Here is a 57480-nt window from a genome sequence, read left to right on the forward strand (position 1 = left end):
CTGCCGAGCGGTAGCTCTCGAGAAAACTCACAAGAATCCAGGATATCCAAGCGTTCAGGAAGGAGAAGACTCACCGGGAGCGCAGGAGGCAAGAGGAGGGGAAGAGAGGAAGTTATTCGCAATTCTCTGATGATCGAAGGGGCTCACCCTCTACCGACCGCTACATAAATTGCTGAAGACCGTGACGGGGGAATCGGGAGCCCATCCTCCCGGAGTCCTTCGATGTGGAACTCAATCGCCTCGTGCATCCGCTCTTCCACTTCCTCGCGGGTCGCTCCGGTGGCCACGCACCAACGGCGAGGTCCGGGGAGTATGCCGGGGTCTATCGTGCCTGGAACGGGGAAACCTCTGGTCCGGCTGGATGATGATCTTGACATTGGCAGCAATGGCAGCGGATTGCAGCAGAATGGCAGCAGTTGTTGCCAACAAGAGATCAGCCGGGACGGGGAGGATTCCTGAAACTAAGGCCAGGATCCTGATATGATCGATATCTGTACGTACATGTACAGCAGAATGAGAGAACAGAGAGCATGGACAATGGAACTACCGGTGATACCCGGGGTGCCTCTGTTTTCCGCACTGCTGCCAATGAACGGGAAAATTCTCCATATATGGGCGCAAACGTAGATCTGGGTCAAAATATGGCTCCACTCATTGGCAGCAGTTGCTGCCAACGTGCTGCCAACGTTCAACCCCGCCGCTCGCACCTGGCGGTGCTCAAACTCCGGTTCTCGCACCTCTGGTGCTCATGCTCCTGCCGTCCCGGCAATCGCACTCCGAACCATCGTTCACTCCACCCCACCCTGCGTTCCGTCGTGTCTTAAAAACCCACTTACATCCCGGCCCTTCTCGTAAGATCAGGCTTCCGGACGGTCTTTACCTGGGGGTTATATCTGGAAATTCCGGTGGAGAACGCTTCCCCCACCACGGCTACCCGGGAAGAAGAATGGCACACCGGTTCCTGAACAACTGTTTCTCAAAGGATGGGCATCGTCCGGGGTCTCTCGTCCCGGGAGTGCGGAGCGTTGCGTCGCAGTTGCCGGCCGGCACAACCCCGCAGCCGGCAACCCGGGGGAAAAGCGTTATCCTGATGGGCGGGTAACAGGAGTATGATACGACATGCTTACGGCTGATGGCATCCTCGGTGCGCTGGCGGAACACCGTGAACGGATCAGGAGCCTGGGCGTCCGGCGGATCGGGGTCTTCGGGTCGTTTGCCCGGGGCGAAGAGCGCGAAGAGAGCGATATCGACATCCTCATCGAGTTCAAGGAAGGAGGGCGCTCCTTTGACACGTACATGGACCTCAAGTTCTTCCTCGAAGATCTCTTCGGGAGGAGAGTCGACCTCGTCGACCGTGATGCCATAAAACCGGCTCTCGCGCCGCACATCCTCCGGAGCGTTCGGTATGTCCCGGGAATATAACCTCTATCTCCGCGATATCCTCGAGGCTATCGGAAGAATTGACCGATACACCCGGGGAATGGACTACGAGGAGTTCCTGGCCAACGACCTGGTGCAGGACGGAGTGATCCGGAACCTCATGGTCATCGGTGAGGCCGTGAAACTCATCCCCGAACCGCTGAAATGCGAACACGCCGATATTTCCTGGAGAAAGATTGCAGGAATGCGAGACATCCTCATTCACGCATACTTCGGGATCCATAACGAGATCGTATGGGACGTTATCAGGAACAAGATCCCGGAACTACAGGTTGCAGTCAGGCAGATGCTTGACGACGAGGCCGCCTGATCGCCCTCTGCCGTGGTTTTGTGCCCGAAAACGGTTTGCCCCGCCGACGTCGCCTGCCGCGACCAGATCGTCGCCCTCGTGGAGCAGATGCTCGACTTGAATAAGCGTCTCGCGGCGGCGGCCCCGCACCAACGGCGAGGTCCGGGGAGTGTGCCAAGTAGTTGCCGTCGGTCTGCTCGACGATGACAAGAAATCGATACATTATTCAATCCTTTCAGCCCTGCAGGAGCGCCGGGGGGCTGCCATCCCCGCTTGCCCCGTATGAAATACTGTATGAGGATGCTCATGTTTCTTGCGTTCCGATCCAACCTCCGGCCCGTATCGAGAGACTCGCATCCGGTTTCATACCCGCGGGCGGCGGGCTCCTTCTCTGTATGGAGGGGGAACGCTACCTGATCGAGGCCGGGGATGTGAAGGGTCTAATCTTCTCCGGCCGGCGCCGGTCGTGCGGGAGCGGTGCGATGGTGTGACCGGGTTGACGATCGAGGGACATGCGGCGATGCATCCCGCCGGAAGAGCGGTGGTGATCCGGACCCGGACGGGGGCCTGGATCGTCCCGCTTGTTTCGTTCCGGCGGGTGGCGTGCGGGGAGGCTGTCTCTGCCCCGCTCTCCCCCCTCGTGCGGGGCTGTCCAATGCGCGGTGAAGTTCGCCGGCCGATCGAGGTCCTCGCCGGCGGCGGATACATGATGTGATATGGTAGCGCGACGACTGCCGCCGCCGGAATTCCGGCAGAACGGCGGGCAGTTCGTCCAGGTTCTGTGGCGCCCGGGACGAGACCTGGTGATAGGTGCTCAAACAGGGGACCTGGCGGGGACCAAGTTGGGACTAAGTGGGGACCAAGTCGAAGTGTTGCGCACCTGTGTGGCGGAGACGTCGATCTCCGAACTTATGGACGTTGCAGGGAGGACGAACCGCACCAAGTTCAGGAACTCCGTGCTGAAACCACTGATGCAGGCGGGGTTGATCGAGATGACCATCCCCGACAGGCCCCGGAGCAGCAACCAGAAGTACCGGATCACTGAGAGGGGCCGTGCCCTGCTTGCCGGAAGGGATACGCCGTGACCGCCTGCGCTACCCGGCAACAGGCCCCGGTGCGCTACGAGATCTCGAAGGAGGTGGTGACGGAGGCGATCGTCAACGCCGTCGCCCACCGCGACTACACCGGCCAGCGTCCAGGTGATGCTCTTCTCCGACCGCCTAGAGGTCTGGAACCCGGGCGCGCTCCCGCCCGTCCCTCTCGAAAAACTCCGGCAGACTCACGGGTCGGTGCCGGCGAACCCGCTCCTCGCCGAACCGATGATGGCACGGGAGGCAATTGAACTCTACATCGAGGGCATGCTAGCAAGAGGCGAGGAAGTTCCCACCAAAGAAGGACTCCTGGAATACACCCTCACCGTCGAAGCCCATGCCTGAACTTCCGGCGCTCACGGCCCGGAAAGCCGTTAAGATTCTGGAAAAGAAGGGGTTTGGTGACAGGAGGACGTTATCCTCTACCGACCGCTACGTAAATTGCTGAAGACCGTGACGGCGGAATCGGGAGCCCATCCTCCCGGAGCCCCTCGATGTGGAACTCAATCGCCTCGTGCATCCGCTCTTCCACTTCCTCGCGAGTCGCTCCGGTGGCCACGCACCGACGGCGAGGTCCGGGGAGTATACCAGGGTCTACTGTGCCTGGAACGGGGAAACCTCTGGTCCGGCAGGATGATGATCCTGACATTGGCAGCAATGGCAGCAGATTGCAGCAGAATGGCAGCAGTTGCTGCCAACAAGAGATCGGCCGGGACGGGGAGGATTCCTGAAACGAAGGCCAGGATCCTGATATTGATCGATCTCTGTACGTACATGTACAGCAGAATGAGAGAACAGAGAGCATGGACGATGGAACTACCAGTGATACCCGGGGTGCCTCTGTTTTCCGCACTGCTGCCAATGAACGGGAAAATTCTCCATATATGGGCGCAAACGTAGATCTGGGTCAAAATATGGCTCCACTCATTGGCAGCAGTTGCTGCCAACGTGCTGCCCACGTGCTGCCAACGTTCAACCCCGCTGCTCGCACCTGGCGGTGCTCAAACTCCGGTTCTCGCACCTCTGGTGCTCCTGCTCCTGCCGTCCCGGCAGTCGCTCTCCGAACCATCGTTCACTCCACACCCCCTCCCGGCCGCAAAGGACGAGCCCAGGGCCGCGCCTCCGGCCGCTGGCCGACGTCGCGGGTGTTGCGGGGGGCAGTATCTCTGCTACGACTGTCTTACGAAGGCGCAGCCCCTCCCGGGGGTCCTGGAACGCAGCGAGGAGAATCTCTGATTTTCCGGTCCGCCGGACGTTTGAACGGGTGAAGGTGGAGATCGGCCGGTGCGACATCTGCGGGGCTGGGAAGGCGGTTTACCGCTCGCGGGAGGCGCAGGCGACGGTCTGCGAGGAACGACTTCCCCGGAGGGGAAGGAGTTCGAGCACTGAAGGTGCGAGGTGCGACGGTTCGCGGTGCGACTGGCCGAAGGGCAGGAGCGTGAGCACCGAAGGTGCGAAGAACTGGAACAGGAGCACCGAAGGTGCGGGGGTGTCACGCGATGCTGGCGCGGGAGTGGAATACGGGGGAGGGGGTGAGATGAACGAAGGTGCGTTATCGGTGGTATGTTGACATCTGTTGAGAGACGGCGACGAACGGAGATGTTACACCAAAATCGGTACGTCCCCAGGATGCACGAGGGGAGTCAAATCTATTGGAATGTTAAATCGTAAAGTATAGTTTTAGGCCGATTGAGAGTGATATCAGTATAGACCAACTGATCGACTCGTAATCCTCTGAACCAACGGGTGTAGCGCACATTTAGACAGAGTAGACACGGAACAGGATTGATCATGAGCGAAAAATATAAAAAACTGGTTGGATTGCTAAAGGAGTTGTTTCAACTCGACCAGCCTGATCTCGACTTCGGGCTCTATCGCATCATGCATGCCAGAAGCAGGGAGGTAACCCAGTTTCTCGACAAGGACCTGTTACCTCAGGTACGCGAAGCCTTCGAGCAGTACCAGCCCGCTGACAAAGCCTCGCTCCAGGCCGAGCTCGCAAGCGCAATTAAAAAGGCACAGGAGCTTGGTGCTGATCCGGAGACGATACCCAAGATCACCGGACTGCGTACTAAACTCGACAATGTTGCGGTTGACATTGACGCGCTGGAGAGCGAGGTCTACGACCACCTGTATAGTTTCTTCCGCCGCTATTATTCTGAGGGGGATTTTCTTGCCAAGCGGGTCTATAAACCCGGGGTCTACGCGATTCCCTACGAAGGCGAGGAGGTCAAGCTCCATTGGGCAAACAATGATCAATATTATATCAAAACCAGTGAGTACCTCCGCGACTATTCATTCCGCTTACGGCAGGATAGTGGCGGGGAGCCAATGCGCGTACATTTCCGCCTTGCAGATGCTACGGAGGGTGAACATGGAAATGTCAAACCTGCAGAAGGTAAGGATCGTGTCTTTATCCTATCTCCCGGAGGGGAGTCTGGTCAGGATTTCATTGCTGTGGAGAACGACGACCTAGTAATTCAATTTGAATACCGCCCGACAGAGAAATCCGACTGGCCGGAGGACGACCGAAAAAATAAGAAGAAGCCGCCAACGCAGAAAGGCCTGATCGCTATGGCAGTGAGGGATGTGCTATCGGTGGCTGATCCTGCACTTGCCCCATGGCTACGTGAGCTGGGGAAACCTCATCTGAAAAGCAATGGTGAAACGGCCGATTATTGCTGCCTTGAGGCCCACCTCTATCGATACTCCGCTCGCAATACCTTCGACTATTTTATCCATAAGGACTTGGGTAAGTTCCTGCGGAGGGAACTTGATTTTTACATTAAAAACGAAGTGATGCACTTGGATGATGTGGAGAACGAGACTGCGCTGAGGGTTGAACAATACCTCTCAAAGATAAAAGTCATCCGTAGCATTGCAGGCAAGATCATCAATTTCCTTGCTCAACTTGAGGACTTCCAGAAGATACTCTGGCTCAAGAAAAAGTTCGTTATCGAAACAAACTATTGCATCACCATCGATCAAATCCCGGAAGAGTTCTATCCTGAGATTGTCGCCAAGGATGAGCAGCGTAAAGAGTGGGTGCGGCTTTTTGCAATTGATGAAGTAGAAAATTATAGTGAGCCTTTAACACCGGAGTTTCTAAAGGCCAACGACAAACTTGTACTTGATACGAGTTTCTTTGGATCAGGTTTTACGGCACGCCTCGCCTCTAAAATCGATACACTCGAAGATAAGATCAACGGAATGCTAATTCACGGTGATAATTTCCAGGCTCTCAAACTATTGGAAAAACGTTATCATGGGAAAGTTAAGTGCATCTACATTGATCCGCCGTACAACACAGACAGCAGTAAAATTCCCTATAAAAATAATTACCGCCATTCGTCATGGATTGCCATGATGTATGATAGGTTGGCTGCGCTTCACCCAACCTTAACCCTCGATGGTGCAATATTCGTCAGTATTGACAAGACCGAGCGTACAGTTCTTGAGCATACGATGGATGAGATCTTCGGCCAAAATAACCGAGTCGAAGAACTCATCTGGGCGATGAATACGAATAACAGTCAGGCCCCCAACTACTCGACCAACCATGAATATGTACTGGTTTACGCCAAAGACAGGCGCATCGCAGAGCAGGACCGGGACATGTTCCGCGAGCCTAAACCAGGCTTTGAAGAAGTAATGGCTCTGGTTTCACGCTTAAATCCGTCATACCCTCCGGTATCAACCATAGAGGCAGAGTTGCGATCTTTATACGAAATCCATAAGATCGAGTTTCGGGAAGAGATCGAAGCGAAAGGTCTGGAATGGGATGATGAAAAGGGCAATGACCCGTGGAAAGGATTATACAATTACAATCGGGCAGAATACCGCGACGCAAACGGTGTTTTCGTTCTAGAGGCCGAAGCTCAAGATAGAGAAGCACACATCTGGGTGTGGAGAGAAGCAGATTCGTCTATGCCTGCTACAAAACAGGCATCAAGCACCCGCGATCCAGACCATCCAAACTGGCGTTTCTACAAGCCACCACACCCGGTCACAGGACAATCTTGTCCTCACCCTAAGAGTGGTTGGAAATTTGCATATAGTGATGATGAGGATTCGCCTGATAGACGTAGTTTTTTGTCTCTTGATCGAGATAATCGCATATCTTGGGGTCAAGATGAGAACAAGGTACCCCAACTTAAACGATTTCTGCACGAAGTTGAAACCAACGTCGGCAAGAGCGTCTTCACGGATTACTCTGATGGTGAAAAGCAAACATCCGCAATGTTCGGGAGATCTGGCGTTTTTCTCTCACCTAAACACGCCGATTTTGTATCACGGTTCGTCGTCCATGCCGCAAAAGAAGACAGTATCATCCTCGATTGCTTTGGTGGAACAGGGAGCACCGCGCACGCTGTAATCAAATTGAATCGCGATGACCACGGGGATAGGAAGTATGTCCTCATTGAAGTCACGGAATACTTTGACACTGTGATGAAACCCCGTGTACTGAAAGCGGTGTATTCAAGAGACTGGCGAGAGGGAAAACCAGTATCACGAGATGGCATAAGCCACTGTATTAAAATTATTCATCTCGAATCCTACGAGGACACTCTCAATAATCTAGAGTTCCGTCATACCGAGCAGCAAACCTTGCTGGACTTCACCGAAGCCCAAGGAGCTGATGGGTTTAAGGAGGAGTATTTCCTCCGCTACATGCTCGATGTAGAGACTCGTGACAGTCAATCTCTGCTCAACACTCATGCTTTCATCGACCCCATGGCCTACAAACTCAGGGTGAAGCGCCCAGGCAGCGACGAGAGCCGCGAGATGAACATCGACCTACTGGAGACCTTCAACTATCTGATCGGCCTGACTGAGCAGCATATCGCAGCACCACAGACATTCAGCGCCGAGTTCGAGCGTGATAGTGAGAATCGCCTGCGGCTCAAAGACGCCCTCAAACAGGATGAAGCAGGCCCTTGGTGGTTCCGCACTGTCACCGGCGTCATGCCTGACGGCAGAACGGCGCTTGTTATCTGGCGGAAACGTCCTGGTGGCGAGACGACCGAAGGCATCGAGCAGGACAATCTGATTCTGAACGAATGGTTCAGCACGCATGTTCGGCCTTCAAGGGAATCTACATTTGACCTCATCTACGTCAACGGCGACAACAACCTAGAGAACCTGAAGACGCAGGAAGACCTCTGGAAGGTGCGCCTTATCGAAGAAGACTTCCATCGATCCATGTTTGACACGAGGGAGTTGTGATGGCGAAAGGGCACTCTCGTACTAGAGGGGGGGCCTCAACCACAATGCGCCACCCCTCGCTTTCCTTCGATAAGAAGCTGGTGCTCAACCAGTGGGTTCTTGGGCTGTTCAGAGTCGAGAAGTTTGAGCAACTGGCCGAACACTTGCGTGACGAACGCCTCGAAGGATTGGATGAGAACAATATTCACCGCTTTCACAACGTCCTTGTTGAGCACTTTCCTGGCCTTCCAGAACTTCCGGCAGAATTACTGCTTGAGTACGACCAGAACATCGTCACACACACGCTGCGACTGAACGAGCGGCGGATCACCCGTGGAGAAGAGCCAATTGTATGGAAATACTTCCAGTACCTGACGCTCCTCTTTACGGAGATTTACCTCGACCGCTACTTCCAAGACCCGCAGGCTCTTCTCACGTCAGTCAACGAAACGATCAACAGTTATAACGAGGGCAAAGCCCGAGGCGATCAGATAGAGCCTTTCAACATCACAGCAGAAGCATGGTCGCAGCTCAACAAGGTAGCCTACTGGAGCGCCACCGGCAGCGGCAAGACGCTTCTGATGCATATCAACATCCTTCAGTACCAGTTCTATCTGCAAAAGCATGGCCGAACGCGGGATCTAAACCGCATTCTTCTCCTTACACCCAATGAAGGTCTTTCCCTCCAGCATTTAAACGAGTTTCAGGTAGCGGGCATCGATGCAGAGTTGTTTGATAAAAACAGGCGTAGTTTATTCACAGGCCAGGCCGTCAAGATCCTTGATATCCACAAGCTGAAGGATGAAATGGGCGACAAAACTGTTGCGGTGGAAGCCTTTGAAGGTAACAACCTGGTGCTGATTGATGAGGGGCATCGTGGCGCATCAAGTGGTGAAACCGGCACCTGGTTGCGTTTTAGGAATGCCTTGTGTGAGAAAGGGTTCTCCTTTGAGTACTCGGCCACATTCGGGCAGGCGGTGAAAGGTGATACCGGTCTGACCAACCTCTACGCCAGGAGCATCCTGTTTAACTACTCATATCCCTACTTCTACAGAGATGGGTTTGGAAAGGACTACCAGATCCTCAATATTGACCGTCCCAATGAAGGCGAGGCACAACGGACCCGCCAGAAAATGTACCTCGTTGGATGCCTGCTGGCTTTTTTCCAGCAACAAAAAGTGTATAGAGAGCATGAACTGATATTCAGGCCGTTTAACATCGAAAAGCCATTGTGGATCTTTGTAGGCAGTAGTGTCACCAAGGCACTTGCAGTTCGCGATGCTACAGATACTATTGAAATTCTTACTTTCCTCTCGGAGTACGTGTCAGATCGCACTGAGAGCATTCGGCAAATCAATCACATTCTGAATCAGGGATTAATCACCAGAGATGGGAAGAACCTCTTCGCTGGAAGGTTTGTTTACCTCAATATGGCGGGACTTTCCCCTGAACAGGTATACAATGAGACATTAGCGGTACTGTTCAACGCAACGGGCGGTGGCGCACTATACATTGAAAATTTGAAGGGCGTGACCGGCGAGGTTGCACTTCGTGTGGGTGAAAACGATCCCTTTGGTGTGGTCAACGTAGGTGATGACGCCAAGTTGGTCAAGCTGTGCAGCAAGCATGGTCTGAGAACTGGAGAACGCGAGTTCTCAGGTTCGCTCTTCCACGAGATCAACGAACCACACTCGACAATAAACCTGCTGATAGGTTCCAGAAAGTTCACCGAAGGATGGAACAGCTGGCGAGTGAGCACCATGGGGTTGATGCATGTGGGTGCAAAGGAGGGCGCTCAGATCATCCAGCTCTTTGGTCGTGGGGTGAGGTTGAAGGGTTTCGGAATGAGTCTCAAGCGCAGCCAAAGAATTCTGCTTCCAGATGGCATGATGCGGCCAAAAGATCTCGGCATACTGGAGACATTGAACATCTTCGGCATACAGGCCGAATACATGGAGCAGTTCCGCAAATTCCTGGAAGAAGAAGGCCTCCCCCCTAATGGCGAGCGCATTGAGTTTCAGCTTCCTGTGATCAAAAACCTTGGAACACAGAAGCTCAAAACCATTCGGATCAAGAAGACAATCGGCGGCGTGAGTACAGAGTTCGGTGACGCTTTTCGTAGATTCGGCCCGATTCCAACGCTTGCTCCGCCAGGTCAGCCCCAGGACCCCGCTACGAGGTATATCCAGAAAAATCAGATTATCCTTAATTGGTACCCCAAAGTTCAGGCGATACGGTCAAGCGGTGCGATTGGAGGTGATGACGAGGGAAGTGTGGATGTGGGACACTTATCAGCAAAACATGTTGCCTTCCTCGACTTCGACAAATTGTTCTTCGACCTAAATCGATTCAAAAATGAACGCGGCTGGCACAACCTGAGTCTTTCGAGGAAAGCAATCAAGGAATTGATGGCAGATCAGAGCTGGTATCGACTGCTGATCCCGGAGGAAGAGTTATCGTTTGATTCCTTTAAGAAAGTCAAACAATGGCAGGAGATCGCATTGGCACTCCTCAAGAAGTACACTAAGCGGTATTACCTATTCCGCAGGCATGAATGGGAATTGTCGCATCTGGAATACCAGGATCTTGCAGCAGATGATCCCAGTCTGGTCCTGCATGAAGGTTCAGAGGATGCCCACTATCGCATCCTCATTGAGACCTCACAGGAAGAGATCGTTGAAAAGGTCCGGGGACTCAAGACACTCATTGAGGGAGGGAACTTACAGCCGTGGGAGTTCCGGGGCATGAAGGCCATTTGGTTTGGGCAGCATCTCTACCAGCCGCTACTCTACTTAGATAAGAACAATCCTCTCAAGGAGATTATCGAAATCAGTCCAGTGCCGCTCAATCTTGGCGAGCGCCGGTTTATAGAGGATTTGAAGAACTTCTGCGAATCCGAAAGTAGTTTCTTTGAGCATAAAGAACTGTACCTCCTCCGGAACCTGAGTAAAGGTCGTGGTGTGGGGTTCTTTGAGGCAGGCAACTTTCACCCGGATTTCATCATGTGGGTGATAGCAAAGGGCAGGCAGCATGTGGCTTTCGTTGATCCCAAGGGTGTCCGCAATCTCAGCAAGGACGACCCGAAGATCAGATTTTTTGAAACGATCAAAGAAATCGAGCGACGCCTGGGCGATCCCGGGGTGGCGCTCGAATCGTTCATTATCTCAAATACGGCCTCACATATCCTGGAAAGACAATGGAGAATTGATAAAGCCGCTATGCAGGCGTCGCATATCCTGTTCCAGGAGGAAGATCAGGAAAGCTACATCTCGACAATGCTAACCAAAATTGTAGCAGATGATTCACCTGGAGATGTTGATATTAGCGGGCGCGTTGCCAGAAAAGATCATGATACCTAAAACGATCTGGTACTCGTGGGGAGAACTCCGGTTTTAGACCGTCAACCGGCAGACCACACTCCCGTCCGGTCATGGCGTCTGCCTTGACCCTCTCTCCCTGTTCGGGACCTCGGCCGACCATGACCGACTCGAGCCCCGGCGCGGATCCTCACAACCGAACGGAATCAAATAATCCACAACAATGTCCCGGGAGCATCGTACAGTGAGACGGCTCCACATCACCGTAACACTCACACTCAACGTCCACGACCACCCAAAAAACCGCGCCGGCAGCATCAGCCAATTCCTCAATGCACTAATAAAAGATGCAATCTCGAGAATCAACCCGCGAAAACAACATCCAAAAGAACAACATGGACCGAGCGGGAATTGAACCCGCGGCCTCTACCATGCCAAGGTAGCGATCTCCCCCTGATCTATCGGCCCCTGTTACCCTACAATGTTGATCGTGATCACATAATAAGGATTGGGGCAGGCCGGCCCCCTATTCCTCCCCGGCAAGGGCCGGGAGGCGGGAGAGCACCCGTTCCCGCGCATCCTCCATGTTCGGGCGGGCGACGACGGCACCGCGCCTGATGCAGGGGGCAAGGAGCGGTATCGCACCCTCCGGCGCAGGGGCGGCGAGGGGCAGCGTGACCCGCCCGCCGCCGGCTCCTTCATAGACCTGCTTTGCGCCGCTCCGCTTCCCGCGCTTCGCGTACGGCCGGCCGTCGACCTCGATGATGTCCATCGAGAAGTCGACCACCGGGGCGCTTGCAATCGCGCCCCCGATGCCGAAGGCGTCGGCGATGTCGCGGTAGGCGGCGACCTCCTCGCGGGTGAGCCCGCCCGAGAGCAAGATCTGGACGTCCGGGTAGCCATTGATATCGAGCTCCCAGCGCACCTCCTCGGCGATCGCCCGCATGTCCCCCCGGCGCGACCGCGGCGTATCCAGCCGGACGGCCGCCGCCCCGCACGCCGCCGCCCTGACCGCCTCGACCTTCTCGTCCGAGAAGGTGTCCGCGAGCATGACCCGGGGCACCTCCGGGCCCGCATCGCGCGCAAACGCGCACCAGGCGTCCTCCTGCCCCGGGTAACACATGATGAACGCGTGCGGCATCGTCCCCGCGAGCGGGATCCCCTCCGGCGCGCAGATGTTGCTCGCCCCGTCCGCCCCGCCGATCCAGGCCGCCCGTTCGATCATCGCGGCGATCGCCGGGTGCTGCCGGCGCGACCCGAAAGAGAAGACCGGCCGGCCTCCTGCAGCCAGTTTCATGTGGGCGGCCGCCGACGCCACGCCCGATGCGTGGCAGATGAACCCGAGGATAGCGGTCTCGTAGACCGCGAAGTCCCGGTAGCGCCCGGATACCCGGAGGACCGGCTCCTTCGGGTAGAAGATCGAGCCCTCCGGCATCGCGTCCACGTCCACCGGGAGGCCTTCGAGCAGGTTGATGACGTCGTCAAGCCCGCAGAAGACTCCCCACGGGTCCGGGAGCGCCGATGCCGTCACCTCCATCGTGACGTGTGGGTTGACGCCGTCCCGTTCCATAACCTCCACAACCCGCCGGAAGTAGATATCCGTGCACGTTCCGCTCCGGATGGCGTCCTCGCCGACCACCAGAAACCTGCCCATGATATTCTGGTGGTCGCCGGAGACGTAAATCCTTCCGCACCGGACAGATGGAGTTTTCCCGTTAGACGACGACCCGATAGACAGGAATGTTGCACGGAGAAGCGTACGCCGTAATGCCGGCCGGCCGGGGGCTGGCCTGATGCTCGGGATCATCGGGGGCACGAGCCTCCTCTTCGCCGACCTGCCGGCGCTTGAGAAACAGACCGTCGCCACCCCCTACGGGAAGGCGGAGGTGCACACCGGAGCCTTCGCGCTCCTCCTGCGCCACCAGCACAACCTCCCCCCGCACCGGATCAACTACCCCGCGTGCCTCGCCGCGCTCGCCATCCTCGGGGTGGACGAGATCGTCGCGTTCGGCTCCGCCGGCTCCCTGAAGCACGAGATCCCGCCGGGCTCGATCGTCATCCCGACCGACTACTTAAGCGTCACCGACATCCCGTCCATCCACGAGTGCACCATCGACCACGTCCGGCCCGAACTGGACGCGGACCTGGTCCGCACCCTTGCCCAACTGGTGCCGGAGGCCCGGACGGGCGGCGTCTACGCCCAGACCCGGGGACCGCGGATCGAGACCGTCGCCGAGGTGAAAGCGCTTGCAAAGGTCGCCGACATCGTCGGGATGACGGTTGCAAGCGAAGCGACGCTCGCCCTCGAGCTCGGGATGCGGTTTGCCGCCGTCTGCACCGTGGACAACTACGCGAACGGCCTCGGGGAAGAGATCCTGACCTACGAGCACATCCTCGAAACCTCCCGGGCAAACTGCCGGAGGACCGAGAAGATCCTTGAAACTATTGTGGAGCGACTTGCATGAACGAGATTTTTAGCGCCCAACGATCGGTCCTGATCGCCGGCGTCACCATCGACGGATCGACTGTGGATATCGCGATCGACGAGACCGGCCTGATCGCGAGTATTGGAGAGGACGCGAGGAAGACGATCGACGCCGATATCGTCATCGACGGCTCCGACCGGCTTGCCATGCCCGGCATGGTCAACACCCACACCCACGCCGCGATGACCCTCCTGCGGGGCTACGGGGACGACATGCTGCTGCAGGACTGGCTCTCGCAGAAGATCTGGCCGCTCGAGGCCCACCTCACCGGCGACGACGTCTACCGGGGAACAAAACTCGCGTGCCTCGAGATGATCAGGAGCGGCACCGTCGCGTTCAACGACATGTACTTCTTCATGGACCGGGCCGCAGCGGCGGTCGACGAGATGGGCATGCGGGCGACGTTCGCCTACGGGTTCATCGACCTCGGGATGGAGGAGAAGCGGGAGGCCGAGATCAAGGCGACGGAGGCCCTCACCACCCATATCAAATCGCTCAATAACCCGCGGATCCAGGCGGCCGTCGGCCCCCACTCCATCTACACCGTCTCCCAGGAGGGGCTCTCCTGGTGCGGCGAATATGCAAAAGAGCAGGATATCGGCATCCACGTCCACCTCTCCGAGACCGAGAAGGAGGTCATCGACTGCGTCGCGCAGTTCGGCAAACGCCCGGCAGTCCTCCTCGACGAATGCGGCTGCCTCACCCCCCGGACGGTCGCCGCGCACTGCTGCTGGCTCGACGAGGCCGAGTGCCGGCTCCTCGGGGAGCGCGGCGTCTCCGCCTCCCACAACCCGGCGAGCAACATGAAGCTCGCCGTCAACCGGGCGATGCCCTACCACTGGCTCAAACAGTACGGGGCGAATATCGCCCTCGGGACCGACGGCTGCGCCTCGAACAACAACCTCGACATGCTCGAGGAGATGAAGTTCGCCGCCCTCCTGCAGAAGTTCGCCTGGAACTCCCCGACCCTTCTGCCCGCCGGCGAGGCCGTCAGCATGGCGACCGCGGCAGGCGCCCGGGCGCTCGGCACCGGGCCCGGAACCCTGACCGTGGGGGCGCCGGCCGACATCGTCCTCCTCGACGCCCGGGCGGCCTGCAACACCCCGCTCTTCCACGCCGACTCGAACGCCGTCTACGCCTGCAACGGCGGCGCAGTCATGACCGTCCTCTGCGGAGGAAGGATCCTGATGCACGAGCGGGAGGTGCCGGGAGAAGAGGAGATCGTCTCCGAAGCCGCCGCCGCGGCCCGGTCGCTCGTCGACCGGGCGGAGCAGGCCTCCTGACCCTATTTTTAAAAAAGTGATTACGCCGTCTCGATATTCGACTCGCTCTCGAGCCCGAGCTCCTCGATCGCCATCTCGCGCATCTTGAACTTCATGATCTTGCCCGAGACCGTCATCGGGAAGTCGTCGACGAACTTGACGTAGCGCGGGATCTTGAAATGCGCAATCCTGCCGCGGCAGAACTCCTTCACCTCTGCCTCCGTCAGGACCGCGCCGTTGTCGGGCTTGATCCAGGCCATCAGTTCCTCGCCGTACTTCTGGTCCGGCACCCCGATCACGTAAGCGTCGGCAATCTGCGGGTGGTTGTGGAGGAACTCCTCGATCTCGCGCGGGTAGATGTTCTCCCCGCCGCGGATCACCATGTCCTTCAGGCGGCCGACGATCTTGACGTAGTCCTCCTCGTCCATCGTCCCGAGGTCGCCGGTATGGTTCCAGCCGTGCTCGTCGATCGTCGCCCGGGTGGCGTTCGGGTTGTTGTAGTAACACCGCATCACACAGTAGCCCCGGGCGCAGATCTCGCCGGTCTCCCCGCGGGGGAGGATCTTCTTCGTGTAGGGATCGATGATCTTGATCTCGGTGTGGGGGAAGGGCTTGCCTACTGTCGAGACGCGCCGTTCCAGGGGGTCGGCGGTCGTCGTCATCGTGACGCCGGGCGAGGTCTCCGTCTGCCCGTAGACGATCACGATCTCGGACATGTTCATCTTCTTGTTGACCTCCCGCATCACCTCGGTCGGGCAGGGCGACCCGGCCATGATCCCGGTGCGGAGCGTATCCAGCCGGTACTTCGGGAAGTCCGGGTGGGAGAGTTCCGCGATGAACATCGTCGGCACGCCGTGGACCGCCGTGCACCGCTCGTCCTGGATGGCCTTGAGGACCGCCTCGGGGTTGAAGACGGGCGCCGGCAGCACCATCGCAGCGCCGTGGGTGACGCTCGCCATGTTCGAGAGGACCATCCCGAAACAGTGGTAGAACGGCACCGGGATGCAGAGCCGGTCCTCGTGGGTGAACTTCATCCCTTCGCCGATGATGAAGCCGTTGTTCAGGATGTTGTGGTGCGTCAGGACGACGCCTTTCGGGAACCCGGTCGTCCCGCTGGTATACTGGATGTTGACCGCGTCGTCGAAGTCGAGCGACGCCTCCCGCTCCCGGAGTTCCTCGGGGTTGATGAGGTCGGCCTTCTCCATCAGGTCGTCCCAGGTGTACATCCCGTTGTAGGGGATATCGCCAAGGAAGACGACGTTCTTTAAGAACGGGAACTTATCGCTGTTGATCCGGCCCGGTTTCGCCTCGAACGCCTCCGGGCAGGTCTCGTAGAACATCCCGACGTAGTCGGAGGTCTTGAACCGCCCCTGGATGAGGAGCGTCTGGACCTCCGACTGCTTCATGGCGTATTCGAACTCGTAGGTCCGGTATGCCGGGTTGATGTTCACCATGATGGCGCCGATCTTTGCGGTGGCGAACTGGGTGAGCACCCACTCCGCGTAGTTCAGCGCCCATATGGCGACCCGGTCTCCGCGCTCGACGTCGAGCGCCATGAGGGCGCGTGCCAGGGTATCGACGCGCTCAAGAAATTCCGCGTACGTCCACCGGATATCCTGGTGGACGGAGACGAGCGCATCGCTATCCGGGTGCGCCGCTGCGATTCGGTTCAGCATTTCACCGATGGTGATGCCGAGCAGGGGTATCTGCGAGTTCCCACACGCGTAACTGCCCTCAACCATTCTATATAAATGGGTGCCGGTACGGTTATATGATTACTGGTTTTTTCCAGCGCAACCCTTATACTGCATGGCCGTCAAAGATATAGAGGACAGGGGTCGTGGCCTAGTCCGGAATGGCGACGGGCTCCAGCGGTCTTTGCACGTGATGAACAATGGGTCTCCTGACTAACGAATGATGACCCGTTGGAGCACTGATGCATGTTCGGAGAGACCCGTCGATCGTGAGTTCAAATCTCACCGACCCCACATTCTTATGACTTTTACCGGATACCAGAGGGTATCGACGTTCATTCCGACTTCTTCTCCTCCTCTGCGGCCGCGGCCGCCCGGTGCTGACGGCTCTCGGTGTAGGTGAGCGCCGATATGTCGCCGTCGCTCTCGATGTAGGCCACCCGCACGTTCTCAATCCCATCGATACCCCTTGCCCGGAGTGCGATGGACGGGACGCCCGGAGCTCGAGCACTCGAAGAGTGCGAGCCGCTCGATGAGGTCCTCGCGGGTCATCAGTTCCCGCCTGAGGCTCTTTCCGATGACCCTGCCGTTCTCGATCACCTTGAGCGCCTCCGGCGAGACGATGCTGCGAATCCGCCGGCTTTTGTACTGCCCGAAGGAGACGAGCACCGAGAGGCCGAGGAGCGTCGATGCGCTGACCAACCCGGCAAGGAGCGAGTCATCGCCCGCGGTGAGCGCTTCCGAGATGCTCTCGGATATGATCAGCAGGAGGATCAGGTCAAAGGGCGTCAGCTGCCCGAACTCGTGCCTGCCGATGACCCGCATGACGAGCAGGAGGAAGAAATAGATCACCGCCGCCCGGAGGACGAGTTCAACAAGCGGCGTCTGGAGGACGAAGAGTTCCGACATCGGGCGTGAGTGAACCGGGACCGGATTATACCTTCCCCCGTTTTAGAGGGGGGCCAGGGAACTGCTGCACGCACAACCCGGCAACCCGCCCCGGAGACGCGCGCATCCGACCACAGGCAGAACACGCCGTTATTCCCTGCCCCTCTCGAACCGGATGTTTCGCGCTTATTTTTATCGATCTGACCGGGAGGTCTTTAATACCTGTTTCACCAATATTTCAGCACTATCTGAGGGCACCCATATGTATCTCATCGGTGAAGCATTAGTTGGAGATGGCGCAGAACTTGCGCACATCGATCTGTTAATAGGAAACAAAGAGGGCGCGGTAGGACAGGCGTTTGCGAACTCCATCTCGCAGCTCTCGAAGGGGCACACGCCGCTCCTCGCGGTCGTCAGGCCGAACCTGCCGACGAAGCCCTCGACGCTGATCATCCCGAAGGTCACCTTAAAGAAAGAGTACCAGGTGAACCAGATGTTCGGGCCCGTCCAGGCCGCGGTGGCGAAGGCCGTCGCCGACTCGGTCGAGGAGGGCGTCTTTGAGGGGATCGACATCGAGGATACCGTCATCATGGCGAGCGTCTTCGTCCACCCCACGGCACAGGACTACAACAAGATCTACCGGTTCAACTACGGCGCGATGAAACTCGCGCTCCGCCGGGCGCTCGACCGGTTCCCCGACGTCGAGACGCTCCTGCACGAGAAGGACCGGGCGGCCCACGCGGTCATGGGATTCAAGGTCCAGCGCCTCTGGGACCCGCCGTACCTCCAGGTCGCTATGGACCTTGTCGACAGGAACCACATGCAGAAGGTCCTCGAACAACTGCCCCAGAACGACCACCTGATCATCGAGGCGGGCACACCCCTGATCAAGAAGTTCGGCCTCTCGATCATCTCCGAGATCCGCGAACGCCGCCCGAACGCGTTCATCGTCGCCGACCTCAAAACGCTCGACACGGGCAACCTCGAGGCCCGGATGACCGCCGACGCCGGCGCCGATGCCGTCGTGATCTCCGGCCTTGCGCCCATCTCCACCATCGAGAAGGCGATCGAGGACACCCGCAAGACCGGCATCTACACCGTCATCGACATGCTCAACGTCGAGAACCCCGTCGCCGTCATCGAGCAGCTGAAGGTGAAGCCTGACGTCGTGGAGCTCCACCGGGGCATCGACGTCGAGGATACCGCCTACGCCTGGGGAGACATCCCGGCGATCAAGAAGGCCGGCGGCGAGCGGCTGCTGGTCGCGACGGCAGGCGGCATCCGGCAGAACGTCGTGAAGGACGCGAGGAAGGCAGGCGCCGACATCCTGGTCGTCGGCCGGGCCATCACCGCGAGCAAGAACATCCAGCACGCGGCCGAAGAGTTCCTCGAGGAACTGAGCACCGAAGAGATCGACCAGTTCAGGATCATGACCGACTTCTGAAGTCGGCCGATATCTTTTTTTCCGCCGGAGAGTTTCCGGCGATGCGGGGACGCAAACCGTCCCGGACATAGGTTGAAGTGAGCAGAACGGCAATGGATAACCATGTCGTTTCCCGGCCCGGTGAGCGGGCAGACCCCGGCCGACGAAGGATCGCCGGAACCCGGGGCGGGTGCGGACGGTTACCGGCGGCTGAACCGGAAGTGCATGCTCTCGATGTACATCGACTACGCCGTATGGTATGCGGTTCTGCTCGTGGCCTACATCCTCACGAAGACCTACGCAGGGGGATTCCTGGGGTCCTACTACGATCTTATCGGGTACGGTTTCCTGCTCGCCCTGGGGATCGCCCTGGTCTACATAGTAGCGGCCCCGCCGGTCTTCTACGCCCGGTACCGCTACCGGATCACCGAAGACAGGGTGGACGTGCGTTGCGGAATCCTCTTCATACGCCACACCCTGGTGCCGATCGAGCGGGTGCACCAGGTGGAGATCACGAGAGGCCCGATAAACAACATCCTCGGCCTCGCGGACGTCACCATAACCACGGCAGGAGGCGAGGCGACGATCAGGTACCTGGAGGTTGACGAGGCGGAGAAGGTGGCCGACCGGCTCAACAACCTGATCGGAAGGATGCTCCGGGAGAGGATGCCAACAACCGCCATTCCCCGGCCGGGGGCTGCAGACGAATGACCGGCCGCGAGGGAGAGGGCTGCAGCAGCGATGCAGCCGGCACCGGGACGGCTGCGGATACCCCCGCCCGCCCGGGCGAGAAGATCCGGTGCCACCCGAGCATCATCGTGGAGCGTTCGCTCTCGGCAATCGTGGTGCTGGCCGTCCTCGCCACGCAACTCGGCAGGGGTGCTCTACCGGCCGTAATCGCGATCCTCTTCGTCGCGCTGGTGCTCTTCAACTACCGGCAGTGGAGCCGGACGACCATCCAGTTCAACGAACGAGATGTGGTGGTGGAGAGGAACACCCTCTTCAAGATGAAGAAGACGCTCCCCTACGCGAAAGTTGCATCGGTGAACGTAAACCGGGGAATCCTGAACAGGGTCTTCGGGACGTCGAGGCTGCTCGTCAACATCAACTCGGGCAGCGGCGCCACGGTGCCGGAAGCCGTCCTGACGTTCCGGCAGGACGTGGCGGAGGGGATACGGGCCGGGATGGAAGAGCGGCTGTACGGCCACGAAACCGTTGTGGAAGAAGAGCCGGCCGGGTCTCCGGTCGCGTTCTCCCCGGCGGACGTGATCGTCCACGGCCTCTTCAGCGTCTCGACCTACCAGACGGTCTTCGGTTTTGCGTTTCTGGCTTACTCCGTCGTTCAGTTTTACATCTCCACGATAACGGGAGCGGGAGCGGGCGGTACGGCGCTGGTCTCCCTGCTGATGTTCTTTACCATCCAGCTGGCGCCGTCGGTCTCGCTGATATTCCATTACTACAACTACCGGGTATACCGCCGGGGCGACACGATACACCTGGAGCACGGCCTGATCCGGACATATAAGACCTCGTTTGACGCCTCACGGATCAACGCCGTCCGGGTAAAGCGGACTCTTATCGCCCGGCTCCTCCACCGGTCGTGCATCGAGGCGGAGGTGGTGGGGCTCGCGTCCGGGAGCGGGGAGAGCCTCCGTCCCGTCCTCTGCCTCTTGAAGGACGATGCAACGCAGCAGAGGCTTCTCGAAGAACTGGTGCCGGAGTTCGTGGCCGAGCACGCCCGGGAGCGGCAGCCCGCGGGCGCGAGGAGCGTCCTCCTGATCCGGGCCGCGTTAGCCTCTCTCGCGCTCGCTCTGGCGACGGCCTACCCCTCTATCTACCTCTACCGCGAGACGGCGGCCCTGACCGGGGTCGCCGGCACGGTGCTGCCCTACGCGCTGCCCCTGGCAACGGCGCTCGCCATCCTCGCGATCTTCTACGCGACCTACGTCTCCTACCGGATCACGGAGTTCGGTACCGGCACCGACCTCTTCACGTTCGTGAACGGCGCCGTCGACCGCGAGACCGTCGTGATGAACTACGACAAGGTGCAGATGGTCCGGATCACAAGAGGCCCCGTCGCCCGGATCTTCGGCGTCGCCCGGGGGAAGGTGTACCTACTCTCGGCGATCGGGGGGGCGAACGTGTCGTCGGGGTATTTCTCCGGGAGCCGGCTCGGCGTCATCGGCGAGGTTGTGATGGAGCGGATCGCAAGCGGGGAGTACGATTACCGGAAGAACAGTATCTGAACGGGGTTTGCCGCCTCAGGATGAATGAGAACAGCCGGGGACCGGCCTTTGGCGGTTTATCCGAAAGGGATAATGCTCCCTCTGTAATATACCTCTCATAGAGGAGTCCGATGCACCCCATCATCCGCGAAAGGATCCCCGATCTCGCCGGCATCGCGGCACGTCACCGCGTGAAACGGCTCGGCATCTTCGGTTCGGCGGCAGGGGACCGGTTCGACCCGGCATCGAGCGACATCGATTTTGTCGTCGAGTTCGAGCCGATGACCCCGGTGGAGCATGCACGGGCGTACTTCGGTCTCGCCGACGACCTGGCCCGGGCCTTCGGCCGCAAGATCGATCTGGTTGAACTGTCCGCGGTGCGAAACCCGATCTTCCGCCAGGTGGTGGAAGAGACCTCGAGGGAGATCTATGCCGTCGCGTGAGGTGCGAATGTTTATTTCGCCCAATTCAAGAACCATGCCTCCGATAGCGTCGTGAACCGTGCTCCAGATCGTCTACCATTAACACCCATTTCAGGCCAGAAATCTCTGGAAAACTTTTAAATTTCTCTTTCCAGTGATTACGGCCTCATATAACCCCATGCTCAATTCGAAACGTTTTTGACTCCAATTACTGAATTTTGCACATATGAAACCCCCTATCGTTGATTTCGTCCTTATTGTCGCTCTGGTCCTCGTTTGCGGCTGTATCGAGACCACATCAGAAAAAACCGGAGCGGTGGCAGCCTCAACTACCCCACCGACTGAAACCCCGACACACACGACAGTGGCGACATCAACCGTGATCCGGACAGCGGCTCCCACCGCCACGCCAACCGCACAGCCAACGGCCTACGTCCCGAAGTATTCAGCGGGAAAAATACTAAGGAACGCCGACGCAACTGACATCAGGCTGATCACGAAAGTGAGTCAGGGCAGGTATTTGATGCGGACGGTCACATTCGCTGATGATGACCTGTATATAAGGAAAGATCAGTCGTACCAGGAGATGGGGAGCGGGTGCGATGCTCGGGACTTCGACAAGATGGACTTTGTATCAATGGGTCCTGTCTCAAGCGTCCCCGTGCGAGACGGAAATGGGCTCATTTACGGATATCTGGAATACGGGGATGAAATAAGTATGACGTTTGAACGTCCCTCCCCAAAGAAGCTCACCGGCGATGTGAAATTCATCCTTGAGATCTGGTACAGCGGGGATGCCCGGGTCTATGCATCGGTTGGAAGCACAACAACCACGAAAACCTATTCCATCAATGGATACAGAGAGATCAACCTCGGCGAGGACGATAGCGCGTATGTCGGCGTGAGCAAGGATGACTACGCTTCAGGGACGTTGAAAACTGTCCTAAAGGCAGACGGTGTTGTAGTAGCTGAAGGCGAGACAAACGACAAATATGGGCACGTCTCACTCTCATTCTATACCTAACTCTCTTTTAGTCCGGCAAATTCCTACAAAATTGGGCTCGGCACCACTAAAGAACAAAAATTGTGAAATCCGGTGCCCGGCCCTCACGCCCTCTCTTCCAGGTGGATCTTCAGCCCCTCGTTGTCGACCTCGGTCGCGATGGCGACCCGGAGGCCGGCCTTTTCCAAAATCGCCGTAACTTCCTCCTCCGGCCGGCCGGTGATGACCGCGATGGACGGGCCGACCGAACTCATCCCGACGAACTTGAGGCCGGCGTATCCGGTTCGATTGCACCATCGCCGGACCTCGATCGCAAGACTCGCCATAGGTGCCATCGACCGACAGACCTCTGGCCTCTCGAACGGATTTCCTGGAGCTTCCATTTCTGCCAATCTTATGCGATAGATTATTTGTAGGAGAAAGGTCTGCCCGTGTCACCCAAATAAGCAGGAAGGTCGGCCATTTTCACAATATTATAGTTCATCAAATTGTATTTGCAAACATATATATAGCACGACATATATTTTCCTTCTCTGTCCTCATATCGGACGGATAGGTCAAGGGGAAATCGACTGTGAATATCATCAAATTTCCATACTTTTCACCAACCTTCTGCCAGTACAGGCGTTTCCATTACTCAATCGACCGTCACCACTGTTATCACACCTCCCTCTCCACGGCTCCATAAGTTTGGGCCGCAGCCGCACCACTGTTGCCATCCAGATCTCCATCCGTTCGACGAGACGTGAAACGCAGATGAACATGGCTGCCTGAGGAGCTAGGCTCGCAGGGTGCGGGTTCCCTTCCCGCAATACGCGGACGCACGAAGTCCGGCGACCGGAGGCTCCGTTGGGCAATTTTGCCGAATGAGGTATGAAATATGAGAGTGCGTAAAAGCGCGATTGCAGGAGTACTGCTCCTGCTCATTGCCGTGCTGGCAGTGCCAGTGGCGGCGGCGGAAGAGTATGTGTTTGTAGCGAAGTGGGGTTCGTATGGAACGGGTGATGGGCAGTTTGATCAGCCGTGGGGCGTTGCCGTGGATAGTGCTGATAACGTCTATGTGGCCGAACTCATCAACGACCGCATTCAGAAGTTTGACAGTTCTGGTAACTTCCTCACCATGTGGGGTTCGTCTGGAACCAACGATGGACAGTTCCAGCGACCCCAAGCTGTTGCCGTGGATACTGCTGGCAACGTCTATGTAACTGATGACGGTAATAGCCGCGTACAGAAGTTTGATGATTCTGGCAGATTCATCACCGCGTGGGGTTCAAAGGGATCGGACGATGGAAATTTTTCCTGGCCCGCTGGCATTGCCGTGAATGCAGTTGGCAACATCTACGTGGCCGATGCTGGCAATAACCGCATCCAGAAGTTCACCGGTAGCGCCTTTCTCATCAAGTGGGGTTCGTATGGAACGGGTGATGGGCAGTTCGATCGGCCGTGGGGCGTTGCTGTGGATAGTGCCGATAACGTTTATGTGGTTGATAACTGGAATCATCGCATCCAGAAGTTCGATGCTGATGGCACCTTCCTTACCACATTGGGATCATTGGGAGCGAATGAGGGACAATTCCTGTACCCCCAGGGTGTTACCGTAGATCGTGCTGGCAACGTCTATGTAGCCGATACCTCTAATTACCGCATCCAGAAGTTCGACGCTGACGGCACCTTCCTCACCATGTGGGGGTCATCTGGGTATAGTGACGGACAGTTTTGGTCTCCATGGAGTGTTGCCGTGGACAGTGCTGGTAACGTCTATGTAGCCGATCGTGGTAATAACCGCATCCAGAAGTTCGCCCCCATCCCCATACCGACAATCACCGGGATTGCTCCCAACTCCAGCACCAACAACGGCCCGGTGAGCATCACCGACCTCTCCGGCACCGGGTTTATCGACGGCGCAACCGTGAAGCTCACCCGGGCGGAAGAAGCAGATATCGTGGCAACGAATGTTTCCGTTCTCTCTTCAACGCAGATCACCTGCACGCTGGACCTGACCAGCGCAGCCACAGGATCCTGGAACGTCGTTGTGGCGAACCCCGGCGGTCAGCCGGTCACCCTGGCGGACGGGTTCACCGTGACTGCAGGGAATCAGGCCCCGGTCGCGGCCAATGATACCTATACAGCCGACGAAGGCGTCACGCTCTCGGTCGATGCTCCCGGGGTGCTTGCGAACGATAACGATCCCGACGGCGATCCTCTCACCGCAGTCCTGGTCGACGATGTTTCGAACGGTAAATTGGACCTGAACGCTGATGGTTCGTTCACGTACATGCCTGATACAGGATTCTCGGGTATAGACACGTTCACCTATACGGCAAACGCTGGATCTCAGAGTTCTAACGTTGCTACAGTATCTATAATGGTCAATCCGGCTTCGGCGGTTTTAACATCGATTGTGGTAACCCCGGCCGAAGCAACCCTTGACGTAGGGGCGACCCGGCAATTCACGGCAACCGGGTATGACCAGTACGAGAATCCCCTACCTACCGGTGAGGTCGTCTGGTCCAGCACGAATGACACCGTCGGGACGATCGATGCGTCCGGTCTGTTTACCGCGCTGGCTGCAGGCAGTACGGAGCTCATTGCCGAAGCAAACGGAACCTCAGGCAAGGCGAATGTAACGGTTACTCCTGCAGCTCAGGTCTTGACATCCATCGCGGTGACGCCAGAATCCCCTGCACTGGAGATCGGAACCGCTCAGCAATTTACTGCGACCTGTTACGATCAATATGGCCAGACGATACCCGATGTGACCGTTTCCTGGTCAAGTAGCAACATCTCAGTTGGAACTATCGAATCAGACGGGATGTTTACGGCACTCACCGCCGGATCCACCACGGTGACGGCGTCTGCTGATGACATTTCAGGACAGACTGTGGCGACCGTGAATCCATCGGCCTCAGCAGTAACCCGCATTGCGGTATCTCCTCCATCGGTTACCCTTGATATGGGTGACACGCAAGCGTTTGTGGCCACCTGCTACGATCAGTATGAAGATGAGATGCCCGGGACCGATGTTTCCTGGTCAAGTGATAATACAACCGTAGGAACCATCGACGCGACAGGCCTCTTCACGGCAACCGCAGAAGGTTCCACGACGGTCACAGCCACTGCGACGGAGATTTCCGGGACGGCTGAAGTGGCAGTTACTCCCGCACTGACCGTCACCGGGATTGCTCCCAACTCCAGCACCAACAACGGCCCGGTGAGCATCACCGATCTCTCCGGCACCGGGTTTGTCGACGGCGCAACCGTGAAGCTCACCCGGGCGGAAGAAGCAGATATCGTGGCAACGAATGTTTCCATTCTCTCTTCAACACAGATCACCTGCACGCTGGACCTGACCGGAGCCGCTGTGGGGCCCTGGAACGTGGTGGTGACGAATCCTGATGAACGGTACGATATCCTGTCAGATGGATTTGCCGTCGTGGCGGTGAGTGAGGTTGTAACGTTCAACGATCCCGGCCTCGAGGCTGCAGTGCGCGAAGCGCTGGGTAAGCCCGTGGGGGATATTACGGCTGAGGATATGGCCGGGCTTGATACTCTAAATGCAGACTGGAGAGGAATCAGCGATCTATCGGGGCTGGAATATGCGACCAACCTGCAGGGACTTAACCTTCGGTACAACTTCCAGATCAGCGACCTCGGTCCCCTTGCCGGCCTGACAAACTTGCAGACGCTTTTCCTTGATCACAACCAGATCAGCGATCTCAGCCCCCTTACCGGCCTGACAAGCCTGCAGCATCTTGGCCTTGGTGTCAACCAGATCAGCGACCTCAGCCCCCTTGCTGGTCTGACAAATCTGAGGGATCTTGACCTTGCTGGCAACCAGATCAGCGACCTCGGCCCCCTTGCCGACCTGACAAATCTGCAACATCTTTACCTTAGTGGCAACCAGATCAGCGACCTCGGCCCCCTTGCCGGCCTGATGAACCTGCAGACTCTTGACCTTTATACCAACCAGATCAGCGACCTCGGCCCCCTTACCGGCCTGGCAAACCTGCAGGATCTTTCCCTTCATAATAACCAGATCAGCGACCTCAGCCCCCTTACCGGTCTGACAAACCTGCAGGATCTTTCCCTTCATAATAACCAGATCAGCGACCTCAGCCCCCTTACCGGTCTGACAAACTTGCAGACGCTTTTCCTTTATAATAACCAGATCAGCAACCTCAGCCCACTTGCCGGCATGACAAACTTGCAGATGCTTTTCCTTGAGTCCAACCAGATCAGCGACCTCGGCCCCCTTGCCGACCTGACAAATCTGCAGACTCTTGACCTTGATCACAACCAGATCAGCGACCTCGGCCCCCTTGCCGGCCTGACAAACCTGGGGAGTCTTGACCTTGGGTACAACCAGATCAGCGACCTCGGCCCCCTTGCCGACCTGACAAATCTGCAACATCTTTACCTTAGTGGCAACCAGATCAGCGACCTCGGCCCCCTTGCCGGCCTGACAAACCTGGGGAGTCTTTACCTTGGGTACAACCAGATCAGCGACATCAGCCCACTGGTTGCCAACAGCGGGCTCGGCTCGCGTGACTATGTGTACCTACATTACAACTACCTCGACCTCACCCCGGGATCCGCCGCGATGAATGACATCCAGACGCTGTTAGACAGAGGAGTGTACGCCTATTATAAACCGCAAAATCCGTTGCCGACTTACACCCTTGACCTCGCCGTGAACCCTGACGGGAGCGGCACCGTCACCGGCGCCGGGACCTATGCAGCTGGAGCCACGGTTTCCATCACAGCGACACCCAATGAAGGCTGGGTGTTCATCAACTGGACAAATGCGACAGGAACTCCAGTAAGTTCCGAGCCAAACTTCGACTATGCCATGCCAGCCCAGAACACGGCGCTCATCGCCAATTTCGAGCCAGCGCCCCCCGTTCTCACCCGCATTGATGTATCACCGGCCGAAGCAACCCTTGACGTAGGGGCGACCCGGCAATTCACGGCAACCGGGTATGACCAGTACGGGAATCCCATACCTGCCGGGGAGATCGTCTGGTCCAGCACGAATGATACCGTAGGAACCATCGACGCGACAGGCCTCTTCACGGCAACCGCGGAAGGTTCCACGACGGTCACAGCCACTGCGGGGGAGGTTTCCGGGACGGCTGAAGTGATAGTTACTCCCGCACTGACCGTCACCGGGATCACTCCCGACGCCGGACCCAACACCGGCCCGGTGAGTATCACCGACCTCTCCGGCACCGGGTTTGTCGACGGCGCAACCGTGAAACTCACCCGGACCGGAGAACCGGACATTGTAGCGACCAATGTTTCCGTCGTCTCCCCAACACAGATCACCTGCACGCTGGACCTGACCGGCGCTGCCGTGGGGCCCTGGAACGTGATGGTGACCAATCCGAGCAATCAGTCCGCAACTCTTACCGATAGGTTTACCGTGAATGCAGGGAACCGTGCCCCGATCGCGGGAGACGACACCTACACGACAGACGAAGATACGCTTCTCACTGTTGCCGCTCCCGGAGTGCTCGAGAACGATAACGACCCCGATGGCGATACACTCACGGCGAGCCTGGTGGCCAGCACCACAAACGGCACTCTGGCGCTCAACCCCGACGGCTCGTTCGCGTATACACCGAACCCCGGGTGGAGTGGCAACGACACGTTCACCTACGCGGCAAACGACAGTCTCCTCGCCTCGAACACAGCAACCGTGACGATCACCGTCAACGCAGTTAATGAAGCGCCGACAGCTGCTGACGACACCTACGTGACAGACGAGAACATTCCCCTCACTATCACAGCTCCGGGCGTGCTCGCGAACGATGGCGATCCGGACGGCGATATGCTCACTGCCGTTCTGGTGGTCGGTGTCACGAACGGCACACTGACGTTCAACCCCGATGGCTCGTTCACCTACACACCGAACGCCGGGTGGAGTGGCAACGACACCTTCACCTACACGGCAAACGATAGCCTTCTCGCCTCGAACGTTGCCACAGTGACGATCACCGTCAACGCAGTCAACGAGGCGCCGGTAGCCGTTGATGATAACTACACCACCGATGAGGGCACGACACTGACGGTATCCGCACCAGGCGTGCTCGCAAACGATGACGACCCCGATGGGGATGCACTCACCGCAGCACTCGATGCTGGCCCGGGCCACGGCACTCTCACCCTGAACCCGGACGGGTCGTTTATCTACACGCCCGAGAGCGGATTTTCCGGGACGGACTCGTTCACCTATACAGCCAACGACGGGACGCTCGGATCTGCAACGGCAACTGTGACCATCACCGTGAATCCGGTCAATGAGGCGCCGATAACCGTTGACGACACCTACGCCACCGACGAAGGCGTCACGCTCTCGGTCAATGCTCCTGGGGTGCTTGCGAACGATGACGACCCAGATGCTGATACGCTCACGGCAGTTCTGGTTGACGGCGTCTCACACGGCACGTTGACGCTCAACCCTGACGGGTCGTTTGTGTACACACCCGACACAGACTTTGCAGGGACGGATTCCTTCACCTACAGAGCGTCCGACGGAGAACTCGAATCCGCCACAGCAACCGTGACCATCACGGTCACCGCGGTGAACCATCCCCCGGTTGCCGCCGGTGATGCCTGCACCCTAGAGCAGGATACCACTCATACTGAGCCTGCCCCTGGAGTGCTCGCAAACGATGATGACCCGGACGGCGATGACCTGACCGCTGTGCTGGAGAGCAGTGTCTCGCACGGAAGTCTGACGCTGAACACAGACGGCTCGTTCACCTACACGCCAAACGCCGGATGGAGCGGCATCGACACCTTCACCTACAAAGCATTCGACGGCGAACTCTACTCAGATGTAGCAACCGTGACCATCACCGTGACTGAAGCCGCGAACAACCCCCCCGAGGTCACGGCGGTGACGGCGCCCACAGACCCCCAACTCCCGGGAAGCCTGATCCAGGTTACCGGTACGTTCACCGACCCGGATGCGGGCGACACCCACACCGCAACCTGGACCTGGGGTGACGGGGCAACGAGCGAAGGAACGGTGGACGAGGCTACGGGGACCGTTAGTGGTTCGCACACCTACACCGCGCCCGGAACCTGTACGATCACCCTGACGGTGACGGACAGCGAAGGCGCTTCGGGCACCGGGACCACAACCGTCACCGTGCAGACGCCCGCCGAAGCGACAACCGATCTGATCACCCGGGTGGAGAGCCTCGAACTATCGAGCGGGATCGAGAACGGCCTCACGTCCAAACTGGACAACGCGATTGAGAAGCTCAACAAGGGAAATGAACGTACAGCGGTCAACCAGCTCAACGCCTTCATCAACCAGGTGAAGGCGCAGAGGGGAAAGAAGATACCAACCGAGGAGGCAGACGCCCTGATCGCTATGGTGCAGAAGATCATCGAGAGCATCTAACCTGCATGATCCCTAGGCGGGGTTCTTACACCCTTCCTTTTTTACGCGCTCCGACAGTTCGCGCAAGAATTCTAAATGCTGGCGGGCCGGGGGATATCCTTCCTGCAGGTGGCCCCGCCCCTCACGCCCTCTCTTCCACCCGGATCTTCAGCCCCTCGTTATCGACCGTCGTAGCAATCGCGACCCGGAGGCCGGCCTTTTCCAAAATCGCCGTAACTTCCTCCTCGGGCCGGCCCGTAATGACCGCGATCGACGGGCCGACCGAACTCATGCCGACGAACTCGAGGCCGGCGTCCCGGAGCGCCGCCATGTAGCGGTAGATCTCAAACCCGTGGTGCTCCACCTCGGCGCGCTTCGAGCCCCGAAACTCGATCTCCCAGATGACGTCGCCGGCCTTCGCGAGATCCCCGCGCTCCAGCGCCGGGATGAGGTCCATCATGATGAGGTAGGACTTCAGCTCGCGGTCGCGGTAATCGAGCGTCCGGGCCTTGTTCATCAGGAGGTCGAACTCCTTCTCTCCCGCCGAAGAGATGTCCGAGGACGGGATGGCGATGTAGACGTTCTTGCCCCCGGCGAAGGCGTGCCGGTAGATGAGCGTCAGTTCGTCGCCCATCACCGCCATGCCCCCGTAGAGGCTCGCGGCAGGCCCGACACCGGTCTCGAACCCGAACGCGACGCTCCCGGCCTCCGTCTCCTCGACGAAGTTGCAGCCGAGGAGCAGGCGGAGCTCATCAGGGGTCAGCGGCGAACCCACGGCGACGTTGAGGGCGTTCGCGACCGCGATCAGGATGGTGCTCGTCGACCCGAGCCCCACGTGCTCGTACTGGTGGTCGCGGGCACGGATCTTAAAGCCGCCCTTATAGCCGACGACCTGCCTGAACGCCTCCACGAAGTGGCGGAGGATCGGTTCGCGAGTGTAGTCGATCTCGACTCCCGATGCCGTGCACTCGACCTCGGCGGTGCAGTAGACCCCGATGGCAAACCCGATGCCGCCCCCGCCGGGACGGTCCGGGGAGAACCGGTTCATATCGAGCACGGTAAGGTGGATCCGTGCAGGAGCACGGACAACAACGGTGCCGAGCACCGGTGCAAGCTGGTAGTCCTTCTTAAGGCCGCACAGCCGGATATTCTCGCCGGGGGAGAAGGAGGAGAACTCGTATTCGACGAGGTCGAGGTCCCCGCCCCGGATCTTCATAATAGGCATGCTGATAACCCGATTAGCGTGTACGGTCAAAGAAGATATCCTTTCCCGATGCCCGGAGCGGGATCCCGTAGGCGACGCCGCAGCCCTCCAGCCACCCAAGCGAGAGCGCCCCGACACCGACCGAGTACATAACCCGGTTGTCGACGTTGTGGATGCTCGCGGTCTTCACCGCGGAACCGACCGCGATCCCGAGATCCGCCATCCTGACGACGCAGTTCGGGCCCCGGAACGGCGTTGCCGGCGGGTTTACCTCGCGCTGGGCGTCGAGCATCTCCGCACAGGTGGCGTAGCCGCACCCGCCGCAGTCAAGGCCCACGGCGTCGGCAAGCATCGACCCGATGAGGAGGCAGGCGTCGCTTGCCGCGACGTTGCCCGCATCCCTGATGAAGAACCCCACGTCGTGCTTCTCGCCGTACTCCCGCATCGCCTCCGCGAGCACCGTCTTCTCCTCTCCGGTGACGATCATCGTCTTGATGACGTCGGTGCCCCGTGCCTTCGGGGCGGTGCGGGCAGAGAGCGCCATCAGCCGGGCGACCATCTCTACGGCTTCCGATTCAAAGGCCATGAGAGTACGTGGCACCGGCCGGGGATAAGGGTATGCCCCCGGGGGGGGACGTCGACACCTTTTTCACAGATCCCCCTCCTGGCAGATCTCTCATGGCACCGGAGAAGAGCCTCGAGCGCGCCACCTTCGGCGCAGGATGTTTCTGGGGCGTCGAGGAGACGTTCCGGCACGTGCCGGGCGTCGTGGATACGGCGGTGGGGTTCATGGGGGGCACCACCGAGAACCCGACCTACCCCGAGGTCTGCAGCGGGAGGACCGGGCACGCGGAAGTCGTGCAGGTGACCTATGATCCCGATAAAACCTCGTACCGGGAGCTCCTCGACGTCTTCTGGAACATCCACGACCCAACCACGCCCAACCGGCAGGGGCCCGATATCGGGACGCAGTACCGGTCGGCCATCTTTTTCCACACCCCGGAGCAGGAGAAGGAGGCCCGGGCCTCAAAGGGGGAGATGGACCGCTCAGGGAGGTTCCGCCGCCCCATCGTCACCGGCATCGAGCCCGCAGGAACGTTCTGGCGGGCCGAGGATTACCACCAGCAGTACTTCGCGAAGCGCGGGGGCGGGCAGTGCCGGGTGTGGTAGGGGGACGGGCTTTCCCACGCTCCGCGACTATGTGACATGTGATTTTTTGACACTCTCCACGGCTAAAGCCGGGAGATTCTTGTTTCGTTGACCGGGACGTGCACCGCCGGGCTTGGCGGTGTAGCGGTTCTGATCTCCACAAGCGTAGATTCGGGTGTGCCCCACCCTCCACCCGATCCTGCACAAGGTATATGTTGTCTCAAGCCCGCAATGGGGCCAGGCTCACCGATCGTTCGGTGAGAATACGCACTATGAGGTGAGGGAAAATGGAAGAGAAGATGTTCACCCGAGGCGGCATGGACCGTCTCCAGGCGCGGACCGACCGGGAAAACTTCCCGTACCCCCGCGGCGACGGGAAGGTCAAACTTGTGAATGCAGCCTGGCTGGCCAACCACCTGCACGATGACAACCTGACGATCGTCGACGTCCAGCCAAACATTCACGACTACATCCAGGAGCACATCCCGGGTGCCACCTACCTGACGGAAGGGGTCCTGCGGGTATCCAACCGCGGCTTCCCGGGGTCGTACAGCCCGAACGCCTGCCTGCAGGAATCGTTCCGGCGTGCGGGTATCGAGGCTGACTCTCCGGTCGTCGTCTACACCGGAAAGGGCGCGTTTTCCGGCGCGGGCGACGGGCTCGGGCAGACGATGATGGCCTACACCCTGGCGAAGTACGGCCACAACCGCGTATACCTCCTCGACGGCGGGATTGACACGTGGAAGAACGAGGGAGGCGAACTCTCGCAGGACTACCCCGCGGTCGAGCCGTCCGGCTTCACCGTCGAGGTTCGGGATGACTACCCCATCGGGTACGAGGAGTTCCGGCAGATCAAGGACAACGACGATGTGGTCGTGCTCGATGCACGCCCGGCAAAGGTGTACGAAGGAAAAGGACCCTGGCGGAAGGCCGGGCATATCCCGGGTGCCGTCAATCTGCCCTGGAAGAGCATGATGGACGAGAATAACCCGGCGCTGCTCAAATCGAACGATGAACTCGACATGATCCTGGAAGATCACGGCGTCGACCGGAGCAAGACCGTCATCTGCTCGTGCGGGACCGGTCGGGAAGCTACAAACGAATTCGTCCTCTTGAAGTGGTTCTATCTCTACCCCAATGTTCGGATCTATGAGGGATCGTTCACCGAATGGGTCACGCACCCGGATAACCCGGTCGTAGAGGGACCGGAACCACGAGAAGCGAGAGCTGCGACGACTCCTGCACGGTAATCCTTAAACTCCCGGGCAACCGGCCAAAACCTTTATTTTCTACTTTTCGATAAATGGAAACTGTTAAATATCAATATGGACTAAATAGCCCTAGAGAGATTTGGATCCACGTAAGACACTTCCCCCCTTGACGTCGTCTTTTCAGTGTGTCCTCTTCTCTCTAACTTCCATTCTTCAGGATTCCTGTTGACCGGCAGGTATGTCCCTTCAGCACGGCGCACCGTTTGCGCTGCCTCCTTGCGGTCCGGCAGCACGGCGGCCCTCCCCCGCCTCCGGTCGGACGAACCGATACCGGATCGCCGCTTCTCCTGCGTGTCCGGGAAACTTTAAATTCACTTCCCGCCATTACACTATCCGTGGACAGTACCGTTGCCGGGGTCGCGCCTGTGGACGGCGGAGATGCCATAAATGGCGAGACGGGAGCTGCTGTGCCGATATTTTTTCCACCCTACAACGCCCGCGCTGCCGCGCCATGGAGCACTGATTCAGTGGGTTTGTTAAGCGAGATTTCACACAAAGCCCGCAAGCGGCAGAGAGCGCATCGGGAGTCACAGAGTCGTCGAATAAGGTATCGCTCGGTTGATCGGGCAGTACCCGATCAGAGGGCCACACCCTCTGGAAGTGTGCGGATCCAATCATGAAAAAGATCGTTGTGCACGTCCGGGAAGACGGGCATGAAAAGATAGAAGAGGTTCTTGAAGGCCTCCATTATACGATATCGCTCGTTCAGGACATCTACCAGATCACCATATACACGCCGGAGGAGAACCTCGACGACCTGATCGAGAAGATCCAGGCCGTACTGGACCTGCGCTACAACGAGAACATAATCGAGGTATCGACACCGGAGTTCGTCATCTCGTCGCTCCTGAAACGTGCCGAGAAGAAGGTCGAAAAAAAGGAAGAGAAGACGCCGGTCGAGAAACTGCTCGACACCGTTAAGGATTATGGGACCCTGGATCTGGAAAAGTTGTCGTTGACGTCCATCGCCGGGCTGGTGGCGCTCTCCGGCCTGCTCCTCGATAACCAGACGATCATCATCGGGGCGATGCTCCTCTCCCCGATCATGGGCCCGATCTACGGGTTCTCCGTCTATGCCGCTCTCGGCAAGATCGAGAACGCCCTGCGTTGCCTCGGCGTGCTTGCGGCGCTGCTCCTGGGTGTCCTCGTCCTCTCCGCAGTCGCCACCTTTCTCATCAACCTCGTCATACCGCTCGGATTGACCGACGAGATCGCCACGCGCCTCGTGGTGAACCCCATCTACACGATAATGGCGGTGCTCCTCGGGTTCGCGGCGGTGGTGGCATTCAACCGGGGCACTTCGGAGGTGATCGCCGGCGTCGCCATCGCTGCCGCCATCATCCCGCCGACGGTGGTGGCCGGCCTTGTTCTGGTGCTCCAGCCCATGAGCATGATCACTACTGCGCTGCTGGTGGCCGGGCAGGTTGTCGGACTGATAGCGGGCGCGCTCGTCGCCGTGACCGTGCTGAAGATCAAGCCCCGGGATACCCGCGACCAGAATGTCGCAAAGCGATACGTGACATGGTCGGTCGCACTGATCGTGCTGCTGATCGTTCTGCTTCTCTGGATCTCGTGGCTCATGTGGAGTTAGCGGCCTGTGCCGTATCACTTCACTACTACCCGCTCACCGGTGGTATCGCAGGCGTGATCGGCACAGCGTTCCAGGTAGCGTGCGATCATCACGTAGTCGATGCACCGGGGGATGTTGTGCGGGTCCTCCATCATGGGGTGATCAGATCCAATCTCCCCGTTGAGCGGCATGCTCCCGCCCGAAAGGGGGTTCATGGTGCCTGCTCGGGCCCCAGCTTCTTCCTGGCGTGCCCGTCCCCCGGGCACTCTGCCGATCCGGGCCAGGTGCTTATTGCGTGAGTATACCGGGCGGATAGGTGTTCCCGAAGAGGACTATATGAGTATATTCACCCACAATAAACTCCGGTAGCGTATATACTACAGAGAATGCATATACCCTGACGGTGCCAACGCGTACCAACCCATGGAGATCAGGAAAGTTCAGATCACCGGCGGTTCGTCATACATCGTATCCCTGCCGAAACAGTGGATCAGGTCCGCGAACATCCAGAAGAACGATCCGGTGGGGCTGATCGTGCAGCCCGACGGCTCGCTTCTGGTCACCCCGAAGATCAGCGGAGAGACGGCCCAGCGGACCAGGGTCTTCGAGGTCGGTGCCGCGACGGACCGCACCGACCTGCTCCGTCTCCTCATAGGGGCGTATATCGCGGGCTTTGCGGTCATCCGCCTTGAATCGAAGGGACGGTTGCCGCCGTTCATCCTGCAACTGGTCAGGGAGTTCACCCAGATGGCGATCGGGCAGGAGGTGGTCGGCGAAACGGAGTCCTCGATAACGATCAAGGATCTCCTCAACCCCGCAGAGATGCCGTTTGAGAACACCATCAAGCGGATGCACCTTCTCGCGCGGGGCATGCAGCAGGATGCGATGGCTGTGGTAAGAGGACGCGACGCGGCTCTTGCCGGGGATGTCGTCGGGCGGGATACGGAAGTCGACCGGCTGCACTGGCTGGTTGCGCGGCAGGATAACCTCATCATAAGCGACGCCACGCTCTCGCGCCGGATGGGCATCCCGGTAAACCAGGCGGCGCACTACCTTCAGGTCAGCAGGATCATCGAGCGGATAGCCGACCACGCCACCCGGGTGGCGCATAACGCCCTCGCCCTGATCGACCGCGAGGTCGAGGCGGCGACGCTCGACCTCATGGACGAAGCGAGCGCGCTTGCCCTGCAGATCTTTTCCTGGAGCATGGAAGCGTTCCATACGGGGGACATCAGGAAGGCCAACGAGACGCTGCAGGGGGTGCGCGACCTCGAGGAGAAAACCCGGGAGATCGATACCCGGGTGCTCCGGTTCGAGGCGGTGGCGGCGATCCCGATGAGGCAGATCACAGACAGTATCCGGCGGATCGGAGAATACTCCGGCGACATCTGTGAAAGCGTCATCAACTATACCGTCGGGCTGGAAGGCTGAGGCGGCTTTCCGGCCGCACGATCCTTTTTTCGGATACAAAGCAAACGCTCTCGGTAAGCGCAGTCCCTTGCCGGCGGTACCATGGGCACACTCATCCCCCTCGTCGTTCTTGTCATCGTCTTCCTCCTGATCGCGGTCCGAAAGATCGGGAACGTCAACTTCCGCATCTGGCAGGTGATGCTCCTCGGCGCGCTCGTGGTCCTCGCGACGGGATCGATCACGCCACTCGATGCGCTTGCGTCCGTCAACCTCGACGTGATGCTCTTCCTCTTCTTCATGTTCGTGATCGGAGAAGCGCTTGCGGCGAGCGGCTACCTCTATCACCTCTCCTTTCGCCTCTTTTCGCGGGCGGGGTCGGTCCGGCACCTGCTCGTTCTCATCCTCGCCGGAGCAGGCGTGCTCTCGGCGCTCCTGATGAACGACACGCTCGCGGTCGTCGGCACCCCGCTGATGCTCTACTTCGCCCGGCGGCACGGCATCTCCCCAAAACTCCTGCTTCTTACGCTTGCATTCGCCGTCACGACGGGGAGCGTCGCAAGCCCCATCGGAAACCCGCAGAACCTCCTTATCGCGCTCTCGGGCGGGATCGAGAACCCGTTCATTACGTTCCCGCTCTACCTGGCCGTCCCGACGGCAATCTCGCTCCTGCTCACCTACGTCTTCCTCTGCCGGGCGTTTCCGGGCGAACTCCACCCCACACCGCTGGTCCACCGCGAGGAGGAGATCCGTGACCCCGAACTTGCGGCCCTCTCGCGATTCTCGCTCATCCTGCTCGTCCTCCTGATCGCCGCCAGGGTCGCCGTGGTCATGCTCGTCCCACAGATCGATATCCGGCTGACCTGGATCGCGGTCGTTGCGGCCATACCCGTCCTCGCCGGGAGCAGGCGGCGGTGCGAGATCCTCCGCAGGATCGACTGGCCGACCCTGGTCTTCTTCGCCGCCCTCTTCGTCCTTATGGCGAGTGTCTGGCAGTCCGGGTTCATCCAGCCGCTCATCGAAGAGAGTTCCCTTGATCTCGGCGCCGTCCCGGTCATCGTCGTGCTGGGCGTCATCGTCTCCCAGTTCGTCTCGAACGTCCCCTTCGTCGCCCTCTCCCTCCCCGCGCTCTCGCACCTCGGGACATCCACCGTCGGGATGATGGCGCTTGCGGCCGGCAGCACCATCGCCGGAAATATGCTGATCCTCGGGGCGGCCAGCAACGTCATCGTCATCCAGGGCGCGGAGAGGGACGGCGAGACGCTGACGTTCGCCGAGTTTGCGCGGGTCGGCATCCCGCTCACCCTCGCCCAGACAGCCGTATACGTGGTCTTCCTCTCGCTCATCGGGGCGTGAGGGTCAGGGCCGGCGCGACTCCATCGACCCCGGAGCCGCCCCGAGGTCCAGGGAGATCGATCCGAACCGGACCGATGCGACCGCGGCCGGGTCGAAGGGCGGGGCAACAACCTCAAGCAGGCGCCTTCCGGGGTGCAGGTCTTCGACGATGCCGAGGGCGAGGACGAAGTTCTCGGCGTCGTTTAAGGAGACCAGTCTTCCGGCGGCCCCGCGGGGATCCCTCATGTCGGGCACCCTGCCCTGGAGCCCGAGCTGCCGGAGCGAGACTTCCTGCGACTTCGCGTCGGCAAAATAGGATGCGAACTGCTCCTCGCGGTAGCGCCGCCGTCCGGCGGCGGGCCGGGTGACGACCGCAGGCGAGACCGGAAGGCGGTGGATCACAACCCCTGGGTGCCGGGCGAAGTTCGCGAGCAGCCGTTCGAGCTCCCGCCCGCGCTGGAGGGCGACGATGCGGGTGGGGCGGAGGAGGTCGATCATCTGCAACTGGAACTCAATGCCCACCCCGCCGGCGACGAGCCCGGGCGAGTCGATGACGGTGGTGCGGGCCCCACGTTCGGCTGCTTTCTCGACGAGGCGTTTCGCTCCCGTGATGGTCTGGACGAAGTGGCCGCCCGGCGACGTCGAACCGACGAACCGGAGGCAGGGCTTCGATGGACCGGGGTAGAGCGCCATCCCCTCGGTCGTCGGAGGGCCAAGCCGGGACTGCCCGGTGTCGCAGTCGACGTATGCCGTCCTCATGCACGCTGCCGCCTCGTCGACGAGGTAGCGGCAGAACGTCGTCTTTCCGCTGTCCGTCGATCCGACGACGTAGACCCGCTCCGGGATATCCTGGAGCGCCGCGACGACCTCTTCCCATCCTTCCCCTATGCAGATCATAGGCCTCCTGAAAGAGGGTATTGTGGTTCATAGGTATAGTGCCTGACGCAACGCTCCTCCCCCCGGGAGAGGCTTTATCAGGAGGATACCCCAACTCGCAGCCCATGAACAGAACGGCAGCAACCACCGAGCCGGTGCCGGCGGCTCTCGGCAGGGTGTTTCCCACCCTCATGGCCGCATCCCTCTCCGGCAGGGTCGTCACGCTCCCGGACGTTGCGGAGGGCGACGTTTCGCTCATCGTCCTCGTCTTCCTCGAGTCTGCCGGGCCAATCGCGGATTCATGGAGCGGGCCCTTTGCCGGGGCGTTCACCGAAAATCCCCGGGTGACGACCTATCTCGTTACGGTTGTCGGCGACAGCCTCATCGGGAGATCCCTTGCCGACCGCATCCGGCAGGGACTCGCGGGCGGCGTCCCTCCCGCACAGCACGACCTGGTGCTGACGGTGCCGGACGATATCGAGCGGTGCCGGCGGGCCTACGGGATCGACGATGCGTCGCTCGCCTACATCTACCTCCTGGACGGGCGCGGCATCATCCGCTGGATGGAGAAGGGAACCGCCACGCCGGAAGGGCTCACCGGGCTGATCGATACGGCGCAGGGGATGCTCGACCCGCTCCTGGAGTAATCAGGACGGTGTGTGGCGGCGTGCCGGCAGGGTAGCGGCGACAACGGCGAGCAGCGGCCCGACCACGAGCCCCGCCCAGGTGACGAGGGCGAGAACCCCGAGCGCCACCATGGCGATGCGCTCCCCGGCCCCGATGTGCCTGCGAAAGGCCACCAGGAGCGCCGAGACCCCGAGAAGAACGGGGATGAGCCCGAAGGCGAGGGTCAGGAGGAGAGCGGCGCCGGGGTTCGTTCCTGCGGCCGCGATGGCCGTCTGCATCAGGGTCATGGCGCCGCTCCCGATGAAGAGGAGACCGGCAATCGCTCCGGAGAGGGTGAAGAGAGATCGCCGCCGCCGGAGCAGCAGGGCGGCTCCTATCGCGAGGACGGCGATCATCGGTGCGAAGATCAGGAGGAGCGGCTGTCCCTCGTGGCGGTGGATGGCGGCGACGTCGACCGGGATCCGGATCCACTCTCCCACGGTAAATGATTCGACGTAGCCGAGCGCGAGGGCGTAGTTCCCTCCCTCTCCCGATGTGTAGACCGCAAGGGTGTAATCGCCGGCCGCCGGTGCCGGCGTATCGATCCGGGCGAGTCTGTAGAGTTTCGACGGCGTGAACGGTTCGTACTCCGGCTGCTCTGGAAGCCTCCCCGGCACCGTTATCGTGCCGGCGCCCTCCGGGACCTCGACATAGGGCGGGATGGTGCCCGAACGCTCGATGCCCGGCCCCGCGAGCACCATGCCGGGCACGAACCCGCCCGCACGCGGGACCTGGAGCGTCGCGTATATCCGCTCCCCTTCCTCCATCCGGAACCGGTAGTAGCGGGCGGCGGGGCCGTCGGGCAGCGTGCCGTAGATCACCCACGACTTCGCAGGGTCCTCGATGACGAACGCCGGGTCCGGCGAGGAGCCGTCCCGGGCAAAGAGGGGAGCGTGAGCGAGGGCGGGCGGTGCTGCCAGCAGTGCGGCGAGAAGAACGGCGATTGCCGCATGGCGTCGGGAAGGGGGCATAGCCGTCCCGTGCCCTTCCGGCTCATAATGGTTCCGGCACCCGGGACGGGCGGCGGCCCTGCCCCGGGGTCCCGGCAAAAAGGGTTAGAGGTTTTTCAGGGCAACGATATCGGTCACGCCGGTAAGTTTCCAGATGTTCGAGCGTTCTTCGGAAGCGATCGCTTCGAGCGGCTCTTCGGGCTTGTGGCCGAGCGCCGCAAGGATGTTCTGCGAGAGGTTGTGCGCCTTGATCATGCTCACGAACTTCTCCCGGATGATCTTCTTCTCGATCGCGTCCTCAAGCTGCACCAGGTACCCCTGCATGGTCACGAACGTGTAGCAGGAGAGGTCGCCGGAATACTTCTCGATCTCGACGGAGACGTAGGGGTGCTGCCGGAAGAGGTCGTTCTTCCTGCCGTACTTGGTCGCCAGGAAGTAGAGAAACTTTCCATCGAAAACGTACAGGAACGGAGCGATATACGGGTATTTACCCCCCTGAAATGCAATACGGCTGACAAACCCTTCCGCGATGAGTTTATCGTACTCTTCTTTATCCATACTCGGGATCTTCACGATCTCCATCAGGCATCCTCCTATGCCGGTAACCTGCGAGAGTTCATATAAGTTTCCACAGGAAGGCATTCCATCTCCGGAGATAGGGTAAATGCCCGACCAGGACGAGCCCTGGGACGGAATTCTCTGGTTTTACGGCACAATCAGGAGGAAGAGGCTGCCCGCAGGCCCTGCTGCATCAGGAGAGGCGGTAAAGGTTTTTTTTGCCGGCCGTTCCTGACTTCGGCCTCCCTGGAGCGTAGTTATGCGGGCCAATGTGCCGACCCGCAGATGGATGATAGCCGTCGGTACAGGAAATGGTTTCTCCGGAGAGGCCTTTTTTTAAAACAGGCAATATAATAATATTTATATTCAGCAATTGAAAGAAAAATGCACATGAGCAAACATCGTGAGAATGCTCTAATTTTCTTAGGGATTGCCGTCTGCGCGGGATTCCTCCTCTCAGTACCGGCTGTTGCCGGCTCCGGCCAGGGGCTCATGACGCTGGAGTCTGGAGAACTGTTACCGTTCTCATTCAACGCTCTTTCGGCGGCGGAGAACGAATCTGAGCCATCCAGCACCTCCATACCCCCGGACGACACGGTTACCCCGGATGCAGGGAACGCCTCCGATGCGACCCCGGCACTCCCGGATACGGAGAACGCTTCCGACGCATTCCCGGCACTTCCGGGCGAGGAGAACGCTTCCGACGCATTCCCGGCACTTCCGGACGGGTGGAATGCTTCCGGTGAAGCCCCCGTCCCGACCGGGCCCGGTGTCCCCGATCCAGATCAGGTAGTGCCTGCGATTGATGCGCCTCCGGACGAGACCGGCAACTACGACGACGAACGGCTGATAAGGCTGATCAGCACCGCCAGCATCCGCCTGATGAGACTCTCGATGGAGCATGCGCATGCCCTCTACCAGCAGGATGCGGACGCCGCCGCCGTAGCGGCGGACGACCTGCACGCGTTCTCCGTCAGGCTGCTACGCGAGGTGCAGCCGCTTCAGGTCTCTCTGGAACGCCAGCCCGTCAAGGACGAGTTCATCAGGTCGATCGGCGCATACTCCGCGGCAAGCGAGACGTTGCTCGACCCGATGAATACCAGCGGAAATGCCGTTTCGACGGCCTTCAGGGACCTGACCATAGCATCGGAAGGCCTTGAAACGGTTAGCCAGCAGGCCGGGGAGTGGCAGCCGGCCCCCGGCACCCGTATGTCCGTGATGAGCGCCGGGACACCTACCGCAGGGCCGATCCCGGCCGCACCGCCGGAGAAGGTGCTCCCGCTCCTGGACCGCTACACGTATGACGACCCGTCAGGCGAGAATATGGTCTCGCTGCTTGCGGAGTCCACCCGGACCGCAACGGAGTACCAGGAAGTCTCCACCAATGCGTCGACAACGAAAGTCGAAGCGGGCGAAGGGCGCATGTTCCTCCTCGTTGCCGTCAAGTCGACCAACCTCGGGCACAAGGGCGACTCCGACCTCTACACCATCGAGACACCCGGACGGGACGCATTCGTTCTCGAATACCAGGGGTCGACGGTTGCGCCCCTGCAGGCCCCGCCCTTCACCACGCTCGGTGAGTCGTTCGACAAAAAGCCACTCGAGCGGTACGAGTCGCTGAAGGGCTATCTCTACTTCGATGTCCCTGAGACGCTCGAGGTCTCCGAGGCAACCTTAAGGGCGGATCTCGGGGATGCCGGGACGCCTGCCTGGGAACTCGAAACAGAGCTCGGCGAAGAGCCAGAGGATGCGGTATAACCCGCACCGTCCTTTTTTCCCGAATCACAGGGTGATCAGTTCCACGTTCCGGGTCACGGTATCCAGCACGGCAATGGTCGGCCGGCCGGACAGGTAACCGCAGGCCTCCCCGGGGTTGACGACCAGCGTCGACCCGAGGACCCGGACCACCGACTGGTGGGTGTGGCCGTGAACCACGACATCGAAGGCCTTTCGCCCGATGAGCGCCTGCAGAAGTTCACGGTCGTCACCGTGCAGCAGCCCGATCGTCATGCCGCCCGCAGTGACGGCGGCAAACGCTCCCCGCAGGCTGAGCCTGTCGTGCTCGGCGAACCGTGCCGAAAGGAGCCGGTGGTCGCCGTCGTTGTTCCCGAGAACGCCGATCATGGGTGACTGCAGGTTCGCAAGCCGGGGGACAACGAACGGCGAGACGTAATCTCCCGCATGCAGTACCAGGTCCACCCGCTCCCTGTTGAGCTGTTCTACAGCCGCGTCCACCATTTCGAGGTTGTCATGTGTGTCCGAGAGGATGCCGATGCGCATATATGGATTCCTGACCGCCGTCACGATATATATGGCTGTTCATCGCCCCGGCGCTCCGGCAGAACGGCGGGGTGCCACAGGAGGCATACCCGACGCGCGCTTTTACCCGCACCGTCCCGGAAATCCCGGATATTCCGGCGTCCTTCGGCTTTTTAAACAGGAACATCTTTATTTGACTGCTATCTGATACTGAGTAGGAGCACGCTCCCGGGGGTGCGCCGGGAGTGCTGAACCAATGGATTCGTGGAGGTATAGCATGTGGGCATACGTCAAACGATCTGACGGTCGAACAGAGGAGCGAGAGTTTCCTGCCGGGGTTTCTATCGAGATCGGCGACATCCTCGAAGACGGCTCGGTCGTCGTCGATGTTCCGTATCCGGACGATATCGACGACGAGGCGGAAGTTCCGGCCCTCTACGACGACTGAACCGGTCGCGCCGTCGAAGACGGCAAAGACTGTTCCGGTCTCTTCTTATCGCTGGAACCGGCCCGCGGCACGCCGCATCGGCTGGACGTTCGTTCCTTCCATCTCACCGAGAGCAAACGCGAACCTCTCCCGGATGGTCGGCGGAAGATCGCTCTCCGGTATCGATATGAACCCGTACTCCCCGTAGAAGTCGACGAGGTTCCGGACCGCGTGCATGTACAGGATGTCGTGCTGGCACGCCTCGACGAGTGCGTCCATCGCCTGCCGGGCATACCCCCTGCCCCGGAACCGGACCGGGGTGAAGACCCCGTCCACCTCGTAGCCGTCCGGGTGCCGCCGGCACCGGGCAACGGAGACGAGGGTGCCGTCCGCAAAGACCCCGAATATCCGGTCCGTCTTCGGGTCGGCCTTCAACTCGTGGTAGTCGAGCCAGATCTCTTCGGCGAGCCCGAACTCCTCGCTCCGCAGTTCCCGGACCTCGATCTGCAGGTGGATCGAGACCGCCAGCACCAGCACCGGCGGCTTTACACACCCCGCGACGGCGCTCGCAACGCTCCCGAGCGTCGCCCTTCCCGCGGCGTCGCGTTTTCCGATGCGCGGGATCACGACCGCAGAGGCACCGATCTCGTCCGCCACGGCACAGATGGTGCGCGCCGGGTCTCCGGCCCGTACCAGCGCCTCAATGTTTCGCCCCGTGGGAGAGAGGCCGGCACGAAGAGACGCAAGCCGGTCACCGGCCTCCTGCTCCGTCTCCGCGTGTCCGGGTTCGACGACGTGCAGGAGCACCGCCGTCCCGGTCCCAACAGGGTCTTCCAGGGCCGCGCGGACCTCAGGAGACGGTGCCGCGAGATCGGTCGGGGCCAGCACCCGTGCAAAGAGCGGCGGCCGGCTGTCTCCCGACTGCGGGACGATCAGAACATGGGTCCGGGCATCCCGGAGCACGGTGGCCGCAACGTTCCCGGAGAAGAGGTTCCGGAGCAGGCCCTGGTCCCTGACCCCCATCGCGATCAGGTTCGCACCCCTCCCGGCGGCGGCTTTGAGTATCCTCTCGGGGACAGGCGTCCCGTCGTCTTCCGCTATCACCACCTCGGCGGGGTATCCCTGCTGCTGCACCCGCTCCTGCATCCGGCGGAGCACGTCTTCGGCAGGCGAGGGGCCGGCCGCTGTCCGGGCGTGGAAGAGGACGACCTCACGGACGCCCGGGACCTCACCGACCCGCTCCGCCATTGCAGCGGAGGCATCGGAGAGGTCTGTCGGGATGAGCACCTTTGCAAACATGGTTTCACCTCAAATGATCCGGTATCCGTCCGGAGGCACGTGTATCACGAACCTCGCCCCCTTACCAGGCGTCCCGGTCTCCTGGATCGTCATGCCGGTGATGGAGAGGATCTCCCGGACGAGGAAGAGCCCGAGCCCGCTCTCGGTGCCGATACCGTATGCAAATATTCTCTCTTTCTCTGTTTCGGGAACACCCTGACCGTCGTCCTCGACACAGATCGAGAGCCCGTCGTCCCGGATCCGGTAGGTGATGACGACCTTTGAAACTGTCTTCCCGTGGCGGGCTGCGTTCTCGATCAGGTTCGCAAAGACCCGGTCGAGCATCGGGTCGGCGAAGACCTCGACCCGCTCCACCCAGGGCCGGACCGATATCCCCGGGAGCAGCAGACACGACGCCGCTTCCCGGACCACCGCCTGTAGCGGCTGCCACCCCGGCGGCCGGAGGCCGAGGTCCTGGTAGTCGCGGGTGATCTCGGCGCGGCGCTCCACGAGCCGGGCATCCAGGGAGAGGTCCTCCAGGTGCCGGCGGACGGCGGGGTCGTCGAACTGCCGCATCCCTGCGGCGATCCGCTCAAGGAGGGTGGATACCGCCGCCATCAGGTCGTTCCGGGTGAGCCTGCCCAGCATGTTCAGTTTGGCATTTGTCCGGCGGAGCGCGTCCTCGGCGTTCGTCCGGGCGGTGATGTCGACAAGCGTGAGGACGATCCCGCCGCCGGTGAGCCGGCCGCCCGACGCGAGCACCCGGACCGCGGCCCCATCGGCGCGGCGGAGGACCGTCTCATACTCGTAGACGGCACCGTTCCGGTCGATCTCCGTCCTGAACGCTTCCCAGGCACCGGGGTCGTCGAGGAACGCGGCGACGGGCTTGCCGATCAGGTCTTTTTCCGTGGAGCCGAGAAGGGTGGCGCCCACGTAGTTGGCCTCCTCGATGCGCGGGCCGGCCTCTCCCATTGCAACGATGAACGTTCCCGCCTCGGAGTTGTCGAAAACTCCCCGGTAGCGCTCCTCCTGCTCCCGCAACCGGAGGGAGAGGAGCGATACAACGGTGCCGATGGCAGCGAAGACCACCGCCCGCGCGAGCGTCGGGACGACCAGTCCGAGATCGCTCCCGGCGAACGGCAGGATCAACGCCAGGTAGCCGAGGGCGAGGGCGATCGAGAAGACGATGCCGCGGCGGGGGAACCAGTAGGCGGCAAGCACGATCGGCAGGTACAGCAGGTGCGGGAGGACGCTGGTGATGCCGGCTAAAAGCCCGGCGGCGTTTGCGGCGAAGGCGATGAGGACCGATGCCGCGAGCAGGAGGAGCCGGGTATCCTCCCGCGCTGACCGGCGGCGCCCGGTGATCAGGCTGTTCGCCTCCGGATACGGTTATTGAGCACAGCCGCCCCTCCGAATAGCCAGGCGGGGAACACCATTCCGCGGTACGCTCTCTGCATGTTCTCTACAAGGCGCTTTGGCGTTTAGGCTTTAAAATGGATCTGATCGGCCGGCCGGCCCTCCGGCTCCGGCGGCTCCGTTCCACGCAGACGAGATCATGCAAAAGGCATATGCCATCCGTTCCGCCATTATTGATCAGGATAATCCGGGAGCAACCATGAAGATCTCACTCCTCCAGGTGAACACGGTTGTCGGCGACCTCGCCGGCAATGCCGACCGGATAGCGGCAGGCGCCGTGGAGGCAGCCCGTCACGAACCGGACCTGATCGCCGCTCCGGAACTCTCCCTGACCGGATGCCCTCCCCGCGACCTGCTGCTTGATGCGGGATTTATCGCACGGAGCATCGCCGTCCTGGAAGACCTGGCCGCAAGACTCGCCGGTGCGCCGCCGGTGCTCGTCGGTTTCGCCGGGCCGAACCCCGACGGAACCGGCCGGCCGCTCTGCAACGCCGCCGCCCTCCTCCGAGACGGGGCGGTAGTACAGACCTTCCGGAAGGCCCGGCTCTCCTCCGGCCCGCTCGACGAAGGCCGCTACTTCGAGCCGGCGGCCGAACATCCCGAACCCCTCCGCATCGGCGAAAGGACGGTCGGGGTCGCTATCGGTGAGGAGGTCCTGTGCGGCGGACCGGTGCCGGATGTGATCGTGACCCTCTCCGCATCGCCGTTTGCCGCCGGCAGAGGGCGCCTGCGCGAGGAGATGCTCTCGGGGGTCGCGAAGGAGTACGGGGTCCCGGTCGCCTCGGTAAACCTCGTCGGCGGGAACGACGACCTGGTCTTTGCCGGCCGGAGTTCTGTCTTCTCCGCAGACGGGACCCTCATCGCCCGCGGTGCGGCCTTTGCCGAGGACGTCGTGACCGTCGATCTCGCCCGCCCCGTCCCGCAGGCGGTCGCGCCTGACGACCGGGGAGTTGAGGCCGAGATCTGGCAGGCGCTGGTGCTCGGCACCCGCGACTACGTCCACAAATGCGGGTTTAGATCCGCCCACCTCGGCCTCTCCGGCGGGATCGACTCCTCGCTCGTGGCCGCCGTCGCTGTCCGGGCGCTCGGGCCGGAGAACGTCCTCGGGGTGCTCCTCCCCTCCCCCTACACCTCCGCCGAAAGCATCGAGGATGCCCGGGAACTTGCGGCGAACCTCGGGATAAGGACATACTGCCTCCCGATAACCCCGGTGATGGAGGCGTTCGACGGCACCCTCGCGGGGGTCTTCGCCGGGCTCCCCCCCGACATCACGGAGGAGAACCTGCAGGCCAGGATCCGGGCAACGGTCCTGATGGCCCTCGCAAACAAGTTCGGCTCCATGCTCCTCTCGACCGGGAACAAGTCGGAGGTTGCGGTCGGCTACTCCACGCTGTATGGGGATGCGGCAGGGGGGCTATCCGTGATCGGCGACGTCCCGAAGGGGATGGTCTACCGGATAGCACGGTGGCTGAACGCGAAGGGACCTGTCATCCCCGAGCGGGTGCTCAACAAGCCGCCCTCGGCGGAGCTCCGGCCCGGCCAGACCGACCAGGAGAGCCTTCCCCCCTACGACCTCCTCGACGCGATCCTTCACCGCCACATCGACTGCTTCGAGTCCCCGGGCGAGATCATCGCCGCCGGGTATCCGGGGGAGACGGTGCGGGACGTCCTCCGGAGGGTCGAGCAGGCGGAGTTCAAGCGCCGGCAGGCCCCGCCCGGGATCCGGGTGACCGACCGGGCGTTCGGGACGGACTGGCACATGCCGATCGCCGCGAAGCCCTGGTGGCGGTGATGGCGGCGACGCTCACCGAGGACCTCACGCTCGTCTACGACGCCCTCTTCGCGGCGTTCGGCCACCAGGGCTGGTGGCCTGCAGAGACGCCCTTCGAGACGATGGTCGGCGCGATCCTGACCCAGAACGTCTCCTGGAAAAACGCGGCGCAGGCCGTCCGCAACCTCGAGGACGCCGGGATGCTCGACCCGCACCTGCTCGCTGCGGCCGATCCCGCTGATATCGCCCGCCGGATCGTCCCTTCCCGGTTCTACAACCAGAAAGCGGAGCGGATCCATGAGTTCGCCGGGGTCTATGTTGCCGAGTTCGGGGCCGACCCGGCGGCGATGGCGGCCGTGGAGACCAGGGAACTCCGCGAGCGGCTGCTCGCCCTCCGGGGGTTCGGGAAGGAGACGGCGGACACCATCCTGCTGTATGCCTGCGAAAAGCCGGTCTTCGTCGTCGACGCCTACACCCGGCGGATATTCTCGCGCTACGGCCTCCTCCCCGAAGGGGCGTCCTACGACCGGACACAGCGCCTCTTTGCCGAGAACCTCGACCCTGACGTGGCCCTCTTCAACGACTACCACGCCCAGATCGTCTGTCTGGGAAAGACCGTCTGCAAAACGTCACCGCTCTGCGACCGCTGTCCCATCCGGGAGGTTCGCGGGACGCTCCGGTGCGCCGTGGGGCGGATGTGAAGGGTGTTGGGTCTTTCCGGGTGTGACGGACGGAACGTCCGGAGCGCGAGCACCGTCAGATACGGGGTACACACAGCGGAACGACGGGTGTAGGAGCACTAAGGGAGCAAAGCGCGAAAAGAACACGTCAACAATCGCACGAACTTCGCGTTCTCAAAGACCTTCGGTCTCCTCGAACCCCGCTCCTTCGGCCAGTCGCTAGTCCAAGACCTTCAGTATCCTCCTGCTCCAGTTCTTCGCACCTCACGGTGCTCACGTTCCCGGCCTCTGGCCAGTCGCGTAACGAACCATCACAATCGCCATGACTGCCCCCGCCCCAAGGGCGGGGGAGGAGGCCGAAGGCCGGGCGGGGTGGGGTTTTCAGACATCGCTACATAAGGTGGAGACAGGGGGGGGGGAATGCCCCCCTCCCCGTCAGCCCCACCCCAGTGGCGATAGCCACCACGGTCCACTGCATGGGGACATGCTAGTGGGAAAAAGGCCGGTTCTAGGGACAAGCCGGGCCCAGCACCAACTTCATTGGCGTAGAGGAAAACAAAAAAACTTCAACAGAGCGCGCCATGAGCCGTTGGCTCATAGATGACCATGAAAAACAGCGATGGCCGATCCATTGGTTCTAGTTGATACTTTGCATACCCCTAGAGGATTTTCATACCAGCCTGTGATACACGTCTCTCTCACCTTCGCTTTCTTCGCGGTTTCACGTGAACGTGCAGAGCGTGGATGATGATACGGCTCGCGCAAAATGAGCGGTGACTCTCCCCGGTGCGCCGGCGCCAGGGCGTGACCGCCGCCTACTTCTTCCGGTAGATGTTCAACCCGATCTTGATCTCCTCGTGGTCCGGCACCGAGACGTTGCCCTCGGAGGAGGCGATCGTGATCGACTTCCCGCTCTTGGACTCACCGAACTCCTTTGCGAGATCTATCCGTATGGTGAGGATATTCCCCTCGACCGTCATATCGACGTTCTTCATGCGTACCTGTATGCATCTTAGGGGAATATGCGCATCGGTGCGGTGCCGGGTGGTGCGAATCGCGAGGACGATCCGGGCCGGGCCGAACCCGGGCAGCCACCCATCGTGCCCGGACAACCGAACGCGAGGCAGGGTCCGGGCAGTGAGTGCAGTTGCCCTTCCGTAGGGACTCTCATAGGGCTGCACCCATGGATCCTGCCACACATCCATGTCGTCTGCGAAGAGTACTGTCTGGGCGGAAACCCCAGGGGCAATGGCCGCGGCAAACGCGACCAGAGCTAAAAGATAGGTGATTCGTTTCATACGAACTCACGGGGGGGGCAGGAGGGATAATCCCGCTATTATACCTTTCCGTGAACCAATGAGGCCGGTGTGGGGAAACTCTATTTCGCTCCCACGGCCCTCCGGGTGCCCGATGCCGGCGGTTGCTCGAGCGTGGGGCCGGAACAACAAACCCTATCCCACTCCCCGCCCAACCGTACCAGCACATCGGATCTTGTGGCGTAATGGATGTAAAATATCATTATCTCGAGAAATACTTCGGCTATACGTCGTTCCTCCCCCACCAGGAAGCGATCGTCGATGCCGTGCTCGCCGGGCGCGACGTCCTCGCCGTCATGGCGACCGGGGGCGGCAAATCCCTCTGCTACCAGCTCCCGGCCCTCGTCTTCGGCGGGCTTACGGTCGTCGTCTCGCCGCTCATTGCCCTGATGAAAGACCAGGTCGACGGTCTCCGGGCAAACGGCATCCCGGCGGCGACGATCAACAGTTCGCTCGGGCGCGGGGAGCAGAAGATCATCGAGCGGGTGATCCTCGAAGGCCGCATCCGTGTGCTCTACGTCTCCCCTGAGCGGGCCGTGCAGCCGTTTTTCCGCTCGCTCATCGCAAAAGCCGACGTCCGGCTCATCGCCATCGACGAGGCGCACTGTATCTCCATGTGGGGCCATAACTTCCGCCCCGAATACCGCCGGCTCCGGGTGCTCAAGGAGCGGTTCCCCGCAGTCCCCATCATCGCCCTGACCGCGACCGCCATCCCCGCCGTCCAGGACGACATCGCGGTGCAGCTCGCCCTTTCGAACCCGACCCGGTTCGTCGGGAGTTTCAACCGCAAAAACCTCACCTACCGGGTGGTGCCGAAAGCCCGCTACTTCCCGCGGCTCGTCGCCTACCTGACCGAGCACCCAAACGACGCCGGCATCATCTACTGCTTCTCCCAGAAGGCGACGGAGGACCTCGCGGAGAAGTTGCAGAAGAAAGGGTTCCCGGCGCTCCCCTACCACGCCGGTCTCCCCGACGCCGTCCGCACCGAGCACCAGGAGGCCTTCTCCCGCGGCGACGCCGCAATCATCTGCGCCACCGTCGCATTCGGAATGGGCATCGATAAGCCCGACGTGCGGTTCGTCATCCATACCGACCTCCCGAAGGACATCGAGTCCTACTACCAGGAGACCGGCAGGGCGGGGAGGGATGGGGAACCGGGCGACTGCATCCTCTTCTATTCCCGGGGCGACTACGGTGCGATCCGCTACCTCATCGAGAAGGAGAGCACCGACGCGACGCAGAAGGACATCGCCTACCGCAAAGCCGGCGCGATGCTCGATTACTGCGAGACCCCCGGGTGCCGGAGGAAGTTCCTGCTCGCCTACTTCGGCGAGGCCTATCCGGATGAGCGGTGCGGCGCATGCGACCGCTGCGAGACGCCGGTGAAGGTCTTCGACGGGACAGAGGCCGCGTCGGCGGTCATCGCCTGCATCCGCGAGACAGGGGAGCGGTTCGGCGCGTCGTATGTCGCCGACGTGCTGGCCGGCTCAACAAGCGCGAGAGTCCGCGAGAACGGGCACGGCCGGCTTGCTGCCCACGGCTTCGGATACACCCGCGACCAGTGGCTGCTCTTCATCCAGGAGATGGTCGGGAAGGGGTTCATCGCGTCGACCGGCGGCCGGTACCCCGTCCTCGTGTCAAACGGCCGGAGCCGGGAGGTGCTCGCGGGCGCTCTCGTGGTGCCGCTCACAGAGCCGCGTCCGGAAGGTGTCGTGGCATCGGAACCCGCAGACGACTACGACGAAGCCCTCTTCCTCCGGCTCCGCCGGCTCAGAAAAGTCGTTGCCGACCTCGATCGCGTGCCGCCGTTCGTCGTCTTCCACGACCGAAGCCTCAAGGAGATGGCAACGTTCTACCCGGCCACTGGCGTTGCGCTTCTGCGGATATACGGCGTCAGCGAGGGAAAACTGCAGCGTTACGGCAGGAGGTTCCTCGACGCTATCGACCGGCACTGCGCCGAGCAGGGGATCGGGCCGGAGCGGCGGAGCGGGTGACGCGGCTGCAACGCCCCGGATCGCCCGTAACTCGATGCGTTAATGAATTAGTAACGCCAACATGGGATGTATCAGGCATATGCGGCTTATTTCATGGAACGTGGATCTCTTCCGCTCCGGTCTCAAGAGCGTGGAAAAGAAAGTCGAAGCAGTCTGCCAGCACTCGCCGGATATCGTCGCCTTCCAGGAGGTGACGGACCGGTCTCTGCCGCTCTTCCGGGAAGAACTGGAGAACTTCGGACTGCTCTACTCAGTTGACAGCCTTGCGCTGGTGGAGATAGCGCGGGTGGCCTACATGGCCGAGCGGTTGAACGATCTTCGCGCACGGGGCGCGAACGACCCGTTCCAGTTCGCTTACAGTGTTTCCCGGCTCTCGGAACAGTGCTCTCCTCCCGGCGAAGCGAAGAATTGCGGATGCCTGATCGCGAGCAGGTATCCCCTCACACCCTTAAATCCTCTCGATTTCGATATCCCGTGGAAGCAGCGGGTGGTCTCGGCCGTCGTCAGCGCACCGGCGGGCGAGTTCGAGATCCACAACGCCCACGTGCCGACGGCGATCGGCAACAGGAGGAACGAGATCGTCAAGGCCGAGACGCTGGTCGGGATCTACCGGCACCTCGCCGTCAGATCGGCACGGCCGCGGATCTTCTGCGGGGACCTCCATATACCGGATGCCGAACTCGCTGACGGGACCATCGTTCCCTTCTACCGCGACGTTCTCCCGAACGAGGCCTACAATATCCCGATCTCTGAGAGCGACGAGTACCTCGGCCGCCCGAGAAGGTGGTGGTACAACGCCGAGATGAACGTCCTCCCCGGCCTTGCGGAGTATGACCTCCCTGACGTCTTCCGCAGACTCCACGGCTACCAGGCGAGGGAGTACAGCTGGTGCCCCGACCGCGGGCCCGAGGATGTCCCGAAGTGCAAGCGCTACGACCACATCTTCGCGTCTACGCGCCTCAACCCGACGGCGTGCTGGTACCTGCACGACCTGCGGGGGCAGGGGTTGAGCGACCACTCTGCCGTCGTGATGGACTTCGAGCCGTGAACGGTGCGGCTGTCCATGGCACAAGCCCGGTCCGGCACCCTGCCGGCTTGCAAACCCCGGGCGCATCACTCACACCCGTTATTTTTTCTACAGGACCTTTTTTAAGCCTGCAATAAAGAGAATATACCGGTGAAGACTGATGGTTGCACTTACTGAAGAGATGAAGGCGGCCTTACGGACGATGAAGGCCTTCCCGGTCGCCACAGCCTCGAAGGACGGCTGGCCGAACGTGGTGCCGATCGGGTTTGTGGAACTCGTCGACGACGAGACGATCTGGATCGCGGACAACTTCATGCAGAAGACGCTCGCAAACGTGCAGGAGAACCCGAAGGTCTCCATCTACGTCTGGGGGCCCGAGACGAAGGGCTGCTTCCAGGTCAAGGGCGACGTCGAGGTTCTGTCCAGCGGCCCGGAGTTTGAGAAGATGCAGTTCACCGTCCGGTCGAAGATGGCAAAGGCGGCGGCGAAGAATCTCCTCGTCATGAAGATCCGCGAGGTCTACGAGTGCTCTCCCGGCCCGAAGGCGGGGGAGAAGATTCTTTAACCTTTTTTTGGAAATCCTGCCGGGATCTGCCGGGGAAATTTCCACGGCCTTCCCCCAGGTTCTCTTGTGCCGCAGGTGGCGCCTATGTAGGCGATCGACAGAACCGTTCGGGTTCGTGAAAAGTCCCGTACAGTGGACCGTGGGGGATATCGCCATGCACTGCCCCCGCCCCCTGGGGAGGGGTGCGACGGGCCACGGGGCCGGAGCATGAGCACCGAAGGTGCGTTCGAGGAGGCCGAAGGCCGGGTGGGGGTTGTAGACATCAGCTTAGGAGTTGAGACAGGGGAGGGGGGAGCATCCCCCCTCCCCGTCAGCCCCTCCCCCAGTGGCGATAGCCAACGGAAATCCGTGTATGGATATGCTAATCACCAACCATCTCCCGTATGTCCACGCACCGCCTCGTGGATAGCCCCCCCGTTCCGCACATTTTTCCCGCACCGGAGCCAACGCTTCCTCCAGGAAGTGACGGAATCGTGAAGATAACCGCAGTTGCGGGAAGTCCGCGAGGAATGCAGAGCAAGACGAGAAAACTTGTAACCTTCGTGCTTGCCGGGGCAAAAGAGGCCGGTGCCGAGATCGATCTCATCGACCGCGCCGACCTGCAGATCGTCGCCTGCACCGGCTGCGAGAGTTGCAGCCTGGACGGGACGTGCGTCTTTGGCGACGATTTCCCCGCCGCGTACGACCGGATGCTGGATGCCGACGGGCTGGTGTTCGCCTCCCCGGTCTACGTCGACAACGTCAGCGGGCAGATGAAGGTCTTCATCGACCGGCTGGCGGACGCTATGCGTTACCAGAAGTTCGCCGGGAAATACGGCTGCAGCGTCGCGACCACGCAGGTCTCGGGAGGCGACGCGGTCGTGGGCTACCTGAACCACGCGCTCACCTATCTCGGGGTGACGACGGTCGGGGGGATGAGCGTCGCACTCGGCGGCGACCCGGAGGCGCTCGACCGGGTGGAACCGGCGGCACGCGATCTCGGGCGCCGGCTCGTCCTTGCCGTCGGGGACCGGCCGCGCTATCCCGACCAGGAGGCCAGGATGGCGGAGAACCGGAAGCATTTTGCCGAAATCGTGCGGGCGAACCGGGACTGGCGGCCGGACGAGTACGAGCGATGGGTGCGGGAGGGCTGGATCCGGGAGGAGTAAGGCGGCAGCCGGAATCGAGCACAATCATTCTCGAGATAGAGGTTCCGTGCAGACTCCTTTCGCCGTGATGGTATCCACGGCCGGATGCAGGCTGAGGTCTGCATGGACGGAGCCGAAAGAAAAGCGCTATGCGCTTCGCTGCGGATCAGGTATGCAAAATGGACGCCGGGAGGGAGATTTGAACTCCCGAGGTGCCAGGCACCAGTGGCTTTCAAGGCCACCGCCTTCCCGGACTAGACTATCCCGGCTCGACGTAACCTATTGGTCGCCGGACGAAAAAAAGGTTGTTCATCCCCGACGAACGAGGATGACGGCGAGAACAGCAAGGAGTGCCAGGGCCGCCGGGATCGGTGCCGCCTGGGCAGGGGTGGGGGTCGCGTCCCCGAAGAGGCCCGGCGCGGTCTGGCTCACCCTGACCGAGTCGGCGTTCGAGGCCGAGACCTGCACCGTGCCGCTGTCGTTGTAACTCATGGGGTAGACCTTGACGTAGACCGGGCCTCCCCGTGCCGCAACCTCCACGGTCTCGGGCTCGAGCATGCCTTTCTCGTTGACCTTACGGTGGTTGCCGTCCTCGTCGATGTACTCGACCACCCAGTCGATCCCGGCCGAGGTGGCAATCGTCACCGTGCCGGTTTTGGTATCGACCTCGAAGTATGCCGGGGCGGACCGGGTGGCGGGAGAACTCGCGGATATCATCTCCGGCGTCGCCGTGGGACCCGGGGTGCCCACTACCACGAATAGGGCGTTGCCGATGTAGCCTTTCGTGTCGGAGAAGGTGATCTCGTAGGCGCCCCCGGCAGAGATGGGCACTTCCACGGAGAACGCCCCGTCCTTGCCGGTCGCGGCGTACTTCGGCCCGTAGACGACGGCACCGTCGTGCTCGACCTCGATCTGGACACCCGCATCACCAAGATCCGCGATCGCACCCCGGATATCGAGGGTGCCGTCGAAGTCCTGGTTGCTCGGAGAGGTTATCGTGAGGGTCCCGGACCGGTCGACCAGGGTGGTGATCTGTTGGACCTTCGAGCTGCTGCCGAAGGTGGTCTGGGTGGGATCGATGAGCTCGATCGAGTAGTCTCCTGCTTTAAGCCCGCTGGTATCGAACGTCGTCGAGAACTCACCGTTCTGCTGCACGACAATCGTCTTCCTCCCTACTTCGCTCTTCCCGGGCTTGAGAGCATATAAGATAATCTCCGTGCTGAACCCCGGATCGAGCGACGGTTTGGGAAGCCCCCCCACGATCGTGGTACCGGTAATTTCGAGTGTATCGCCGACGTACACCGTCTGTGGAGCACTGAATGAAATGTATGCGGCCGATGCCGTGCCGACGAGCATCATCGCGGCAATGATCGTCAGCCATGCGATCCTTTTCATACCAGTACATCAACGAATAAGAGGTATAATGCTATCCAAATCGATTGAGAAGCCGCTGGCGTCCTGGCGAGGGAAAGACCGCTATGAAGGGCGAATCGTCGACACGTTGACGGTTATTTTTCGGAGCGGCGGCTGCTCCTGGAACCGGTGCCGGATGTGCGGCTACCGGCACGAGCGTTATCCGGACCTCCCCCGGGACGAACTCGCAAAACGGCTGATCCGCCAGGTCCACTGGGTGAAAGAGAACTTCTCCGACGATGACTACCAGGTGCTCAAGATCTTCACCTCGGGGAGCTTCTTCGATCCCGACGAGGTCCCCCCCGACGTCCGGCGCGCAGTCGCGGAGGCGTTCCGGGGCAAGGCCGTGATCGCCGAGACCCGGCCCGAGTATGTCGAGGCGGAGGCGCTTTTGGAGTTTCTGGAGGGGATCGACACCGGCGCCTGGGCAAGACCGCTCTCCGTTGCCGTGGGCCTCGAGACCACGAACGACACCATCCGGGAGAGGAGCATCGACAAGGGGTTCTCGTACGCCGACTTCCTCCGCGCCACAGAGGTTGCGCACGCCGCCGGCGCGGATATGAAGGCCTACCTCCTGATGAAACCGCCGTTCCTGACCGAACGCGAGTCGCGCGACGATATGATACGCTCCATCAGGGATATTGCCTCCGTTGCCGACAGCATCTCCATGAACCTCTGCACCGTCCAGAGCAGGACCGAGGTCGAACACCTCTGGAAACAGCACGCGTACCGGCCGCCGTACCTCTGGAGCGTCCTTGACGTGCTGATCGGATCGCCGGTGCATATTCTCTGCGACCCCGTCGGCGGCGGGCAGATGCGGGGGCCGCACAACTGCGGTGCCTGCGACAGCCCGATCGTGAAGGGGATCATCGACTACTCACTGACCGGGGATGTCGGGCTCCTGCGCGCCCTTATGGAAACGGAATGCGGGTGCAAAGAAGAGTGGGAGTTCGTGCTGGACCAGGAAGAGCCGTTCTGTATGCCGCTTACCCGCTAGCACTCCCTCTGCTCCTCCAGCTGCTCGCAGAGCAGCGGGAGGAACGTCCCCGCATCGCTCACGACGCCGATCGCCTGCGTCGTTCC

At 60.6% G+C, this 57480-nt stretch carries 51 protein-coding genes and 3 tRNA genes (1 of these 54 only partly in view); 35 read left to right on the plus strand and 19 right to left on the minus strand.

Translation table 11 applies throughout. From position 1 onward, the window contains the following. Positions 1–946 precede the first annotated feature (946 nt). The 6 genes from HL657_RS10575 to HL657_RS10600 all read left to right on the plus strand — a co-directional run bounded on the left by HL657_RS10575 (position 947) and on the right by HL657_RS10600 (position 3165). A complete protein-coding gene (locus tag HL657_RS10575) occupies positions 947–1102 on the plus strand; it encodes a hypothetical protein (protein ID WP_317296787.1) in 156 nt (51 codons plus the stop codon). A gap of 17 nt (positions 1103–1119) precedes the next feature. After that, positions 1120–1422: a nucleotidyltransferase family protein gene (locus tag HL657_RS10580; RefSeq protein WP_292364110.1), complete on the plus strand. Its 303-nt coding sequence runs from the start codon at positions 1120–1122 to the stop codon at positions 1420–1422. After that, entirely contained in the window at positions 1406–1750 is a 345-nt protein-coding gene (locus HL657_RS10585; RefSeq protein ID WP_317296788.1) for a HepT-like ribonuclease domain-containing protein, read from the plus strand. The genes HL657_RS10580 and HL657_RS10585 overlap by 17 nt, the downstream gene beginning before the upstream one ends. A 466-nt stretch (positions 1751–2216) precedes the next feature. Then, positions 2217–2444 carry a hypothetical protein gene (locus HL657_RS10590; protein WP_317296789.1) on the plus strand — a complete coding sequence of 76 codons (228 nt, stop codon included), beginning with the start codon at positions 2217–2219 and terminating at the stop codon, positions 2442–2444. A 1-nt stretch (position 2445) separates the two neighbouring features. Further along, positions 2446–2814, plus strand: a complete 369-nt coding sequence (locus HL657_RS13455; protein ID WP_394804655.1) for a Fic family protein — start codon at positions 2446–2448, stop codon at positions 2812–2814. A gap of 117 nt (positions 2815–2931) precedes the next feature. Further along, complete coding sequence (locus HL657_RS10600) at positions 2932–3165, plus strand: ATP-binding protein (protein ID WP_317296791.1); 234 nt, start codon at positions 2932–2934, stop codon at positions 3163–3165. A 70-nt stretch (positions 3166–3235) separates the two neighbouring features. Here the strand turns inward: HL657_RS10600 and HL657_RS10605 are convergent, their stop codons facing one another. Continuing rightward, complete coding sequence (locus tag HL657_RS10605) at positions 3236–3406, minus strand: type II toxin-antitoxin system HicB family antitoxin (protein ID WP_394804657.1); 171 nt, start codon at positions 3404–3406, stop codon at positions 3236–3238. Positions 3407–4084: 678 nt separating this feature from the next. Between HL657_RS10605 and HL657_RS10610 the strand changes: the two genes are divergently transcribed. The 3 genes from HL657_RS10610 to HL657_RS10620 all read left to right on the plus strand — a co-directional run bounded on the left by HL657_RS10610 (position 4085) and on the right by HL657_RS10620 (position 11384). After that, positions 4085–4390 (plus strand): hypothetical protein, encoded by a 306-nt coding sequence (locus HL657_RS10610; RefSeq protein WP_317296792.1) that lies wholly within the window; start codon positions 4085–4087, stop codon positions 4388–4390. Between the two features lie 221 nt (positions 4391–4611). Continuing rightward, positions 4612–8046 carry a site-specific DNA-methyltransferase gene (locus HL657_RS10615; protein ID WP_317296793.1) on the plus strand — a complete coding sequence of 1145 codons (3435 nt, stop codon included), beginning with the start codon at positions 4612–4614 and terminating at the stop codon, positions 8044–8046. Next, positions 8046–11384 carry a DEAD/DEAH box helicase family protein gene (locus HL657_RS10620; protein ID WP_317296794.1) on the plus strand — a complete coding sequence of 1113 codons (3339 nt, stop codon included), beginning with the start codon at positions 8046–8048 and terminating at the stop codon, positions 11382–11384. The genes HL657_RS10615 and HL657_RS10620 overlap by 1 nt, the downstream gene beginning before the upstream one ends. 354 nt (positions 11385–11738) lie before the next feature. Here HL657_RS10620 and HL657_RS10625 read toward each other — a convergent pair. Continuing rightward, a tRNA-Ala gene (locus HL657_RS10625) sits at positions 11739–11810 on the minus strand. A 58-nt stretch (positions 11811–11868) separates the two neighbouring features. After that, positions 11869–12996 (minus strand): nicotinate phosphoribosyltransferase, encoded by a 1128-nt coding sequence (locus HL657_RS10630; protein WP_317296795.1) that lies wholly within the window; start codon positions 12994–12996, stop codon positions 11869–11871. Between the two features lie 139 nt (positions 12997–13135). Between HL657_RS10630 and HL657_RS10635 the strand changes: the two genes are divergently transcribed. Both HL657_RS10635 and HL657_RS10640 read left to right on the plus strand, forming a co-directional pair. Further along, positions 13136–13807 (plus strand): MTAP family purine nucleoside phosphorylase, encoded by a 672-nt coding sequence (locus HL657_RS10635; protein WP_317296796.1) that lies wholly within the window; start codon positions 13136–13138, stop codon positions 13805–13807. Beyond that, the gene (locus tag HL657_RS10640; protein WP_317296797.1) at positions 13804–15111 is read left to right on the plus strand and encodes an amidohydrolase family protein; all 1308 of its coding nucleotides are present in this window, start codon (positions 13804–13806) and stop codon (positions 15109–15111) included. The genes HL657_RS10635 and HL657_RS10640 overlap by 4 nt, the downstream gene beginning before the upstream one ends. A 20-nt stretch (positions 15112–15131) precedes the next feature. Here the strand turns inward: HL657_RS10640 and HL657_RS10645 are convergent, their stop codons facing one another. Next, complete coding sequence (locus HL657_RS10645; protein WP_317296798.1) at positions 15132–16832, minus strand: AMP-binding protein; 1701 nt, start codon at positions 16830–16832, stop codon at positions 15132–15134. Positions 16833–16924: 92 nt separating this feature from the next. Here HL657_RS10645 and HL657_RS10650 point away from each other — a divergent pair. Further along, positions 16925–17078, plus strand: a tRNA-Trp gene (locus tag HL657_RS10650). Positions 17079–17234: 156 nt separating this feature from the next. Here HL657_RS10650 and HL657_RS10655 read toward each other — a convergent pair. Then, positions 17235–17693 (minus strand): DUF421 domain-containing protein, encoded by a 459-nt coding sequence (locus tag HL657_RS10655; protein ID WP_317296799.1) that lies wholly within the window; start codon positions 17691–17693, stop codon positions 17235–17237. A 241-nt stretch (positions 17694–17934) separates the two neighbouring features. Between HL657_RS10655 and HL657_RS10660 the strand changes: the two genes are divergently transcribed. The 5 genes from HL657_RS10660 to HL657_RS10680 all read left to right on the plus strand — a co-directional run bounded on the left by HL657_RS10660 (position 17935) and on the right by HL657_RS10680 (position 22766). Next, entirely contained in the window at positions 17935–19116 is a 1182-nt protein-coding gene (locus HL657_RS10660; protein WP_317296800.1) for a bifunctional 5,6,7,8-tetrahydromethanopterin hydro-lyase/3-hexulose-6-phosphate synthase, read from the plus strand. A 102-nt stretch (positions 19117–19218) separates the two neighbouring features. Next, entirely contained in the window at positions 19219–19806 is a 588-nt protein-coding gene (locus tag HL657_RS10665) for a PH domain-containing protein (protein ID WP_317296801.1), read from the plus strand. Further along, entirely contained in the window at positions 19803–21341 is a 1539-nt protein-coding gene (locus HL657_RS10670) for a PH domain-containing protein (RefSeq protein ID WP_317296802.1), read from the plus strand. Before HL657_RS10665 ends, HL657_RS10670 begins: the two co-directional genes overlap by 4 nt. A 110-nt stretch (positions 21342–21451) precedes the next feature. Continuing rightward, the gene (locus HL657_RS10675) at positions 21452–21763 is read left to right on the plus strand and encodes a nucleotidyltransferase family protein (RefSeq protein ID WP_317296803.1); all 312 of its coding nucleotides are present in this window, start codon (positions 21452–21454) and stop codon (positions 21761–21763) included. A gap of 205 nt (positions 21764–21968) precedes the next feature. Further along, positions 21969–22766, plus strand: a complete 798-nt coding sequence (locus HL657_RS10680; protein WP_317296804.1) for a hypothetical protein — start codon at positions 21969–21971, stop codon at positions 22764–22766. An 83-nt stretch (positions 22767–22849) separates the two neighbouring features. On the opposite strand, the gene HL657_RS10685 is transcribed toward HL657_RS10680, so the two are convergent. Then, on the minus strand, positions 22850–23080 hold the full coding sequence (locus tag HL657_RS10685) for a hypothetical protein (RefSeq protein ID WP_317296805.1): 231 nt from the start codon (positions 23078–23080) through the stop codon (positions 22850–22852). A 545-nt stretch (positions 23081–23625) separates the two neighbouring features. On the opposite strand from HL657_RS10685, the gene HL657_RS10690 reads away from it, so the two are divergent. Continuing rightward, complete coding sequence (locus HL657_RS10690) at positions 23626–30159, plus strand: Ig-like domain-containing protein (RefSeq protein ID WP_317296806.1); 6534 nt, start codon at positions 23626–23628, stop codon at positions 30157–30159. Positions 30160–30280: 121 nt separating this feature from the next. Here HL657_RS10690 and HL657_RS10695 read toward each other — a convergent pair whose 3' ends face one another. Together HL657_RS10695 and HL657_RS10700 are read right to left on the minus strand one after the other, a co-directional pair. Further along, on the minus strand, positions 30281–31363 hold the full coding sequence (locus tag HL657_RS10695; RefSeq protein ID WP_317296807.1) for a GHMP family kinase ATP-binding protein: 1083 nt from the start codon (positions 31361–31363) through the stop codon (positions 30281–30283). A 13-nt stretch (positions 31364–31376) separates the two neighbouring features. After that, positions 31377–31928 (minus strand): ferredoxin domain-containing protein, encoded by a 552-nt coding sequence (locus tag HL657_RS10700; protein WP_317296808.1) that lies wholly within the window; start codon positions 31926–31928, stop codon positions 31377–31379. Positions 31929–32020: 92 nt separating this feature from the next. Between HL657_RS10700 and msrA the strand changes: the two genes are divergently transcribed. The 3 genes from msrA (at position 32021) to HL657_RS10715 (ending at position 35353) form a co-directional block, all read left to right on the plus strand. Further along, positions 32021–32512 (plus strand): peptide-methionine (S)-S-oxide reductase MsrA, encoded by a 492-nt coding sequence (msrA, locus tag HL657_RS10705; protein WP_317296809.1) that lies wholly within the window; start codon positions 32021–32023, stop codon positions 32510–32512. 266 nt (positions 32513–32778) lie between these two features. Further along, positions 32779–33741 (plus strand): sulfurtransferase, encoded by a 963-nt coding sequence (locus HL657_RS10710; RefSeq protein ID WP_317296810.1) that lies wholly within the window; start codon positions 32779–32781, stop codon positions 33739–33741. A gap of 637 nt (positions 33742–34378) precedes the next feature. Then, positions 34379–35353, plus strand: coding sequence for a TIGR00341 family protein (locus HL657_RS10715; protein ID WP_317296811.1), 975 nt, complete (start codon positions 34379–34381; stop codon positions 35351–35353). Between the two features lie 14 nt (positions 35354–35367). On the opposite strand, the gene HL657_RS10720 is transcribed toward HL657_RS10715, so the two are convergent. After that, positions 35368–35547 (minus strand): hypothetical protein, encoded by a 180-nt coding sequence (locus HL657_RS10720; protein ID WP_394804656.1) that lies wholly within the window; start codon positions 35545–35547, stop codon positions 35368–35370. 208 nt (positions 35548–35755) lie between these two features. Here HL657_RS10720 and HL657_RS10725 point away from each other — a divergent pair, with 208 nt between their 5' ends. Together HL657_RS10725 and HL657_RS10730 are read left to right on the plus strand one after the other, a co-directional pair. Beyond that, complete coding sequence (locus HL657_RS10725; protein ID WP_317296812.1) at positions 35756–36763, plus strand: phosphate uptake regulator PhoU; 1008 nt, start codon at positions 35756–35758, stop codon at positions 36761–36763. A gap of 81 nt (positions 36764–36844) precedes the next feature. Beyond that, positions 36845–38095: an SLC13 family permease gene (locus HL657_RS10730; protein ID WP_317296813.1), complete on the plus strand. Its 1251-nt coding sequence runs from the start codon at positions 36845–36847 to the stop codon at positions 38093–38095. A gap of 3 nt (positions 38096–38098) precedes the next feature. Here HL657_RS10730 and HL657_RS10735 read toward each other — a convergent pair whose 3' ends face one another. Beyond that, positions 38099–38971 carry a polynucleotide 5'-hydroxyl-kinase gene (locus HL657_RS10735; RefSeq protein ID WP_317296814.1) on the minus strand — a complete coding sequence of 291 codons (873 nt, stop codon included), beginning with the start codon at positions 38969–38971 and terminating at the stop codon, positions 38099–38101. A gap of 104 nt (positions 38972–39075) precedes the next feature. Between HL657_RS10735 and HL657_RS10740 the strand changes: the two genes are divergently transcribed. Further along, positions 39076–39597, plus strand: coding sequence for a hypothetical protein (locus HL657_RS10740; protein ID WP_317296815.1), 522 nt, complete (start codon positions 39076–39078; stop codon positions 39595–39597). On the opposite strand, the gene HL657_RS10745 is transcribed toward HL657_RS10740, so the two are convergent. Further along, positions 39598–40587: a hypothetical protein gene (locus HL657_RS10745; RefSeq protein ID WP_317296816.1), complete on the minus strand. Its 990-nt coding sequence runs from the start codon at positions 40585–40587 to the stop codon at positions 39598–39600. A gap of 84 nt (positions 40588–40671) precedes the next feature. Continuing rightward, complete coding sequence (locus HL657_RS10750) at positions 40672–41148, minus strand: pyridoxamine 5'-phosphate oxidase family protein (protein ID WP_317296817.1); 477 nt, start codon at positions 41146–41148, stop codon at positions 40672–40674. Between the two features lie 82 nt (positions 41149–41230). Between HL657_RS10750 and HL657_RS10755 the strand changes: the two genes are divergently transcribed. Further along, positions 41231–41359: a hypothetical protein gene (locus tag HL657_RS10755; RefSeq protein ID WP_317296818.1), complete on the plus strand. Its 129-nt coding sequence runs from the start codon at positions 41231–41233 to the stop codon at positions 41357–41359. A gap of 155 nt (positions 41360–41514) precedes the next feature. Beyond that, positions 41515–42882 (plus strand): hypothetical protein, encoded by a 1368-nt coding sequence (locus HL657_RS10760; protein ID WP_317296819.1) that lies wholly within the window; start codon positions 41515–41517, stop codon positions 42880–42882. A gap of 24 nt (positions 42883–42906) precedes the next feature. On the opposite strand, the gene HL657_RS10765 is transcribed toward HL657_RS10760, so the two are convergent. Continuing rightward, positions 42907–43404, minus strand: coding sequence for a metallophosphoesterase (locus HL657_RS10765; RefSeq protein ID WP_317296820.1), 498 nt, complete (start codon positions 43402–43404; stop codon positions 42907–42909). A gap of 256 nt (positions 43405–43660) precedes the next feature. Between HL657_RS10765 and HL657_RS10770 the strand changes: the two genes are divergently transcribed. Further along, positions 43661–43831: a hypothetical protein gene (locus HL657_RS10770; protein WP_317296821.1), complete on the plus strand. Its 171-nt coding sequence runs from the start codon at positions 43661–43663 to the stop codon at positions 43829–43831. Between the two features lie 45 nt (positions 43832–43876). Here HL657_RS10770 and HL657_RS10775 read toward each other — a convergent pair whose 3' ends face one another. Together HL657_RS10775 and HL657_RS10780 are read right to left on the minus strand one after the other, a co-directional pair. After that, the gene (locus HL657_RS10775; protein ID WP_317296822.1) at positions 43877–45109 is read right to left on the minus strand and encodes a GNAT family N-acetyltransferase; all 1233 of its coding nucleotides are present in this window, start codon (positions 45107–45109) and stop codon (positions 43877–43879) included. Positions 45110–45118: 9 nt separating this feature from the next. Then, complete coding sequence (locus HL657_RS10780) at positions 45119–46309, minus strand: ATP-binding protein (protein ID WP_317296823.1); 1191 nt, start codon at positions 46307–46309, stop codon at positions 45119–45121. 37 nt (positions 46310–46346) lie between these two features. On the opposite strand from HL657_RS10780, the gene HL657_RS10785 reads away from it, so the two are divergent. The 3 genes from HL657_RS10785 to HL657_RS10795 all read left to right on the plus strand — a co-directional run bounded on the left by HL657_RS10785 (position 46347) and on the right by HL657_RS10795 (position 48976). After that, a complete protein-coding gene (locus tag HL657_RS10785; RefSeq protein ID WP_317296824.1) occupies positions 46347–46484 on the plus strand; it encodes a hypothetical protein in 138 nt (45 codons plus the stop codon). Positions 46485–46703: 219 nt separating this feature from the next. After that, positions 46704–48296: an NAD+ synthase gene (locus HL657_RS10790; RefSeq protein ID WP_317296825.1), complete on the plus strand. Its 1593-nt coding sequence runs from the start codon at positions 46704–46706 to the stop codon at positions 48294–48296. After that, the gene (locus HL657_RS10795; protein ID WP_317296826.1) at positions 48296–48976 is read left to right on the plus strand and encodes an endonuclease III domain-containing protein; all 681 of its coding nucleotides are present in this window, start codon (positions 48296–48298) and stop codon (positions 48974–48976) included. Before HL657_RS10790 ends, HL657_RS10795 begins: the two co-directional genes overlap by 1 nt. A 794-nt stretch (positions 48977–49770) precedes the next feature. Here HL657_RS10795 and HL657_RS10800 read toward each other — a convergent pair. Next, positions 49771–50253, minus strand: coding sequence for a hypothetical protein (locus HL657_RS10800; RefSeq protein ID WP_317296827.1), 483 nt, complete (start codon positions 50251–50253; stop codon positions 49771–49773). A 203-nt stretch (positions 50254–50456) separates the two neighbouring features. On the opposite strand from HL657_RS10800, the gene recQ reads away from it, so the two are divergent. The 4 genes from recQ (at position 50457) to HL657_RS10820 (ending at position 55005) form a co-directional block, all read left to right on the plus strand. Beyond that, positions 50457–52265: a DNA helicase RecQ gene (recQ, locus tag HL657_RS10805; RefSeq protein WP_317296828.1), complete on the plus strand. Its 1809-nt coding sequence runs from the start codon at positions 50457–50459 to the stop codon at positions 52263–52265. A gap of 79 nt (positions 52266–52344) precedes the next feature. After that, positions 52345–53313 carry an endonuclease/exonuclease/phosphatase family protein gene (locus HL657_RS10810; RefSeq protein WP_317296829.1) on the plus strand — a complete coding sequence of 323 codons (969 nt, stop codon included), beginning with the start codon at positions 52345–52347 and terminating at the stop codon, positions 53311–53313. 139 nt (positions 53314–53452) lie between these two features. Next, positions 53453–53857, plus strand: coding sequence for a pyridoxamine 5'-phosphate oxidase family protein (locus HL657_RS10815; protein ID WP_317296830.1), 405 nt, complete (start codon positions 53453–53455; stop codon positions 53855–53857). A 473-nt stretch (positions 53858–54330) separates the two neighbouring features. Beyond that, the gene (locus HL657_RS10820; RefSeq protein ID WP_317296831.1) at positions 54331–55005 is read left to right on the plus strand and encodes a flavodoxin family protein; all 675 of its coding nucleotides are present in this window, start codon (positions 54331–54333) and stop codon (positions 55003–55005) included. A 163-nt stretch (positions 55006–55168) separates the two neighbouring features. Here HL657_RS10820 and HL657_RS10825 read toward each other — a convergent pair. Both HL657_RS10825 and HL657_RS10830 read right to left on the minus strand, forming a co-directional pair. After that, positions 55169–55253 (minus strand) — tRNA-Ser (locus HL657_RS10825). A 40-nt stretch (positions 55254–55293) separates the two neighbouring features. Beyond that, positions 55294–56379: a hypothetical protein gene (locus HL657_RS10830; protein ID WP_317296832.1), complete on the minus strand. Its 1086-nt coding sequence runs from the start codon at positions 56377–56379 to the stop codon at positions 55294–55296. A gap of 28 nt (positions 56380–56407) precedes the next feature. Here HL657_RS10830 and HL657_RS10835 point away from each other — a divergent pair, with 28 nt between their 5' ends. Further along, positions 56408–57394 (plus strand): archaeosine biosynthesis radical SAM protein RaSEA, encoded by a 987-nt coding sequence (locus tag HL657_RS10835; protein ID WP_317296833.1) that lies wholly within the window; start codon positions 56408–56410, stop codon positions 57392–57394. Here the strand turns inward: HL657_RS10835 and HL657_RS10840 are convergent. Next, positions 57391–57480 carry the final stretch of an ornithine cyclodeaminase gene (locus HL657_RS10840; RefSeq protein WP_317296834.1) on the minus strand. Its footprint extends 1140 nt past the window's final position, so the window shows 90 of its 1230 coding nt (coding positions 1141–1230); its start codon lies beyond the right edge, outside the window; the stop codon is at positions 57391–57393. The two genes, HL657_RS10835 and HL657_RS10840, sit on opposite strands and share 4 nt — an antisense overlap.

The organism is Methanoculleus nereidis (assembly GCF_032944295.1).
In the GTDB taxonomy this organism is placed as follows: domain Archaea; phylum Halobacteriota; class Methanomicrobia; order Methanomicrobiales; family Methanoculleaceae; genus Methanoculleus; species Methanoculleus nereidis.

Coding starts and splice junctions, on each gene's coding strand:
- HL657_RS10575 (WP_317296787.1), top strand. CDS start 947: ATGGCACACCGGTTCCTGAACAACTGTTTCTCAAAGGATGGGCATCGT.
- HL657_RS10580 (WP_292364110.1), top strand. CDS start 1,120: ATGCTTACGGCTGATGGCATCCTCGGTGCGCTGGCGGAACACCGTGAA.
- HL657_RS10585 (WP_317296788.1), top strand. CDS start 1,406: ATGTCCCGGGAATATAACCTCTATCTCCGCGATATCCTCGAGGCTATC.
- HL657_RS13455 (WP_394804655.1), top strand. CDS start 2,446: ATGGTAGCGCGACGACTGCCGCCGCCGGAATTCCGGCAGAACGGCGGG.
- HL657_RS10600 (WP_317296791.1), top strand. CDS start 2,932: ATGCTCTTCTCCGACCGCCTAGAGGTCTGGAACCCGGGCGCGCTCCCG.
- HL657_RS10615 (WP_317296793.1), top strand. CDS start 4,612: ATGAGCGAAAAATATAAAAAACTGGTTGGATTGCTAAAGGAGTTGTTT.
- HL657_RS10620 (WP_317296794.1), top strand. CDS start 8,046: ATGGCGAAAGGGCACTCTCGTACTAGAGGGGGGGCCTCAACCACAATG.
- HL657_RS10630 (WP_317296795.1), bottom strand. CDS start 12,996: ATGGGCAGGTTTCTGGTGGTCGGCGAGGACGCCATCCGGAGCGGAACG.
- HL657_RS10635 (WP_317296796.1), top strand. CDS start 13,136: ATGCTCGGGATCATCGGGGGCACGAGCCTCCTCTTCGCCGACCTGCCG.
- HL657_RS10640 (WP_317296797.1), top strand. CDS start 13,804: ATGAACGAGATTTTTAGCGCCCAACGATCGGTCCTGATCGCCGGCGTC.
- HL657_RS10645 (WP_317296798.1), bottom strand. CDS start 16,832: ATGGTTGAGGGCAGTTACGCGTGTGGGAACTCGCAGATACCCCTGCTC.
- HL657_RS10655 (WP_317296799.1), bottom strand. CDS start 17,693: ATGTCGGAACTCTTCGTCCTCCAGACGCCGCTTGTTGAACTCGTCCTC.
- HL657_RS10660 (WP_317296800.1), top strand. CDS start 17,935: ATGTATCTCATCGGTGAAGCATTAGTTGGAGATGGCGCAGAACTTGCG.
- HL657_RS10665 (WP_317296801.1), top strand. CDS start 19,219: ATGTCGTTTCCCGGCCCGGTGAGCGGGCAGACCCCGGCCGACGAAGGA.
- HL657_RS10670 (WP_317296802.1), top strand. CDS start 19,803: ATGACCGGCCGCGAGGGAGAGGGCTGCAGCAGCGATGCAGCCGGCACC.
- HL657_RS10675 (WP_317296803.1), top strand. CDS start 21,452: ATGCACCCCATCATCCGCGAAAGGATCCCCGATCTCGCCGGCATCGCG.
- HL657_RS10680 (WP_317296804.1), top strand. CDS start 21,969: ATGAAACCCCCTATCGTTGATTTCGTCCTTATTGTCGCTCTGGTCCTC.
- HL657_RS10685 (WP_317296805.1), bottom strand. CDS start 23,080: ATGGCACCTATGGCGAGTCTTGCGATCGAGGTCCGGCGATGGTGCAAT.
- HL657_RS10690 (WP_317296806.1), top strand. CDS start 23,626: ATGAGAGTGCGTAAAAGCGCGATTGCAGGAGTACTGCTCCTGCTCATT.
- HL657_RS10695 (WP_317296807.1), bottom strand. CDS start 31,363: ATGCCTATTATGAAGATCCGGGGCGGGGACCTCGACCTCGTCGAATAC.
- HL657_RS10700 (WP_317296808.1), bottom strand. CDS start 31,928: ATGGCCTTTGAATCGGAAGCCGTAGAGATGGTCGCCCGGCTGATGGCG.
- msrA (WP_317296809.1), top strand. CDS start 32,021: ATGGCACCGGAGAAGAGCCTCGAGCGCGCCACCTTCGGCGCAGGATGT.
- HL657_RS10710 (WP_317296810.1), top strand. CDS start 32,779: ATGGAAGAGAAGATGTTCACCCGAGGCGGCATGGACCGTCTCCAGGCG.
- HL657_RS10715 (WP_317296811.1), top strand. CDS start 34,379: ATGAAAAAGATCGTTGTGCACGTCCGGGAAGACGGGCATGAAAAGATA.
- HL657_RS10720 (WP_394804656.1), bottom strand. CDS start 35,547: ATGAACCCCCTTTCGGGCGGGAGCATGCCGCTCAACGGGGAGATTGGA.
- HL657_RS10725 (WP_317296812.1), top strand. CDS start 35,756: ATGGAGATCAGGAAAGTTCAGATCACCGGCGGTTCGTCATACATCGTA.
- HL657_RS10730 (WP_317296813.1), top strand. CDS start 36,845: ATGGGCACACTCATCCCCCTCGTCGTTCTTGTCATCGTCTTCCTCCTG.
- HL657_RS10735 (WP_317296814.1), bottom strand. CDS start 38,971: ATGATCTGCATAGGGGAAGGATGGGAAGAGGTCGTCGCGGCGCTCCAG.
- HL657_RS10740 (WP_317296815.1), top strand. CDS start 39,076: ATGAACAGAACGGCAGCAACCACCGAGCCGGTGCCGGCGGCTCTCGGC.
- HL657_RS10745 (WP_317296816.1), bottom strand. CDS start 40,587: ATGCCCCCTTCCCGACGCCATGCGGCAATCGCCGTTCTTCTCGCCGCA.
- HL657_RS10750 (WP_317296817.1), bottom strand. CDS start 41,148: ATGGAGATCGTGAAGATCCCGAGTATGGATAAAGAAGAGTACGATAAA.
- HL657_RS10755 (WP_317296818.1), top strand. CDS start 41,231: ATGCCCGACCAGGACGAGCCCTGGGACGGAATTCTCTGGTTTTACGGC.
- HL657_RS10760 (WP_317296819.1), top strand. CDS start 41,515: ATGAGCAAACATCGTGAGAATGCTCTAATTTTCTTAGGGATTGCCGTC.
- HL657_RS10765 (WP_317296820.1), bottom strand. CDS start 43,404: ATGCGCATCGGCATCCTCTCGGACACACATGACAACCTCGAAATGGTG.
- HL657_RS10770 (WP_317296821.1), top strand. CDS start 43,661: ATGTGGGCATACGTCAAACGATCTGACGGTCGAACAGAGGAGCGAGAG.
- HL657_RS10775 (WP_317296822.1), bottom strand. CDS start 45,109: ATGTTTGCAAAGGTGCTCATCCCGACAGACCTCTCCGATGCCTCCGCT.
- HL657_RS10785 (WP_317296824.1), top strand. CDS start 46,347: ATGCCGGCTAAAAGCCCGGCGGCGTTTGCGGCGAAGGCGATGAGGACC.
- HL657_RS10790 (WP_317296825.1), top strand. CDS start 46,704: ATGAAGATCTCACTCCTCCAGGTGAACACGGTTGTCGGCGACCTCGCC.
- HL657_RS10795 (WP_317296826.1), top strand. CDS start 48,296: ATGGCGGCGACGCTCACCGAGGACCTCACGCTCGTCTACGACGCCCTC.
- HL657_RS10800 (WP_317296827.1), bottom strand. CDS start 50,253: ATGAAACGAATCACCTATCTTTTAGCTCTGGTCGCGTTTGCCGCGGCC.
- recQ (WP_317296828.1), top strand. CDS start 50,457: ATGGATGTAAAATATCATTATCTCGAGAAATACTTCGGCTATACGTCG.
- HL657_RS10810 (WP_317296829.1), top strand. CDS start 52,345: ATGCGGCTTATTTCATGGAACGTGGATCTCTTCCGCTCCGGTCTCAAG.
- HL657_RS10815 (WP_317296830.1), top strand. CDS start 53,453: ATGGTTGCACTTACTGAAGAGATGAAGGCGGCCTTACGGACGATGAAG.
- HL657_RS10830 (WP_317296832.1), bottom strand. CDS start 56,379: ATGAAAAGGATCGCATGGCTGACGATCATTGCCGCGATGATGCTCGTC.
- HL657_RS10835 (WP_317296833.1), top strand. CDS start 56,408: ATGCTATCCAAATCGATTGAGAAGCCGCTGGCGTCCTGGCGAGGGAAA.